We start from the raw sequence: 51,525 nt of genomic DNA, 5'->3' as shown, positions 1-51,525 counted from the left end.
GCTCGGTCTTTGGGTAAGTCGGGAAACAACCCCGACTAACGCAAACGACACCACTGAGCCACTTTAGGACCGCCCTCGCGGCTAAATGAGTGTCAACTAAACAGGGTCTCCCACTGATTGAAATTGCAAAGATCAATCAGTGGGAGACTGCTAAAATTAAATTATCAGGCATGGACCTGATTGGACTTCGAGTCCGTGGTATGAGTAATCATCCAATTGGTTGGTTTTTATCATGTTAAGAGGCATTTAACGGTCTTATTCATGCAGGCCACCACTAGGACCTTATCCTGTTTGGGATGGGGTCCTTTTTTAACTGGAAATAATAATCAACGATATGGTTGGGAGCCGCTTTTTGCTGGCAGATCATGTTACGAACGGCAAAGCATAAAATACTACGAGCGTAAGCATCACCGCGTTTGGCTTTTTGAGGTTCTGTATCAATTTGTGTTAATTTTGCCGCCAGCAGCGAGTGTAACCATGGTTCAACTGCAATATAGCCGAAACGTGTTCGGGCCAGCATGGTCCTGCGGTTAGCTACGCCAGCGATACCATGCATAAACCGCATCGCACCACTAGCTAGGCTAATCCTCAGACCAACCCGCTGGCCCGCACACTCTAAACGTGCTCAACCAAGCTGACCTCTGCGCTTGATTTCGCACTCTGCCGCTACACATCATAAATATTAGAAAAACGATATGCCGTCTGGTAAGTGACGGGCACGTTGGCCGGAATGATAATACTCCCAAACTCCTTATGGTGAATGGCATCGGGGAGCTTCTGCGGCATAATACTTAGGCCTAGTTGCGAGCGCATCGCCTGACCGCCGTTTAAATGGTAACGGTCATCACGATAATTAGTCGCACTGGAAACGATGACCGCCGGCGCGTTCGTCTGGATGCTAAGTTTCCGGCCACTGATACGATCGAGGAGTTCAACTTGCGGGTAGGGCGTTTGGTTTAAAACGAATCCGTGACGCAAGCCCCCCTTTAAGGCGGCAATCTGCGGCCCGATGGCTACCTGTTCACGAAAGTCGAACGGCGAATCGGTCACCCAGGGGAGCTTACCAGTTGGGAGGCCGTGCTTGTTAAGCGCTGCGTACTCGTCAGCGTTGATTTTAAGGAATTCATCGTTGATCGTTCGCTGGGCGTTACCGCTTAAATTGAAATAGTTGTGGCTAGTTGGATTGAAAAGCGTTTCCTGGTCACTTTTTCCCGTATAACTGATGGTCAGTTTCCCGTGATCGTCGAGAATGAATTCGGCGGTAATCGTCATCGTGCCGGGATAGCCATTTTCGCCGTCAAGCGTAATGTATTGCATAACGAGACCCACCTGAGTTTTGGTGTGTAACTGATGTTCTAAAAACCAGGGCTCAAACGCAATCTGCGGCTGATTACCGCCGTTTAAGTGGTGTTGACCAAAGTTTTGGGTTAAATCGTACTGGCGCCAGCGGGCATTTTTAATAATCCCGGCGACCCGGACGACCGACGCGCCAAAAAAGGCCCGGTTGCTGAGGTAGTCCTCACCGTGGTCAAAACCTAAGACAACGTTTTCATAATTGCCATCTTTATCATGGGTACGGATGGCGGTGATGGTGGCACCCCAGTCCATGATGGTGACGCTCATGTGGTGATTATTTACTAAGGTGTAATAATTGATCCCATTTGCTTGGTGCTCAATAATTTTCATTTAGCTCACTCCTATGTCGACTAAACAGTTCTCTCTAATTTTAGTATATTTCATTCGTTAAGAGATTGCGAACGATTGCGGACTGGCTGGCTACGGTAGCGCGCTTAATTTTCACTTAAGCCGACCGGGTAATGCTTGACGAACTGCCCGCTTGTCTTGTACCATATAGCAGTTAGTTATGCTACGTTATTAAGATATAAATCGCAAAGAATATAGGAAGTATTGAAATGACAGCTGATTATAAAATTAAAGTTCAAAATGTGACCAAAGAGTTTGACTTGTTCAAAACGCGGTCCGATCAATTAAAGGCTTTTTTCTCCATTTCGAACCAGCCAATTCCTGAATTTTGGGCATTGAAGGGAATCTCACTCGAAGTTCATCCGGGTGAAACCCTTGGCCTGATTGGGGTGAATGGCTCGGGTAAGTCGACGCTTTCTAACATCATTTCGGGTGTGATTCCACAGACGACCGGGGTGGTAGACGTTCGCGGGGACACGTCGATCGTTGCCATTAACTCTGGTTTACGGGGCCAACTGACCGGTTTGGAAAATATTCGGCTGAAGGCGCTGATGATGGGAATGACCAACAAGGAAATTGATGACATGTTGGACGACATTATTGCCTTTGCCGACATTGGTGATTTCGTTTATCAGCCGGTTAAGAGTTATTCGTCCGGGATGAAGTCGCGGTTGGGCTTCTCGATTGCGGTGCACATTAATCCGGATATCTTAATTATTGATGAAGCCTTATCAGTTGGTGATGACACGTTCTATCAGAAGTGTGTGGAAAAAATCCAGCAGTTCAAAGACGAGGGCAAGACGATTGTGTTTGTCAGTCATTCTTTGAAGCAAATTGAAAAGTTGTGCGACCGGGTCGCTTGGATCCAGTATGGTGATTTAAAGCAGATTGGTAAGACTAAGGAAGTTGTTGGCGACTACCGTAAGTTTATCAAGTGGTTTAAGGCGCTTAATAAGGACGATAAGAAAAAGTATCAAAACGATTCGAAGGAAGAGCAGAAGGCGTTTGACATTAAGGCCTACGAAAAGCAGGTCGTGGCGGAACGTAAGCAGGCTGAGCCGGATAATCCGAACGTGGCGCGCGACGTGCATAAAGAATTTTATGGCGGTGTGATTTCGGAAACGATGCCGTGGCGGACGCGGATTTTTAGTACGTTGGTTGCCGTGGCGGTAGTGTTCCTGATGCTGGTTAATATTTCGGGGCATTCGTTGACGAGCACGGTTCAAGATCCGAGTTTGATTTTCCACCCTACTAGAACGTTAACGGGAGTAGTTACGAAAACGGGCCGGTAATTATATTGAATAAAATGAATTAAAACGCAAGCAGCGCGGTGGCGCCCTGAAAATGGGGGTCGCGGCGTTGCTTTTTTGGTCGGTGTGGCTAGGGTGAAGTGGTAACAAGCGCGGGCAAGTGGTGGGTGGTGACTATTCGGAATAATTTATCCATTTATTTTGACTTACTATTGACAACGCTTACAATTTCGCTTATCCTTAATTTGTAAGGTATTTAGTTACCTTCTAATCAATTCTCTTTCTCTCTTATGCCGACCACTATCACTTTGATAGTGGTTTTTTTATTTTCTCAAGAGTGCGCTGGCAGGCGGTTAGCTGGTGAGCATTAACGGCGTAAGGCGAATAATCCTGGGCTTGGATTGGTTGCCTTACGGGGTTAAGCGGAGCCAGCTGCCTGCCAGTGCACGTTTCGACTATTTAAAGGAAAGGTGACTCTAGGCGTATTATCCGGTCTTTGGATAGTGCGCCTAGAGTGGTTAAGCGGAACCCACTGCCTTTTGAAACACGTTTCGGTTGTTTCGAGGACGAAGCGCCACCCACCACTTGAAGCAATCGTAAAAGTGGCAAAGCTTTTGACACGCTTTCGCTGCATCGCTATACTAACATTTGAAGTGAGGGATCAACGTTGAAAAATCACGAAGTGTTAGATTTGATTCAAGAAATTACCCGCAATGACGGGACGACGTACATGGAAATTGGCAACATGTTGATGAATGGCCGGGCGGAACTCGCGGCCGAACGGGGCTTTATTCGCCAGGTGCGGATTTTACAGCTAAACATTCCGCATTCGACCCACGTGATTAAGTATCAAGAATACGTGAATGAAAATTTTGAAATTCCAGATGAATCGATGGACCACTGGGAAGAATGGCAAAAGACACCCGAAATGCAAGAAGAGGTCAATTTGATTTTAAAGGAAAACCATATTGGTTAAGTGCATCAGCTCTGCTGATGTTTTTTTGACGCGGTGATGGCTGTGAGCTTTGTAAACCACGCTGCGTTGAATTAGGGCGATTAAGAAAGAAGTGGTTTGATTCGAATGCGCAACTTACAATTTATTCAGAACCATTTTGAAACCCATTTTCGGTTTCGAAACGCGTTTGAATCGCAACTGACCGTTACGATTTTGATGCGAATTATTACGGAGCACCCGGAAAGTTTATTGGTGACACGGGCGGATGTTGAGCGCGCCACCGGCTGTTCGTTGGACGACCCGCAGTTGCGGCGCGAGTATTTCCCGCAAAGTGCGCTTGTTTTGCTGACGACCGCGCTAGACGAACTGATGACGCTGAGCATTACCGTTCACAACTTACACGGGCGGGTGCGGTTCCCGTTGTTTCACAGCGTGCAGCTGGATGAATTGGGACAACAGCTTATTTTTCACTTAAACGTCGACGTGTTGCCCCAGTTAACGCGGTGGGCGGTCGAGTTGCAACAAGAACAGGAAGGATAATTAATTGATGAATGTCATTGAAACCTTAGCGGCGCACCGGACGAAGCGGCAGTTTTCGACCCAGGCGGTCACTGACGCGGCTTTGAACGCGCTGGTGGCAGCGGCGCAACAAATGCCGACTAGCCAGTATCTCCAGGCGTATAGCTTGATTGAAATCACTGATCCAGCCAAGCGGGCGGCGGTGGCGAAGATTACAACCATGCCGACGGTCGCGGCTAACGGTCGCTTGCTGATCGTTTTAGCGGACCAGCACCGCAACTTAGCGTTGGCGCCGGGAGCTGACCAGCGGCGAGCGTTGAGTGAAATGGATCGCTTTTTGGGAAGCGTTGAGGATGCCACGCTGGTAACGGCGGCCTTACTATTGGCGGCTGAAAGTCAGGGCCTCGGGAGTGTCGTTTTGGGGTCAATCAATAATGATACGCAGGCGGTCATTGACCTACTGGGCTTACCAGAGTTGACCTTACCAGTATTTGGGTTACAAATTGGTCATCCGCTTGATCAGCCGGAAAAAAAGCCCCGGTTAGGGCTACCAGCAGTTCTATTTAAAAATACGTATCAGGAACCGCAAACCTATCAATCGGAATTAACGGCCTTTGATCAGCGGCTCCACGCGTATTACCAAGCCCGCAGTAGTCACGCGCGGGATGAGCACTTGGCGCACATGACTAACGAGGCGTTAGGGTCGGCGGCGCGCCGACGGGACTTTTTCAAGGTGGCGCGGCGGCAGGGCTTCTTCCCGGAAGCGACGCCTACTCATAACTAGAATAGCGATTAATAATAGTACGGTCGGATAAAAAACTGGTATCACCAGAATCCATTTTAGGATTCGGTGGTACCAGTTTTTTTACGTTGTTAGCCCTGATAGGGAGTGTGCTTAAAGAGTTGGGCAGCTTTGACAGCCGTCTGCCATCCTTCATAGAGGTTGGCACGCTCAGCGGCGGGCATTTTTGGTTGGAAAACGTCGCCGGTTTGGTGAATACTTTTAAGTTCGTCGAGGTCTTGCCAGTAGCCAACGGCGAGTCCCGCTAAGAAAGCGGCACCTAGCGCGGTGGTTTCGAGGTCGGCCGCACGAATGATCTCAACGTCTGAAATATCGGCTTGAAACTGCATTAACCAGTCGTTGCGGGTCGCCCCGCCATCAACCATTAAGGTTGGCATGGCGATGTGGGCGTCGCGTTTCATCGTATCGATGACGTCCCGGGATTGGTAAGCCAGCGATTGGAGCGTTGCCTTAACGAAGTCCGCCCGCGTGGAACCGCGGGTCAGTCCGAAGACTGCGCCACGGGCGTCCGAATCCCAGTAGGGTGCGCCTAAACCGGTAAAGGCCGGAACGACGTAAATTTCATTGTGGTTGTGTGACTGCCGGGCTAGATTTTCTGACTCGGGAGCGGTTTCAACCAGTTGCATCCCATCGCGGAGCCACTGAATCGCTGAACCGGCCACGAAAATTGACCCTTCTAGGGCGTAACTGACGTGACCATTGAGACCGTATGCAATCGTCGTTAACAAGTTGTGGTCCGAAAGCTGAGGTTCTTCGCCGAGGTTCATAACGGTAAAGGCCCCGGTGCCGTACGTGTTTTTGACCATCCCAGGGTCAAAGGCCATTTGGCCAAAGAGGGCGGCCTGCTGATCACCCGCCATCCCACTGATTGGCACCTGACTCCCATAGAACAGGTAGTCCTTGGTGGTGCCGTAGACTTCGGAGTTGGAACGAACTTCTGGGAGCATCGCCATTGGAATGTGCAGTAAATCCAAAATGGCTTGGTCCCACTGAAGTTTATGAATGTTAAACAACATTGTCCGGCTGGCGTTCGTATAATCCGTGACGTGGGTCAATCCACCGGTCAGCTTCCAAACGAGCCACGTATCAATCGTTCCAAAGAGGAGCTCACCGCGTTCGGCGCGTTCCTGAGCCCCCGGAACGTGGTCTAAGATCCAGCGAATCTTCGTCGCTGAAAAGTAGGCGTCGGTCACTAGTCCGGTGTGCCGGTGAATTAAATCGCCGTAACCATCGGCAACAAGCTGTTCTGCGAGGGGGGCGGTTTGGCGTGATTGCCACACGATGGCGTTGTAGATGGGAAGCCCAGTTTCTTTATCCCAAACGACCGTGGTTTCCCGTTGGTTGGTGATCCCAATGGCTTTGATTTGGTTTGGAAAAACGCCCGATTCGATTAAAACGTTAGCGATGGTCGAGGACACGGCGTTCCAAATTTCATTGGCGTTGTGTTCGACCCAGCCCGGCTGTGGAAAGTATTGTGGAAATTCCCGTTGGGAGTCGGCGACCTTTTCGCCGGCGTGATTAAAAATAATGGCCCGGGTACTGGTGGTTCCTTCGTCGATGGCCATGATGTATTCGGCTGGCATAGCTATTTTTTATACAATCGGTGACAAAATGGGAACGCATTTAACGGGATTGTATAGTTCCTTTCGTAGTATTAATAAAGACGCGTTAACCGCAACCCCCAAGAAGCTGGTGCGGCAATGCTATCGTGGTTGGAATCGGTTCGGATTCGTTGCGGATGGCGCCGAGTGTCGGTTGACTTGTCACCTAGTTAGAAAACGCACCCACGCTGGTTAATTCCGCTGAGGGGCCCGTGTAGTCCACGGGCCGAATGATCATTGTGTTAGCGATAACATCATTTTGATACTATCATGATTAGCGTTATTTGTGAATAAATATTAAAAAGTTAATCAACGGTAACGATCGGTGCCGGCGAACTAGACCTAGACCAATTCGTAATGGTTATGAAAGGGATGCCAACGTATGCGGGAAGCGAGGTTAGAAATGGCAAGTTTGTTACGCGAACAAATTACAATTTGCGTTTAATTGCTAATTAGACCAATCCGCATATAATTAGGTTTCAAGTTGTAGCTAAACGAGGCATATCATATGGAGGGAATCGGATGCATAAAACGCACTTTTTCTTAAAGGGCTCCGACCGTGAGCAACGGTGGCTCAATCGGCAAGCCGACCGGGGCTACCAGTTAACGGCCGTGACGGGGTGGACGTATCACTTTCAACGAGCGACCACGCCACGGGCCGTCGTCAGCGAATACTTACCAACTACGACCCTGGAAGCGATGGCCGCGGATTTTAAACCGGTGGCAACCGTTCCAGTGAAAGGAACCGCCATCGCGGTGAGTTATGCGAATACGCCTAAGACGCACCGGGTTGTCAGCGATGACGCCGTCGCGCGGCTTGCGGTTTACCGGCAAGCCCGGAATCGGGCGTTAAATTGGATGAATGGTTGGGTTGCTGCTATTTGGCTACTCATGTGCCTAGCGCTCTTTACGAGTACGAAAGTGGCCGCTACGCCTGGTTGGGCCGCGTTGCTTTGGAGTGTTTTGATTGGTGGGGCGCTATTGATTATCGTTGGAATGGTGATTTGCGTGACGGCTGCCGTTCGGTGTCATCGCACCGTTCGGCGCCTGGTGCGGATAACGGGCGACGATGAGGATGCGTGGAAGCCAACGATGCACATTCTATTTAAACACCAACCGGAACGGCCCGATATTGACCAGTGGCAGGACATGGGGCGATGGCAATTAGCCATGCATAATCAACGGGGCGATTACTACTTCAACTTACAAACGTCGTTAAACGCCTATGAAATTAAATCGATTTTAACGAAAGTGATAAATCAAAGAGATTTCACTGTGATGTCGTGGGTTGGAAACTATCATTGAGCGAAATTTAAGCTTGTTAATTATGTGTAAATAGTGAGAAAAATTCTCAAAAAAGCTTGCGCTTTGAGCTAAATCCGAGTATAAATACAGACAGTTACCTTGCCCGGTAGTTCAGCGGTAGAATAATTGACTGTTAATCAAGAGGTCGCTGGTTCGATCCCAGCCCGGGCAGTATAGAACAGCGAATCCGTTGGGCCCGTAACGCGAGCGCGAAAATGGGAAAGTGCCTTTCAAGGATTGAAATGACTTGAAAAGCACTTTTCCCGTGTCTGTAACGGAGTAGCTACAACGGTTATTAAAGCTGGCACCAGTTGCGACGGCGAAATTATCGCATAATCTTCATGAAAACATCAAGAAAAAAGTTCTGACTTTCCTTGACTATTCTTGACTAATCACGTATACTTACTATATAAAAGTAAGTAGCATAATTACTTGCCGTAAACTTAGGAGGAATTCATCGTGACAGTAAATTTATATTATTCAACATCTAGCAAGTCTAGCCGTAGTGCACGTGCATGGTTGGTTGCTAACAACATTCCATTTAATGAACGCGATATTATTGCTAACCCTCTGGATCGCGATGAATTGAAACAAGTCCTCCGGCTAACTGAAAATGGCTTTGAGGACATCGTTTCAACGCGTTCTAAGGCTTTCAAAGCATTGCATATCGACTTAGCAGACCTTGGGTTTAACCAATTGCTAGACTTATTAGTCGAAAAACCACAATTACTTAAGCGGCCGATCTTATATGATGGGCGTCGGCTTCAAATCGGTTACAATGAAGAAGATATTCGCGCATTTTTACCGCGTTCGGTGCGTAAGTCCGAATTGCGGGCAATCCAACAAAAATTGTATGATGACGACCAGCAGGCGGTCGGTTAGAGTGTGAGGCTGAGCGGGTTGGTCTGAGGATTAGCCTAGCCACCGACATTGCGCGGGCTTGGCGTAAGGTCGGTGGCGTAGCTAACCGCAGGGCCAAGCTCGGCCGAGCACGTTTCGGCTATAAGGCATAGAAGCGTCGCGGTTTATGCGATGGCGCCTTAGCGTAGCAAGCACAAAGGTCAGCTGGGGCCGAGCACGTTTCGGCTAACAAACATCAAAATGTCGTTAAATGGGCTGTGACAGTTGTCACGGCCTATTTTTTTAACGCTATAATAGCTGGTGTTGATTTGCTAAAAAAGTTGCCAACAGGTGGTATTGATGAGGCGCTACTAAATCAGGCAAAGCAAATTAATTGGTTTTCAAAACTAAGTTGCGTACAATTAAAGAAAACGTGATAAGGTGGATTAATATGAGTGAAACTGATCAGACGGCTTGGGCCATCCAAGCCTTAAAGAAGTTACAAACGGCGGATAATCAAGTGGTCATTGATAGTGTGATTCAGATTTTAGATGACCAGCAGGCTGAAATTGAAAGTCTACGGGGATCGATGGAAGGGCAATTGTGGAGCCCGACGAGTTGGCATCAGGACCAACAGGCTCGCCACACGAACCAGCCACACAGATCTTAAAAGCGGGTCTCTGATATTTGGTGTTGATTTGCTATGAAGGCTGCCAATTGAATTTTCAATCAATTCGTTGTGACTAGCAAGATTACGTTAAATTTAGTAACCGTTCTGCGGAATCAACTTCATTAATTAAGACTCACTAGCGTAATCCGTGAGACTCAATATAAAAGCCAGTCTAGCTAGCAGCGGGTGTAACCATGGTTCAACTGCGAAATTATTCTTGGCCGGAAGTGGGCTGCTTCCGGCTTAGAATAAGGCTCGAATTTGAGATTGCTCAGTGGTTTTTCTGAGTGAGCTCAAATCGATGCCCGCAGTGTTCCAGCCACCCGGTTACACCCGCTGCTGGCGGCAACCTCAACACCAATTGGTATCGAGCCCTTAAAAGTTGATGTGACGCTGGCAGCATAAAAATAGTAAAAACTGGATTCCAGCGATTTTGGCTGGAACCCAGTTTTAATTTAGGATTCAATTATTCTTTAACCTGGCTGTTAGTGGCGGCTAAGTCCGTAAGATGTTCAAACAGAATTCCTTCTCGCAAGCCGTTTTGTGAGAATAGCATCCGGTCTGAATCGAGAAAACGCATCAGCGTGATGGCCGGAATCATACCGCCGACGATAATATCGGCCCGGTCGCGGGCAAGACCAGGAATTTCAGCACGACCCGCAGCGTCTAATCCAATTACCTGCTCAAACGTTTGGTAAATTGCGGTGTCGCGGAGACGGTAACCGTGAATGTCTTCGAAATTCAGAAGCTTACTTTGACGCCGGTTGATCTTCGCTAACGTGCGGTTACTTCCGCCCAGGCAAACTAACGGCAGGTTGAGCCCGTTACGAAGCCACCAGACACTGTTAAAGAGTTTGTCGACAAACGTCATGGCGTTAAACAGCCGGTTAGCGGGAATCGTATCCGCCAAGTCGAACTGTTCCGTCAGGCTAACCGCGCCGATTGGGAGGCTGATCAATTCCTTGGCCTGACCGTTGACGATTAAGACGAGCTCACAACTCCCGCCACCAGTATCCATCATGACGCAGTTGGTAGCTGGTAGGGTGTTAACCACCCCTAAGTAGTCGTAGTAGGCCTCGGTCGTTCCGGGAATGACCTTGATTGTCAGGTCTAGTTCGTTTTTGATGCGCTTAAGGAACTTCTTTTGGTTGCTGGCCTTACGCGTTGCGGCGGTCGCCACCGCCGTTAAAGTTAAATTTGGTAGTTGGTCATAAACGGCTTTAAACCCCTTTAAAGCCGCCACCGTTCGTTCAATCGCTTCGGGATGCAGGGTTGGGGTTGCGCCTTCGTCTTCTTTTTCCGACAAGCGAACCATTTCTTTTAAGCGGTGGGTGACCGTGTAGCTCCCATCGGCTTCAATTTGAGTGACCGTCATTCGGCATGAGTTGGAGCCGAGGTCAATAACCGCAAAATTTTCCATATTAATCATCCTTTTGATTGTCTAACGGGTTAGGTTCATTTTTCGGGCTCATCATCGGGATGAACTGGTGCGCGTTGCTCGTAGGCGTAGGTTCGCCGTGATCCGCTTGCGTTGCCTGTTCAGCCGCTGCAATGAAGGTTGCTTGCGAGTCTAAAACGTCGAGCCCACGGCGGTCGACCTTAACGTACTGGTCGTCGGCTTGCAAAATGCGAGTTTTAACGTTATCTTGCCACATCGTATCAAAAATCTGCATTGCCCGGTGACGAATGTTTGGTTGCAGGAGTGGGAAGAGCAGTTCGACCCGCCGATTTAAGTTCCGGGTCATCATGTCGGCACTTGACAAGTAAATCTGTGGTTCGCCATCGTTACTGAAGTAGTAGATTCGGCTATGTTCAAGGAGCCGGCCAATGATGGAGTGGACCTCAATGTTGTCCGAAACGCCTTCAATGCCAGTCTTTAAGCAACAGATACCCCGGATGATCAATTCAATTTTGACCCCCACGTGTGAAGCTTCATAGAGCTTACTGATAATTTGCGGGTCCGAAAGGGAGTTCATTTTCATGCGAACTAGCGACGGGCGGCCAGCCTTAGCAATGGCAATTTCTTCGTCAAGCTTTTCGTTGATGAAGTCCCGAATGCCGTCCGGTGAAATGTGTAGCTTATGGAAGTACGGTGGTTCCGAGTAGCCCGATAACATGTTGAAGATGTTGGAGGCGTCAATGCCCATGTCCGTATCCGCGGTAAACAGGCCCATGTCCGTATAGAAGTGGGCGGTCACGTCGTTATAGTTCCCAGTTCCCATGTGCATGTAACGTTTGATGCCTTCGTTTTCACGCCGAACAACGAGCGCCAACTTACAGTGGGTTTTCAATCCAATCAATCCATAGATGACGTGGCAACCCATTTCTTCAAGCTTTTTAGCCCAGTGAACGTTGTTTTCTTCGTCAAACCGAGCCTTGACTTCAACTAACACGGTGACTTGTTTACCGTTCTGCGCGGCCTGACCCAAATACTTAATGATTGGGGAGTCGGCGGAAACCCGGTAAAGGGTCATCTTGATGGCGAGGACGTCGTCGTCTTCGGCGGCTTCGTGAATAAAGTCGACCACCGGTTTAAAATCGTCGTACGGGTACTGCATCAGAACGTCGTGGTCCTTGATGATGTCAAAAATTGAGCGCTCCTGATAAACCGCTGGGTAGTACGCGTGGTACTTTTGGTAAGTTAGGTCAGAATGGCCTTTAACCGCCTTCACCAGTTTGGAGAGGAACGTCAAGTTGAGTGGGCCGTTGATTACGTAGAGGGCACTTTCGGTAATTCCGAGCGCTTTAGAGAGCCGGGTACGTTGGTGCCTGCTCATGCTCTTTTCAACTTCTAACCGCATCACCTTACCGCGTTCGCGCATTTTCAGCTGCTTTTGAACTTCCTTCAAAAGGTCGGAAGTATCCTCTTCGGCCACGTCTAAGTCGAGGTCGCGCATCACCCGGTAGGCGCTGGCTTCCTTGACCGTGTAGTTGATAAAGAGGGAGCCGACAAACGCTTTGATCACGTCTTCAATTAAAATAAATTCATTTTCAGCGCCAGGTAGGGGAATTACCCGTGGAAAGACGTCCGGGACTTGGACGGTTGCGAACTTACGGTCCTTCTTGTCGCCATTTTTGTAAATCCGAAGGGCAATGTTCAGCGTATTGTTACCAATGAACGGGAACGGCCGCGACGAGTCGTCGGCCATCGGCGTTAGGGCCGGGTACAGCTCGTCATCGAAGTAGTTCTTAACGAAGGTGTGCTGTTCAGCGCTAAGGTCGGCCATGCCGAGTAGCCGGATGCCGTGCTGTTCAAGTAATGGTAGGAGCGAACGGTTCAGTGTATTGTATTGACGCTTGACCATTTCGTGGGCCTTAGCGCTAATGGCCTCGACTTGCTGGGCTGGCGTTAATCCGGCCGGATCAGGCTTTTCATAGTTAACTGACATCAGTTTTCGCAGTGAAGCCACCCGGACAGTAAAGAATTCGTCCAGGTTACTCTGCGTGATACCCAGAAACTTGACGCGTTCGAGTAACGGGTTGTCCTTATCGCGGGCTTCTTCTAAGACCCGGTAGTTGAAATCCATCCAGCTCAGTTCACGGTTAGTATAGTAGCTTTCCTTTTTAAAATTCATTGTTAACGAACCCCCCGTAATTTAATCACTGGCATTAATCCAAAGACTTCTTTAAAGAACTTTGCTTTTTGGGCAAAAACCCAGTTTTCCAAGAATAGGTCGTCGTGCGCAAAGCAGGTGATAATCACCCGTGGATTGCGAATCGAAACCGAAATTTTATCAATTTTTTGTTTACGGCCGTCGTCGAGGGCGTCGGCAATTCGCAAAATTGCAGATAGTTTTGAGACCAGTAAGCGTTGCTCAAGTTGGAGGTGCTCGAAATGCTTCAGATCCTTCGACGGCGTTTGCGCACTGTGGTAACGCGATACGAGGGCGATAATTTCCTTCTCGTCGTCGGTTAGGCCGGTCAATTCCGTTGCCCGTAAAATGTAGTCGGAGTGCATGTAGTGTTGATGCGGATCGATGTAGCTGCCGACGTCGTGGACGATCGACGCCACTTGTAGCAATAACCGCTCGCGTTTACCGAGTTGGTGCAGGGGCTTAAGTTGGTCGAACAAGTGCAGGGCGAACTTGGTTACCAGTTCGCGGTGTTTAGGTTCGACGTGGTAGCGGTCGGCGATATTTTTGGCGGCGGTAACGATTTGGTTGTTAAAGTTATAGCGTTTATAACCGAGTTTAATGGCTTCTTGAATAATCAGGCCGTCCAAAACGGTGACGTTCGTGAGCCAAATTGACTGGGCGTGTGTCAATTGTAATAGTTCGTTGATGAGTAGTAGTTCGGGGACGATCAGGCGAACGTCGGCCTCGTCCACTTGGTATTTTTCCATCAAGTATTGATCGGAGGCGTCGATGACGTCGTCGTATAGCGCTTTGAAATCGGCCGAACTGAGTTCTTCGCCGCCGGCTTTGGTTTGCTGCTGGGTGAAAAGGGTCGCGAAAGGCGCAACCCCCAGCATGACCACGTTACTTGGTTGGTCACGCCGGCCCGGTAAGAACCGACCGAAATCAGTAATTTGGCTGGAAATGTAGTCGTCAAGGACTTCGACGTAGTTGGGTACGCTGGATTGGAGGTCTTCCAGTACCTCTGAAATTCGAACGGGTCCAAGCCGCAAACTGCGGGAAAAGACGAAGTTGCTTTGATCGTAGTGCGAAATACCGACGCTGCCGGAATTGATTCCCAGTAAGTAGGTCGGTTTAGTGATCATCTGTTTAAACTTCGGGAAATGCACCGCAACGGCAACGGACCGTAAGTAGGTTTCTTGGCTACTTGATAACCAGTCAATCGTTAGGCCGGTCCGAACCCGAAGCTGGTCTTGAATGTAGTCCGCGTTGTTGGCGGATGAAAGCGACCGGGAGCCCCATAAGTGGTAATCTTGGACGCCGTAATCATTCATGATTTGGATAAAACCGGTCAGGGCTTGTGCCGCCTCTTCAACGGAATCGTAATCAATGGTGTGCTGGTCGTAGATGTCTTCCCCCAAGGAGACGTCCGACCGGACCCGTTCCACCTGTTTTAACGTTCGTAAATTAACAATCGATAACTCGATACTTTGAACGTTGATCATCATAATACCAAATAATTTTGCTGCCATTTGAATCCTCCATTTAATAAAATCCCCATAAGAGCCGTTAGTGTCGTGGTTTAACACTAATATTTTGCTTAATTTTACCATAAGTTGAACGCCGGATAAATTCGGAAACCATGAGAATTTAAAGGTCAAAGATCCGCGTTAAAGTCCGGCAGATTCGACCAAACGTACCGTTGCCGGGCTTGCGCTTCGGCGTCCTTTTACCATGATAATTATAAGATTTCGTGATTATTAATAATTAGTTTGTTCAGATGCTTTTCTACCCGTTGATCGGCCGGGGGCCACTGCATATAATCCCCGTACATTCGCGTTAAAATCGCGTCATAGGCGGCAGGGACTTGGACGGTTAGGTTTTCGAACGGAACCGTTGTAAAGTGGGTTAATTCGTGGTCGGAACAAATTTCACGCTCGTAATCGTACTGGGAGGCTAAGTTTTTATAAGTGCGGGAGTCGGACTGTTCGTACAACCGCATGTACCCCTCCCTTTCCCGCTTGTGACGATTAACTTCAGCTAACTGTTCAGCCGTGCGGTTTGGCCGTAAATTACGGAGGGGCGTCTTAACAAAGCGGTAGTTGAGTTTGAGTAGAATGGCGGCGTCCTCCAGTTTGTAGTGCATCATTTGCGTACGGCGAAGGTGTTCGTCAGCCGGAATTTTATCAAACGGGAAGATGTCCACGAAGACCCCCTTGAAGGCGTTGTTCACGTTATTCTTCTCTTCGATGTAGGTATGCGCGTCCAGCAGCTTCATGTAGCTGAGCCCGTAGTCGGGGTCACTTGCGGCGGTTTGTAAGAAAAATTGGTCGGGATCAAGGTGGCGGTTGGCGACGGTGATAAAGCGTTCGTATTCGGAACGGCGCATTCCGATGTCGATGTCATCGTCCCAGGGGATGAATCCCCGGTGACGGATGGCCCCGAGTAACGAGCCGCCAATCAAAAAGTAGTCGATCTGTTCGGCCTGACAAATTGAAATAACGGTTTCAAGTAGGCGTAGTTCGACGCGGTGTAGTGCGGTCAATGGCATGTGGGTTCCTCCTTATATAACTACTATTAATGATACACGCTTCACGGGCGAAATGTTAGGCAGGATGCCTTACAAAGGAAAAATCTGGAATACGCTGGGTGAATTCATGCAAATTAGTTAAAGGCGTGTTATATTTTAACAAAAGGGAATGAAGTGATGGTGATCTCATGGATAATGTCGAATTGGGAAAATTATTAAATAATTATTTTGAGGCTTATCAAGATACGACGAAAATTATGATGGATCTCGTTGCTCGTCCGCTCAGTCAAACTAAACTTTCATTTGAGCAGTTTTTAATTTTACGCCGAATTGCCACGTCCGACCGGGTAACTTTGAACGATATTGCGGTTCAACGCCAAGTGACGCGGAGTGCGATTTCACGGCAGGTTAAAGCGTTGTTGGCGCAGCACTACGTTTTCCAAGTACCCGATCCACAAGATCGACGGCGCTTATACCTCCATTTAACGGAGCGCGGACAACAGGTGGAAGTGATGGTCAACCGGGCGATTACGAGCCATTTTGAACAGTGGGTCAGTCGATTGGGGGCCGACCAAATTGATCAAGTCTTAAAGATGATGGAACTTTTCAGTCAGCAAGTCATTCAGATTAGTGAACCCGATGCGCATACCGCGGAAGGGTAAAGGAAAAGCGCCTAAGTGAGCTCGGTTTTAGCGTAATGGCGCAGATAACAGGTTTTTATTGAATAGCATTTAGAGCCATAAAATAGGCTATGACGCGCGTCATAGCCTATTTTGTAGTGAGTTGAGTACAATCCGAACAATTACGGGTAATATTGCCCCAGTAGGACGTACTAATGGTGCTTAAAGAAATTACAATAAACGCCTTCACAAGCTTCCAAAAACATTCCGATTGCCATGATGTACATGGCGACCATGTTATTCATCGTAAAGACGAAGTATAGCAGGCTGGCATACAACAATAAGAAGAAAATTGCACTAACTTTTGAATTTGCCATTTTGAGCGCCTCCTTTAAAATGGTCCGTACATGCTTATTTTACCGCTGATTGCAATGCTTTTAAAATAGAAGAAAATTGATTCCTGAATTAAATAGTGTTCGGATATTGCTTTTGTTTAAGAACGATGATAAGCTTAATAGTGTTCTTGAGGAATCAAAACACGAACGTTTACAATTGTGCTATTTCAATTATTTCAAACATTTGGAGGGAATCATGAATAAAATAGCGAGCTATTTTAATTTCAATGAGTTACAAACGTCAATGCGGACCGAGGTGTTGGCTGGTTTAACGACCTTCGTGTCAATGGCGTACATTCTGTTTGTTAACCCAACCGTTCTGGGTGCTTCCGGAATGGATAAGGGGGCCGTCTTTACGGCAACCGCCTTAGCTTCTGCTTTAGGGTGTTTGTTGATGGGCTTGTTAGCGAAGTACCCAATTGCAATCGCCCCCGGGTTAGGGGTTAACGCCTTCTTTACTTACTCCGTGGTTATCGGAATGGGCGTTAAGTGGCAAACGGCTTTGGCCGGCGTGTTCGTTGCCGGGGTCATTTTCATGTTAATCACGATCTTTAAGTTACGTGAAATGATTATCGACGCGATTCCACGTGACATGAAACTGGCAATTTCCGCTGGGATTGGTTTTTTCATCGCCTTTATCGGTTTACACGGTGGGGGCTTGATCGTGGCTAACAAGTCAACGGTCGTAGGCCTTGGGTCCTTAACGGTTGGGACCACTTGGTTAACCATTTTTGGGTTGATTGTTACGTTGGTTCTCATGAGTCGCAAGGTTCCGGGGGGGATTTTCATCGGGATGGTGCTGACGTCCATCTTGGGGTTGGCTACCGGATTGATTAAGATGCCAGCGACGATTGTTTCCGCTGCACCTTCATTGAAGCCAACTTTTGGGGTTGCGTTATTCCATCTTAGTGACATTAATTCCTTACAATTGATTATCGTCGTGTTAACGTTCCTCTTAGTGACGTTCTTTGACACTGCCGGGACGTTAGTTGGGTTAGCTGAACAAGCCGGCTTTATGAAAAACAACCGGATGCCACGGGTTGGGCAAGCTTTGATGGCCGACTCGACTTCCATGTTAGTCGGGTCCGTTCTCGGGACGTCGCCAACTTCCGCTTACGTGGAATCATCCGCCGGGATCGCCGTCGGGGGCCGTTCCGGGATGAGTGCGGTTGTAACCGGGATTTTATTCCTGCTAGGGTTATTCTTCTCGCCACTGTTGAACGTGGTTACGAGCCAAGTGACGGCGCCCGCCCTGATTATCGTTGGGGTGTTGATGGCCGAATCACTGAAGCAAATTAACTGGGAACGCTTTGAAATTGCCGTTCCGGCTTTTTTAACCGTTATTGGGATGCCGTTAACTTACAGTATTTCTGACGGGATTGCACTTGGATTCATCGCTTACGTCATTACGATGGTTTCCACGAAGCACGCGAAGGAAGTTCACCCGTTAATGTACGTGCTCTTCTTTATCTTCTTGATTTATCTCTGGATATTAAACGTTTAAATGCGAAAAACCGGTGGCCCGCGGGGGCGACCGGTTTTTTTAACTTAAAATTTCAAGTTAGGTGATAATTAATTTTGACTAATGAGTCGGCCCAGTGCTTGGGGTGGTGCCGCATAGTTAATAGCCGAAACGTGAGCGGGTGCCCAAAGTCGGTTAGCTGACTTTGGGCACCCGCTCACTCTAAATCTATTTATTAAAACTGTCGTTTTCAACGTCCTTAATGAACTGCTTCAAGTGGTCGAAGTAGACCGGCGCGTTGTCAATCATGTGGTGGTGCCCACCGTTTGGCGTGGTGACCAGCCGTGAATTAGGAATGTCGCGGGCCATCCGCCGAGCAGAATCAAGCGGCATCGTTTCGTGTTCACCGAAAGTTAATAGGGTCGGAACCTTGATGTTATGGATCTGATCACGAACGTCCCATTCCTTCAGCTTCCCGGTGATAACGAATTCGTTGTCACCTTGGAAGGCGTTATAAACGGGTTTAGCGGTTGTATCGATCAGGTGCCGGATGGAGGTCGGTTGCTTGCGGTCCACGTAGCCAGCGTTTAAAACGTCAACGTACTTTTGGTACTGTGGATCGTCCCAATTGCCGTCCGCTTCCTTTTGCTTCATGTAGGCCACGGCGTCTGCGGGGAGGGCGTCTTCGCGAACTTTATTAACGTGGGCCACGTACTCTTCGATGTTGTCGACCATGCTAGAAATAATGGCACCCTTTAAGTGTTGGCCGTATTTCAAGGCGTACATCATGGTTAAGGCGCCGCCCCATGACTGGCCAATCAAGTAGAAGTTGTCCAGGCCGAGTTTTTGGCGCACTTCTTCAACTTCGTCCAGGAAGTAGTCGTAGGAGAGGTACTTCTTGGCGATTTCGGGATCGGAGTAGTCGGGTTGGTCGGAGTACCACGAACCGAGTTGGTCGTACATGGTGACCTGAACACCTAAGTCTGCGAGTTCTTCGCCGAAGTTTTCCCAGTATTCGTGGTTGCCGCCAGGGCCCCCGTGTAAACAAAGTAAATGGATGTCGCCTTCACCTTGTGTATTGGTCCAGAGATGGTAGCCGTTATCCAAGGTGATAATCGTCGTTCCTTGTTTCATGTGCTCACCTAATTTCTAAATAGTTTCTTCAATATTACCACTGTTAATATCTGCGGGCAAAAAAGCGCGTAACCGCCAGCTTGAAATTGATAGATAACAAGATGATTGCACGCAATTATTTTGACGGCTAGTCAATTATAGGGTGACAGTTTAAACTAAATTAGTTTCGTTTAATAGGTGAGTAAACTAACCGTCAACCCCGAGTTTACCGGAATTGGTATGGGTTGACAGTGGTGGGCGTTTTTGAAAAAATGAATAAATTGATTAATCACTTAAATTGTAATATTACAAATGTTGCAGAAATATTGCGATTAGTTAACCAATATGAAATAATGGGTTAACTAATGATAAATAGGTGAATTTTACATGGCAAATCAGTCCGAAGTTTTACGATTATTAATGCAAACCGCGCCTGAATATTGTTCGGGTGATTGGCTAGCGACCCAATTAGGGATTAGTCGCACGGCTATTTGGAAATTGATCCAAAATTTACAGCAACAGGGTTATTCAATCGAAAGCCGGCACGCTAAGGGCTATCGCTACGTTGCGAATAATCAACTAAGCGCACCGGTAATTGAGGCCGGTTTAAAGACCGCGCCGCCGTTTGAGTTGATCGTGTTACCAACGGTCGATTCAACGAACGCCTACCTTAGAAGACTGGTTACCCAGCGGACATTATCTAAGCCGGTGGTGGTCATTGCGGATACCCAAACGGCGGGTTACGGTCGTTCTGGTCGGCAATTTTATTCGCCTAGGCAGACCGGGCTGTATTTGAGCATTGCGCTCCCCGTTGATCCTAACCAGCCGTTAGACGCCGGTTTATTGACGACCGGTACGGCGGTGGCGGTCGCTAAGGCGCTGCGGCGTTTGTTTGCGGTTGATATTCAATTGAAATGGGTCAACGACGTTCTGGTTAATCAGCGCAAGGTCGTGGGAATTTTGTCGGAAGGGGTGACGAACCTCGAAACCCGCCACGTCTCAACGGTCATCGTTGGGATTGGAATTAATTTATCTACGACCGCTTTTCCGCCGGAATTGACACATAAGGCGGGCGCGCTTTTAACGAGTCCGAGCACGATTACGCGTAACCGGGTCGCCAGTGAGCTCTTGGAGACCTTTTTTGCGGGTTACCCGATGTACCAAACGGGCGCGTTTTTACCGGAATACCGCCGGTTATCAATGGTGATTGGTCAGCAGGTGGCCTTAAAGAGTGGTCAGCAGACCTTTACCGGTAAGGTGCTGGATATTGATGCCCATGGGGCGTTAGTCGTCGCGCTTGCTAACGGTGAGCAACGGCACTTTAGTTCTGGTGAAATTATCAAGGTGAATTTATTAACTGGTGACTATCACGGTTAATTGGGCATTAATGGGATAGAATTGGTTGGTTAGGTTTATCGGAGTTTACCGATAATCAATGGGGCTGTTTTTAAAATTGAATTGTAAGTGGTCTTGATAAGCTGAATCAACGAACTCGACCGACGTCCAATACGGAGGTCGGCGGGTGAATGACCAGGTTGGTCATTCTTGATATTAAAATAATTATCACTGATTGCCGGGCAAGCTACGGACTGAACGACTGATTAATGAAAAGTAGTCGGTTATTTTTCGAAGTCGTTTTCATGTTCAAATCGTTTGTCGGCGTGGATAATGGAAGCCTAACGATGGGTGGCAATCAGTGCGGCGGGAACGGCTTTGAGCGGCGGTCAGCATTGGCCGCATCGAAGTGTCAGTTCAAAAGACACCAAAGAGTAACAATTCAAGGGGTAATTACAAAATGAATGAAAATATGCGAAGCGTTAATATGAGCCGAACGATGAGCCGGATGAATCGCCATCCGATGCACCCACGTCGCTATATTACCGGTTTTGATGGCATCCGAACGTTAGCGGTTCTCGGGGTTATCATTTATCATTTAATGCCAGCGTCACTCCAAGGTGGTTACTTAGGAGTACCAATCTTTTTCGTTGTTTCGGGATACTTAATTACGGATATTTTATTGCAAGATTGGTTTGGACGTGGTCGAATCCGGATCTTACGGTTTTATGGACACCGGATGCGCCGGTTATACCCGGCGTTTGTGGCAATGTTACTAGGAACAACGGCGTATATCACGCTGTTTCAACGTTCGTTACTGACCAATATTCGAGCAACGGTCATGACGAATTTAGTCTATGTTTATAATTGGTTTGAAATTAACCATGGTCAAAGCTATTTTGACCGCTTTAACGGTGAATCACCGTTTACGCACTTGTGGTCACTGTCGATTGAAGGGCAGTATTACTTATTCTGGCCCCTAATTTTAGTGTTGCTGATGCTGATTTTCAAGCGGCGTTCGCGCGTCTTTTGGTTTATGATGGGCGCCGCGCTCGTCTCAGCCATCGGGATGGCCGTCCTGTATAATCCGGAAAATACAAACCGGGTCTATTATGGGACCGACACCCGGATGTTTGCGATTTTAATCGGCTCGGGCTTGGCCTTTATTTGGCCGTCCCGGGAACTATCACCGCACATTGACCGGGGTAATCAGATGACGCTCGACCTACTGGGGGGCGCGTCTTTAGTTGGTTTAATCTGGATGTTCTTTAAAATGTCCGGAACCGCAGCTTCGACTTATCGCGGTGGGATGCTGCTATTTACCATCTTATCGGCGATCCTCGTCGCAACCGTTGCGCACCCGGGGAGCCACTTGAACCGCTTGCTGACGAATCCGGTGTTTACGTACATCGGGCAGCGGAGTTACGGGATTTATTTATACCAATTCCCCGTGATGATTTTTTATGAAAACAAAGTTAATAATATTGGTAATCATCCGTTCGTGCACGCGCTGATTGAAGTGGCGTTAATTATGCTGGTTACTGAATTAAGTTATCGCTTCATCGAAGAACCAATGCGGCATTACGATTATAGCCGGCTGTGGAGCGACTTCCGGGAGTTTATCCGGGCACCGCGCTTTACGCGGCCAACGGCGATTATGAGCGGGGTGACGGCCCTCTTATTCCTGATTACGGCGGTCGGTTTTATGCAACAGCCAAGTCAATCGTCTGCCAGCGAAAAGAGTGATTTGCAAAAGAAAATCACGAAAAACTCGCAGGACGCTAAGAAGAAGAACGAAGCGGCCCTTAAGCGGCAAAAAGAAGCCGCGAAGGCGCGTTCGGCATCTAAGCAGGTTGCCACTGAGAAGTTGAAGACGAAGGCGGCGGAAGCTAAGCTGTCGGACAAGCAGAAGGCGGTCATGAAGAAGTACGACATGAAGCCGCAAGTGGTTCTTGCAATGGGGCAAACCGACTTAACCGCCATCGGTGATTCGGTGTTGCTAGATGTTTCCCCGGATTTACAGGAAGTTATTCCGGGAACGGTCGTGCAGGGAAAGGTCGGCCGGCAAATTGCCGAAGTTCCTGGCATTATCAGTAGTTTGAAGTCGCAGGGACAACTGGCCCATAACGTCCTGTTAAACATCGGGACGAACGGTGCGATTCCAAGTTCATTGGCGGATCAAGTGGTTGACTTGATTGGTAAGGACCACCAGATCTTTTGGGTAACGGCCCACGTGCCAACCCAGAGCTGGCAAAATCAAGTTAACACGCAGATTCAAAAGACGGCGGATAAGTACGATAACGTTCACGTTGTTGATTGGCACGGTTTATCTGAGAACCAAACGGATTGGTTTGCAGCGGATAACGTGCACCCGAACCCTAAAGGGAACCGCGAACTCACCCGTTTAGTGGCGGACCGGATCGCGGCGGTCAATAATCAATAGAATCAAAAAGGCACCGACGCGCACACAATTCGTGTGTGCGTCGGTGCCTTTTGGTTTTTAGGCGTTGTCTCAATTGGGGTTGAGCTTGCCGCCAGCAGCGGGGATAACCGGTTGGCTGGAACACTGCGGGCATCGATTTGAGCTCACTCAGCAAACCACTGAGCAATCTCAAATTTGAGCCTTATTCTAAGCCGGAAGCAGCCCACTTCCGGCTAAGAATAATTTCGCAGTTGAGCCATGGTTATCCCCGCTACTGGCTAGGCTAGCTTTAACATTGAATACCGTGGCTGACTATAATTAGTTAGATTTGATACAGACGGTTATACGGAGTGCTTACTAATTAAGAATAACTCGCACGATTATTTTTAGCAGATTGACACCGCATATTATTACAGATTATAAAAAAGCCTTATCCCCAACAGGATAAGGTCGTAGTAGTGGCTTGCATGCATAAGACGGTCAAATGGCTGTTAAGCATGGTAAATATCAACCAAGGGTCTGGTTACTCATACCACGGACTCGCGGTTCAATCAGGTCCATACCTTATAATTTAATCTTAGCAGTCTCCCACTGATTGATCTTCGCAATTTCAATCAGTGGGAGACTCTGTTTAGTTGATGCTCATTTAGCCGTGAGGGCGGTCCTAAAGTGGCTCAGTGGTGTCGTTTGCGTTAGTCGGGGTTGTTTCCCGACTTACCCAAAGACCGAGCTTTAAGACAAGTGGGTTGCTTGGCTTAAAGTCGTGTCCACCACATTCCAGCCGCTTTAGGACCAACCGGTAAGGCGGCAAGTTTAACACTATCCACGCTTGTCTAATCGTAGGAAGAGACTGTGATTAGTCTGCCTATGAAAGTAAATTGGTCATTAGATAGCCTTGACTGGTGGCAATCTCAACACCCATTAAATTTAAAGTGACTTGACCGGAATGTGCAGCTGAATGTCGTTTAAGTTCAATGAGTATTGTAAGTCTTGATTGCCGCGGACGGTCATCTTCATGTCGGTGGCGTAAATGACGAGCCCGAGTTGGTGCCCCTGCAAGAGGTGGTGGAAAACGGGCTGTAAGTCGAGTTCAAAGTCGTAGAACTGGTTAGGCTGAATGGCTTCGGCGTGCCACGGATGGTGGCGGTTTTGCAAGTTTAAGTGACCCTTCGTAATCATCTTAAACGGAGTGGGCTTCGCTAACTTGAAGTCTTTCAAATCGTCTTCACGCCAATGGTAACCTAAATCAAGGGCCTTAGACGCAATCATTTGTGGGCTCACGGTTAGGCGTTGGGCCATGCCAAAGTCAACTAACATGAAGCTTAACATGCCGAAGTTCTGGTTAACCGCTACCGAACCCTTAATATGAGGTTGGCCGACGAGTAACTGGGCTTCCGGTGCTTGCCACGACTTGAAGAGTAAGCGGTGGTCGTAAAGCGGGCTGTCTTTGTGCTCGTTGAGGAGCTCGGTTTGCCACGCGTCTAGGTGTTGTTGATAATACTTAAATAACTTGTCCGGTAACTGGTCGGAGAAGTGGGCCGCTCGGTGATCAACGGGGTGGTCAGCGGGTACGAGTTCCTTATATTGAACCTTAAAGTCTAGGGCTCGTTTGGCATCTTGCCACCAGTTATCGAAGCCGTGCCAAGTTTGGGCTGCGGTGTTGTCCTGCACGAGGACGTTTGGTAGCAACGTTTTGGCGTGGTTGGCAACACCGTACAATTCGTGACTTAACCAGAGGTTCATCATGTCCGTATAGTCTAAGGACTGTAAGTTATTAATGTAAATATGTTGGCCTTGGTGCAAAATTAATTTTTTGGTTACGGGGACGTCCTGCAATTTATCCCACAGGTTGGCCACGTTGCGGGGCTTAACGTTCCAGTCGTTTAAACCGTGAACCATCACGATGTCCGCCTTGATTTTGTCAACGTTTTTCAGGTAGTTACGGGCGTCCCAGAACTGGTTATAGTTCCCGGTCGTCCGGTCCTGATCGTGAGTCAGTTCGGCGAGCTTAGCGTCAAATTTGGCTTGGATTCGGTGAGCATCACCGGCGCGCAGACTCCGGGAGAAGACCTCGGCGGCTAGGACGTCGGTATCTTCGCCTTGGAAAGTGTCCGGGGCCACAACTAGGCCGTTGTCCCGGTAGTAGTCGTACCAACTGGAGATGGCAGCCTCAGAAATGATCGTTTTGAGGCCGCTGACCCCGGTCGTTGCGGCGGCGGTCGCTAACGTTCCTAAGTATGAACGGCCGGTCATGGCGATGGAGCCGTTGCACCACCACGCTTCGATTGCCGTGTCGGCGTCGCGGTTAGTGAAGGCCGGCCGGTTGCCGGCTAACCACTCGATTACCGCAATCGTAGAGGCGGTTTCGGCGGTGTCCCCAGTGGTGGCAAGCCCGTCGGAGTCGACCGAGCCGATTCCAGCGGCGTAAACCACCGCAAAACCGCGGGCTAAAAAGTAGTCGTTGAGCGTGTAAGATTGCTCGCGACTGAAGGTTTCTTCCGCTTCGCGGGTCGTCTGGTTGATTGGCCGGGCGGCTGGAATTGGCGTTTCATCCGGTTTAGCGGCCACGTCGGCGAGCGTATTGTTATCCGGCGCCTTAGGGGGCAGTGGCACGTCGACGTTGTGCATCTGGGCGTCGCCGGCGTGGTCGTTGATCCCCTGATTGTACGGACTCGCCGTGTACAGAACGGGAACCTTGAGACCGGTCGCCGTTTCGGCCGGTCGTAGGATTTCCACTTTTAGTAGGTCGCGCTTACCGTCCTGGTCAGTATCCAGCGGTGCTTCCACGTAGACGACGTCACGAATGAGCGCATTGGTATCAAAAACGGCTTGCGCCTTACCGTTAAAGAACAACGGTTTTTGTTCGTTCGGTAATTGGTAAAAAGGAACGAAATAACCACGGGCCGTTAAGTTTTCAATGAGCGTTTGGCCGCGGTGCCCGCGGGTGTTTAACAGTAAGTACCACGCGTAGTAGAGGGATTCGCGGTCAAAAGCGCTATCCCCAACGAGTGGGAGGTGAATGGTGCGCATCGCGAGCAGCGGGTCGTGCAGGTCAAAGTCTTGACCGGGTAAGAAGCCTAGTAATTGCAGCCCAATATTGTAAAAGACCTGGTTGCTAACGACCGTGGCTTGCGCCAACCATTCGTTTAAGTCGAGGGTGGCGGTGGCCATTAAATTGGCAAAGCGGTGTTGGCGGCTACTAGCCGTGTGTACTTCGGGAAAGCTCTTGGCTAGTAGGGCTTGATAAATTTCCGGAACGGTCTTAAGGGCAGCCATTTCCGGCGTAATAAAATGAATCGTGCGTAGTTCCGCAATCGCGGCCTCGGAATCGGTCGGGACGATTGCAAATTGATTATTCTTCATGGCAAATTTCCTTCGTCTTTATTATTTGCTTAATATTATAACGCTTCCGCGGTAGCCGTAACTGACAGTTCGGCAAAATTGTGCTAATTTAGAGTTAAATTTACTAACTAAAAGTTTGGAGCTGATCACTTTGTCTGAATTTCCAATTTTGTACACCACCCAAGCCGTTAATGAAGATGGTTTAACGGGCCACGCCTACGTTCCTAACGGTTTAGATGTCCCAATTTCGGGGCCGTTAAGTCCCGCGAAAGGCGCTAACCCGGAACAGTTCATTGGTTTGGCACTAAGCACCTGTTTAAACGCAACCCTGGAAGCAATCGAAAAGGAGCATGATCAGCCCCATCAAAGTAAAGTGGTGACGACCGTTAAGATGTCACGCGACCGCTTTGGCTACCAATTTTTCCTTGATGCGGCCGTTACGATCCCAGAAGTCGATGCGGAAACCGGTCGGCACTGGATTGAGCTGGCAGAAACGCGTTGCCCGGTTGCCAAACTGCTTGGGGGTTCGGCCAACGTTAAGATTCATTTAACCGCGTAAGAGCGCAATAATGCCTACTAACTGGTCAGTAATCGGACTAGTTAGTGGGCATTATTTTTATCCAAGGGTTAGTTGAACGTCGGTTAAAAGCCAGCTGCCTTTTGGCAGGCGCTTCGGCGATTAATATTCGGAGATACAGCCTTGCCCCGCCTTAAAACCGAAGCTTAGTGATCGTAGTTAGTGCCGATGTTGCTGTAAAAACTGTTTAACGAGAACTGGTAAGGGTTTCGGGCAACAGTGGGTGTGGTCGTCAGTGTTGATTGGTTGTACTTTTTTTAAGTGCTTTAGCGCTTGGCGTTTTGTTTTCTCACGTTCAATCTTGAGTTGCTTATTGAGGGCCCGCGTCTTGTAGCAGCCATAAATGGCAACGGTGACGGGAATCATGTGCAGGGCGGTTAAAGTGGGTGCTAACCACGGGTTGGCTTTTAAAATACCAATGATTTCTTGATGATGTTCGTGAACGTCAGCTTGGATTTTTTGCGGTGTTAACATGAAAACACATCCTTTTTATATTAGTTTTTGCATTAAATTAGCTTCATTCTAACCTAAACTGTAATCGCTGTCATCTTTTGGGGCGGCTTGCGAATGCGGCAGTATTTTGAGTTGGCTGACTGAATTAAGTACTTAATCGGATTAATGAAGCTTCTTCTCAGATTAGGGCAGGGGTAGCGCCATAGTTACTGCTAAAATCAAGAAAAGACCACGTTAGCTGTTGGCAGTTTGCCGACGCTGACGTGGTCTGGTATTTTATTGAAACGTGCTCAGCCCGACCGGTATCTGTGCTTGCTACGCTAAGTCGCCATCGCCAAAACCGCGACAACGCCTTAGCTAGGCAATGCTCAATACCAACCCGTCGGTCTTCACACTCTAACGAAACGTGCTCGACCAAGCTGGTCCTGCGGTTAGCTACGAAAGAACCGCCATGCACAGTTCGCACAGCGGCCCTTTCTAGGCTAATCCTCAGACCAACCCGCTTGATCTCACACTCTAATCTTGATTCATCCTACTATGATGCACCCCGTAACCGAAGTAGATCAATAAACCGAGCACGAACCAAATCAACGAGGCCACCCACGTCTCCAACGACAACTGGGTCATCATGAAGACGCACAGCACCCCTGACACGATTGGCAGCACCGGATAAAACGGTACCCGGAACCCCTGAATCTTGTTCAACTTTGGATTGCGCCGCAATAATAAAATCCCGAAGGACACGAACGCAAAGGCAATCAAAGTCCCAATGTTCACCAAGTTTGCCAGCTGGCCCAACGGTACGAAGCCACCCAAAATTGAAATAACAATCGTCACGGTGACCATCGCGTGCTTCGGCGCGTGGTGGCGATCAATCTTACCTAAGAAACTTGGTAACAGCCCGTCACGGCCAATCGAGTACAGTAACCGCGAGCTACTATAAATCGTCGTGACCATCATCGTAAACATCCCCGCTAGCGCCCCTAAGGACACGATGCCGGCAACGAAGTTTTGGTGCACGAGTTGTAACGCGAAGGTAACCGCGTCGTCAACGTTTAATAATTTATACGAAACCATCCCGGTTAAAACGACTGAAACGAGAATGTAGAAGATCGTACAAATAACTAAGGTACCGATAATCCCAATCGGCATATTTTTCTTGGCGTTTTTAACTTCGGCCGCCGACGAGGAAACCGCGTCAAAGCCGAGGTAAGCGAAGAAAACGACCGCCGCACCGTGGAAGATTCCGGAAACACCGAACGGCGCAAACGGTGTCCAGTTAGTTGGCTTAACGTAAAAAGCACCAACCAATAAGAAAATCACAATAATGGCTAATTTCAAAACCACGATGATGTTATTCAAGCGGACCGAAGTCTTTAAACCTTCGTCAATGATCCAGGCAATTAAACAAACGATGATAATGGCAACCAGGTTAACGTAGGTGCCGTGCGCAGGATCAAACGACCCGGTGATGGCCTTCGGGAGCTTTAAGCCGAAACCGGCAATGAACGAGTTAAAGTAGGCTGCCCAGCCGACCGCCACCGCGGCAACTGCCAGGACGTACTCGAGGACCAGCGCCCAACCGATAATCCAACCAATCATTTCGCCGTAGACGATGTTGCCGTAGGAATATGCGGAACCGGCGACCGGAATCACCGATGCAAATTCGGCGTAACACATAGCCGCGACCGCGCAAACGATGGCCGCAATAATAAATGAAACAATGATGCCGGGACCGGCCTTAGTTGCGGCGACCGTGCCGGGCAAAATGAAAATCCCGGTTCCGATGACCGCCCCGATCCCGAGGGCAATCAGGTCGAACGCCGATAACGTCCGTTCAAACTGACTGTCCTTTTGTAAGTAGCGTTCCAAATTCTCTTTTTGGAAGATTCGCTGACGAATGCCCATAGATGAACCACCTTTTTAGTTATTATTAACAGGATGTTGTGATAATTCGACAAATGTCATGCCAATATGATAACGTCAACAAATATTAAAAGTCAATTAGAATCGGCTTTAATTGTTAAGAAATTACTCGTTTTAGTTCGTTCGCTAACCCCAGCATTTGGGAGAAATGGGTTACAGGCGCAGGTCCATCTGCTAGAATGGGATTAACTTTAAGCCGTCGGCCCGGTACTTGACCGGGATAATTGATCATAACCGGTGCGCAGTTGAAACGCAAGTGCGTTTTGGCGGGGTGCGGTTATGCGCCGTTTACATATTTTAAAGGGGGAATTAAATTTGTCATCAATCTTAGTGGCGGAGGACTTATCCGCAGTGGGCGGCATTTCGCTCAGCGCCGCCGTCCCCGTTTTGACCGCCTTGCAATACGACGTGGCGGCCTTGCCAACTAGTTTATTATCGACCCATACGAGTGGGTACGGCCGGCCAGCCGTAGTTGACCTGGCCGACTGGTTACCACGGGTCTTTCAGCATTGGACGCAGGCGCAACTGAACTTTGACGCTGCGTTGATTGGGTACGTTGGCTCAGTCGAACTGTGTCAGCAATTGACGACTTACTTGACCGAGCAACCGTTAGCACTCCTGGTAGTGGATCCGGTGCTTGGCGATTTAGGTGAGTTATATAGTGGCTTTGACCAGCACTACGTTGAAGCAATGCGGCAATTGATTAGGCACGCCGACGTGATTTTGCCAAACGTGACCGAGGCTAGTCTATTGACGGGGCGCCCGTACACGTCGCAGCCGGATCTGGCGGCCACGCTGCGGGCGTTAGCGACCTTGATGGGTCCCAAGGGGCACGCCGTTATTACGGATGCCGTGCAGGACGATCAAATTGGATGTGCCTGGCTAGATGAGACTGGTCAGGTAGCGTTTGTGGGCCAGCCCCGGTTACCCGGGCACTATAATGGGACTGGTGACGTGCTTGCTGCGGTGATTGCTGGCCTTTTAGGGCGCGGTTTTTCACTAACGCGGAGTTTGGAGCTTGCGAGTCAGTGGTTAAACTTAGCCGTTGCGGAAACTTTGGCCCAGCACCGGAGTGATCCGCGCCAAGGAATTGCGCTGGGGGCGCTTTTACGCGCAATTCTTACGGTCGATTAATGGTATACTTATTAATATGATGATTTATTCGAGGAGGAACGGTTCATGAGTACAGAAGTAGCCAGTGGGGCGGTCGTTTATCAGGAACGCGATGGTCAGCCCGCGTACTTATTGTTACAAAGTGCTACCAGTGATTTTTGGGGCTTTCCCAAGGGACACGTCGAGGGGCAGGAAACGTTGGTTGAAACTGCCAAGCGTGAAATTAAGGAAGAAACGCAGTTAGACGTCACCATCGACACTGGTTTTAAAACGGCCACCGCGTACGCGCTACCGAATGGCAACCGCAAGGAAGTCACGTTGTTTGTCAGCAAGGTTCCCAGCGGCGTAGCGGTAACGCGCCAAAAGGTCGAAATTAGTGCCGTTGGCTGGTTTGACTACGCGACGGCCCGGGAACGGTTAACGTACGATAATTTAAAGCAGATGCTCGATGAAGCAAACGCCTATATTTTGAAAAAATAGGACAAAAAAATTACTGGTTCCGGCTTCTGCGCGGTACCAGTAATTTTTAAACTAAGCGATCAAAATAGTAACAAATAGACCTTTGATGAGTTTTTTGCATGGATTAAGCCTGCGTTTTCAAGTTGGCAACGGCGTCTTCAATCGTAATACCCTCGGCGGATACTTCTGGATGTTGCTTGTCAGTTGCGACAAATAATTGACGCTGCGTGTCTAAAACGATGCTAAACCAGCTATTAGTTTTTTGAAATTGCATGTGACAAAACTCCCTTCTGAAAATTGTAAGGTCAACAAATGAAACGTTTTCATAAATTAACTTTACAGTTGTATTACTATACGCGTCTCCCCGTCAGAACACAACCGAAAAGTTTCAAACGCAATCAAAAATTAGGAGGATTAATTAACCATGGCGACCAAACGTATTTTTGTGATCACCGGTCCGACCGGCAGTGGGAAAACCACGGTTAGTCACTACTTAACGACGCACTACCAGATGCCCCAGGTCATTACTCACACCACGCGGGCACCGCGTGCTGGTGAAGTCAGCGGCCGGGATTATTATTTTGAAACGCCCGCTAGTTTTGCGACTAAACACTACTTAGAGCACGTGACCTACAGCGGTAATCAGTACGGCTCATCCCGTGAAGGACTGGCTGCCGCTTGGGAACAAGCCCCGTTGATCAGTATCGTCCTTGATACGGCTGGGGCGGTCACTTACGCCCGGGAGCTGGGTGAACAGGCTGTCATCATTTACTTAGAAGTTCCAAACGAACAGGCGTTAGTTGCGCGGCTAACGAAGCGCGGCGATCAGCCGACCCGAATCGAAAAGCGGGTGGCAAGTCACGAATATCGGCGGGATCAACAGTTACCGGCCGGGCTATCCGGGCACGCCCACGTGATTGTTAACGACGAGTGGGCGATGACGCAACGGGCACTTGACGCACTAGTTGCACAGTATCAGTCGGGCCCCAGCTCGGTCAAATAATTTTCTTTCTGGTAGTGATATGCTAAACTAAATAGTAATTATTATGATTTAGAATACCGGCTAACCGGTTGAAAGAAGGTTGAAGTCGCATGGAAACATCAGTTGAACAGGCGCTGACGATTTTACGGCGTAACCAGCTGAAGGTGACCAAGCAACGGCGCGCGTTGTTGGATTACTTAGTCACTTATCAAGACCACTACGTTGCGATTTCGGCGGTAGATGAGCACATGCGTAAGCTGTTTGCGGGCATGAGCCATAACACGATTTATCGTAACATCAAGGAATTTGAAACCCTCGGCTTGTTAGAGGAGAAGGCCCAGGCTAACCAGACGTTAGTCAAGTACCAGTGTGATTTTAAACATCAGCACCACCACCACTTTGTCTGTTCTAATTGCGGTAAGGTGATGGAATTACAGGCCTGTCCGCTCGATGAATTTGAGGCCCAGTTACCCGGATGCACGATTACCGGGCACCGGATCGAGTTTTACGGCCTGTGCGCCGACTGTACCCGTAAACGAGCGGCGAAAGCTGACTGAGAAGTCGGCTTTTTTTGTGGCTCAATTTCTGGGGGAAAAGCGGGTCGCAAAACGCAAGCCGCTAATAACGGGGACCGGCGATTGAAGCGCGGCGCCGGGATAATTGGTGGCGGTTGCGTGGTCGAATTGACTGGAAGTGCGGTATACTATTAGTACCAGCGTTAAGCGAGTCAACCGCGTTTTAGCCGGGGGCGTTTTTAGTTATTTTGAAGGATTAAAGACTTTCTTAATTTGGGCCCGCGGTCGTGCATTTTGATAGTTAGCGTGGTTTAATAATTGTTTGAAGAACTTAACGGCATGATGAAGGGAATGACATTGATGGCTTATCGGACACCACCATTTATTTCACCGTTTGCGATTGTTTCAATCGTCCTCGCACTCGGCGCAACGAACGTTGTGGTCAATAAAACGACCCACACCGTTAACGGGGCGAAGGCAACTAGTAGCCGGGTCGTCAGCTCATCTAGCAGTAGTGACAAGGATAATCAGTCCAGCAAAGATGATGATAGTAGTCACAAGCCGGATGCGGATGAATCCAGTTCGGATACGAGCAGTGACGACCAAAGTACGGATAACGATAATAGCAGTAGCACTACCACTGATGACAGTAGTTCGGCTTCTTCAACGAATACGACCGACAATGAGACCAGCGATGATAGCGATAGCACGAGTTCAACCACGGACAGTTCCAGTTCGGATACGACCGCGGATGATAGTAGTAGTGACAGCGATGCGGACACGGCTTCATCCACGACCGAATCGAGTTCTGCCACAACGACAACGACCCAGTCGGCCACCACGAATGACACGACGGATGATGGGGGCGAATAAGTAGATGTTTAGTTTCTTAGATATGATTAACCACGCGTTGGGTTACGTTAACGTCAACGTGAAGATTAAAAATCAAATTTATACGGGCATCGGGATTGCCGGGAACTTGTATCTTGGTTACGTGGCGATTCGGCTGATGCAAAACGGCGCTTGGATGCGCGGGTTGCTATACATGCTCGTCTTTTTGGTGCTGATCTACTTTATTACCTTGAACGTGATTTATTATTTTACGAATAAAACGGCCAAGTATGATTTATCACCGAAAATTGAAAAATTATTAGGGGGTAAACCCAAAGAAGCCACGGAAGCGCAAGCGGCGAACCAACCATACATGCCTGCCAATGGCATCTTTGACGGGCGTGAGCTCTTACCGGCAACGGTCAAGACGTCGCACGCAGAACAGACGAATCTGCACCAGATTGTTGATCAGTTACAGGCGGCCGGGTTAGTTAAAATGAATTACGGTGGTTTGAGTGACAAGGCGGTCATGCAACAAGCGCAAGCTGGCGGTGAACCGGTGTATGCGATTGGGAAGGGCGTTCAATTTCCGTTTTCACAATTGAAGTTGGAAGATCACCGACTCGTGGTTTACGCGGGAATTAATCAAATGGACCAGTTACCGGTTGGGCACATCCAAAAGGTCGGCTTAACGGACGTTCACGCGGCTCACGCGGACTATAAGCTGTATTTAGCGACGGCCGTTGTAACCGGCGGGATCAATAAGATTGCTGGTCGTAATTCCACGATTGAGCAGCCGGGGGATTATCAGGTCATCGCGCAGGTGGCGTATCAGGACCGAACGGATGAAACGCCCCAAGCTTAAACGGCTTTGTACCAACTGGTGTCGATATGCCGCCAGCAGCGGGTGTAACCGGTTGGCTGGAACACTGCGGGCATCGATTTGAGCTCACTCAGAAAAACCACTGAGCAATCTCAAATTCGAGCCTTATTCTAAGCCGGAAGAAATCCACTTCCGGCCAAGAATAATTTCGCAGTTGAGCCATGGTTACACCCGCTACTGGCTAGGCTGGTTTTTATACTGAGCTTTACGGACTATTCTAATAAGCCTTAAATAATGAAGATGATTCTGCGCACGTATGCTCATTAATCTGACGCTTCAAAAAGGACGGCTCATTAAGCAATTTGTCAATCTTGCCAAAAAGCTACCTGAGTTTAAGATTTTAATTTATTTTCCAGGAATCGGCAATCAAACGGCCGCCGAGTTGATTATTATTACAGATTAAAAAAAGGACCTCATCCCAAACAGGATAAGGTCGCAGTGGTGGCCTGCATGAATAAGACCGTTAAATGCCTTTTAACCATGGTGAAGGCCAATCAAGGTATGATTACTCATACCACGGACTCGAAGTCCAATCAGGGTCACACCTTATAATTTAATTTTAACAGTCTCCCACTGATTGATCTTTGCAATTTCAATCAGTGGGAGACTTTGTTTAGTTGATACTCATTTAGCCGCTTTAGGACCAACCGGTAAGGCGACAAGGTTCCACTATCCGGGTTTGACTAATCGTAGGAAGAGGCTGTGACTTATGTCACAGCCTCTTAGTCATTGTTTATTTGAATAACGCAACGACGGCCGCCGGGTTTTCTAACCGGTGGGCTACTTGTTGGTGGTTAGCGTTTGGATTCATGCCCCAAACGGCTAAGCCAAAGTCAACTCCGGCCGCCGCGGCGGTCTGTTCATCACTTAAGGAGTCACCAACGAAGAGGGCGTCTTTCGGCGCGACGTTGATTTTGTCCAGGGCGGTTAGCAGTGGTAGAGGGTCGGGTTTACGCTTAGGCGTATCGTCGGCGCTAACCATTACCGCCATTAAATCGAGTAAGTGGTATTGCGCCATCCCACTTTCAAGTTCGTTACGGCGTTGGGAAGTAACGATTCCCAGTTGGACGTCGTCTGGAACCTGATCAAGCATTTCCATGATGCCCGGGAAGAGAAAGATATCCTGATAGTGCTCGGCCATGACGGCTTCGTAGCGGGCTTGAAATTGGTCAAACTGGTCAGCGGGAATGCCCAATTCCGCCATTGCTTGTTCGGCGGCCATCGGGAACGTGGTTTGCGCTTCCGCAATTGTCAGGGTGTGCCCGTATTCTGCTAGAACCTGTTTCATAACCCGAAAGTAAGCCGGCTGGCTATTTGTCAGGGTGCCATCGATATCGAACATTAGTGCTTGATAAGTCATATGAATCGTCCTTTCCAACGTATGATACCTCCAGTATATCAAATCGGGGGTTGACAGTGATTATTTGAATGGTTATAGTTAGATTAACAATTGATGAGGAGCTAATGATATGTCATTACCGTTAAATTCATTAAAATCTAGAGCTAGCTTTTACTTTTGGTATTTTCGCTAGTGTTTGTGCCAGCTTCATCGGTGCAAACACGAACTCGATGTTTGCATCGATGCGGTTGCCAAAAGCTTTTAGTGAGTTAACGGCGCCCATGGATGTGTGAAAATTCCAAGGGCGGCAGATAAAGTGTTTTTTTGCGACGCACCCTTTGAATTTTCAAGGGGTGCGTTTTTGCGACGTTTTCCCCGCCTGGGTGCCACCCACCAACCAACTTAACCTGGGAGGAACTTTTTTATGTCAATCAAACCTGAAACACTGGTTCAACACATGAGCCAATCAATTAGCGCCATTCAACCGTCCGATATTTTAGCGTTCAACGCAGAAATTGCTAACATTCCGGGCATCGTCCGGCTAACGCTCGGCGAACCCGACTTTAATACGCCGGAACACGTCAAGCAGGCGGCCATCGATAGCATCAACCGAAATGAGAGTCACTACGCACCTTCTAACGGGACGCTAGCGTTACGGAAGGCGGCTGCTAACTTCTTGGCTCAGAAGTACGACGTTCACTACGATCCAGAAAATGAAGTGATCATTACGGCCGGGGCGACCGGTGGGATTTACACCGCGCTCAGTTCGATTTTAAATCCGGGCGACGAAGTTTTGATTCCAACGCCGATCTTCCCGCTCTACATTGCGATTGCAAAGCTGAACGGGGCAACACCGGTCTTCATGGATACGTCGAAAAACGGCTTCGTGTTATCCCCCGACCAGTTAAAAACAACCCTTGAGGCGCACCCAAAAGCTAAGGCGGTCGTGCTAAACTTCCCATCTAATCCAACCGGGGTAACGTACCGTCAAGCGGACTTAAAGGCGCTAGCCGACGTGTTGGCGGACAAGCCGATCTTTGTTTTATCGGATGAAATTTACAGTGAACTGACTTACGGTGACCGGCACGTCTCAATTGCCAGCTACTTACCCGAACAAACGATTTTATTGAACGGGGTCTCTAAGTCACACGCCATGACGGGCTGGAGAATTGGGATCATGTGTGCTCCGAAGGTGATTACGGCCCAACTTGGCAAGATTCACCAGTTCACGGTGACCTCAACGACCACGAATGCGCAGGCTGCAGCTGCCGAAGCGTTAAGCAACGGGATGGACGACGCCCAAGCGATGAAGCGCGAGTACCAGGCCCGGCGCGATTACTTATACGAAGCATTGAATAAGTTAGGCTTCAAGTCAGCTAAACCAGAGGGTGCTTTTTACCTGTTCAGTAAAATCCCAGCTGGGTTACCACAAACTAGCATGGCTTTCTGCCAAGAATTGGCTCACGAAGCCCGGGTTGCGTTAATTCCAGGGAGCTCGTTCGGTCCCGGTGGGGAAGGTTACGTTCGAATCAGCTACGCGGCTTCGATGGCAGATTTAAAGACTGCGGTTGAACGGATTGGTCAATACGTGGCAGCTAAACAAACGACGGAGGCAAAATAATTATGAAAATTTTAATGTACAGTGTGCGTGATGATGAACAAGCAGCAATCAAAGACTGGGCCCAAGCCCACGACGTCCAGGTCGATACGAACGATCTGGAATTTCACCCGGAAACGGCGGCACTTGCTAAGGGCTACGACGGAATTGTCATTCAACAACGGAGTGCCATTGGCGACGATCCGAGTGTTTACCAACAATTAGCTGATATGGGGCTCAAGCAGTTGACGAGTCGGACAGCTGGTGTCGACACGATTGACATTCCCGCAGCTAAGGCGGCTGGTTTAACGGTTACCAACGTGCCAGCCTACTCACCTAATTCAGTTGCGGAAATGGCGGTCACCCAAACGATGCGTTTAATTCGTAACTTAGAGTTATTTGACGGTCGCTTGGCCCAACAAAACTTCCAGTGGAACGGACTACAAGCTCGCGAAATTCGGTCATTGACCGTCGGGATCATCGGGGCCGGCCGGATTGGCGGTACCGCAGCGCGCTTATTCCACGGGTTGGGCGCTAAGGTCATTGCCTACGACGTGGTTCGGCATCCCGAATTGACCGACGTTTTGACTTACGTTGATACGAAGGAAGAACTGCTCAAGCAAGCGGACGTGGTTGACTTACACGTTGACTTAAACCCAACTTCGGAAGGGTTAATTGACGCCGCGGCTTTAAAACTAATGAAGCGTGACGCCTTCATCGTGAATGCCTCACGGGGGCCGGTAATCGTAACTGACGCCCTGGTTGCCGCGCTTAAGGCCGGCGAAATTGCCGGAGCGGCCCTCGATACCGTGGAAGGGGAAGCCGCGTTGTTCAACCAGAATCATCAGGGTGAAGTCTTGGCGGACACGAACGTTGCGCAGTTGATGCAAATGCCAAACGTCATGATTACCCCCCACGTTGGTTTTTACACCAACTTAGCCGTTAAGAACATGGTGGATATTAGTTTGGATGACGTGCTCACAATTATTCAGGGCGGCCAAACGGAGCACGCGTTCTAAGTGGTTACTAGCATGCAATAATTGGTGCTGAGCTTGCCGCCAGTAACCTTAATGCAGAGTGTCGTCGCTTATTTTAGCAGGCGCTTAAAATTTAACTTGCTATTTTCTAGCAAGTCAACGCTAGATATGACTGATGTATTTACACATACTAAGATTAGCATCGTAAAACTCGTAACGGTTTTACGGTGCTTTTTTGAATTACAGTAAAATATGTGGAGACTGTGAATGGCAGTGGCTAAAACGTGCGTCAAAAGTCAATTGGTTTTGTTTAACGGCTAACCGACTTTTGGCACACGCTTTTTTTACGGCCAGCTTTCAGGCTGGTTTAGTGAACAAACCGAATTGGCTAAAAATAGCTCGTAATATTATTAAAAAATAATGAGACTAGTCCAATGATAACGATTTTTTAACGATTGATTACGAACATAAATCGCCTTAAAACTTTAAAATGTTCATTAAAGTACCCGGATTTCAGTTATTTTAACTGAAAAAAAACCTTACATTCCTTACTTTTTTAGTTATATTGAACGATTACATAGTCGTTTTTGACAAATTCGCTAATTGTGTATTAAACTATTTAAATAGCATTAACGAAGAATTAGAAAATTTTAACCTTTATTATTAATGCCATAATTTAAGCTGTCAATATAAGAAAATTGACTCAGAAAGCGAAGGTGACTGCAATGTCAATGATCGAATTTCACAATGTTGAGAAGTATTATGGTGATTTCCACGCCCTGACCGATGTCAACCTAACGATCAACGCCGGTGAAAAAGTCGTTTTGATCGGGCCATCCGGTTCAGGAAAGAGTACCCTGATTCGAACCGTTAACGGGTTGGAACGCGTCCAGTCCGGACGATTGCTAGTCGATGGCTTTGATTTAGCCGACCGTAAAACGGATATGAATAAGATTCGTAAAAACGTTGGGATGGTTTTTCAACACTTTAACCTGTATGCGAATAAAACCGTTTTAGAAAACATTATGCTCGCACCGCGGTTAGTCCTGAAGCGGCCCGAAGCTGAAAATAAAAAATTAGCGATGGATCTACTGGACCGGGTCGGGTTAGCTGAAAAAGCTGCTAGCTATCCGCGCCAGCTCTCCGGTGGACAAGCACAACGGATTGCGATTGCCCGTTCACTGGCAATGAAACCTAAGTGTCTCCTGTTTGACGAACCCACCTCGGCGTTAGACCCTGAAATGATCGATGACGTCCTGAACGTGATGAAGACGGTCGCCGAAGACTCCAGTATGACGATGCTCGTGGTGACCCACGAAATGGGCTTTGCCCGGGAAGTGGCCGATCGCGTTGTCTTTATGGCGGACGGGCAGATTTTGGAAGATGACAGTAAGGAGACCTTCTTTGATGGCCAACCCAATAATGAACGGGCGCGGCAATTCTTAGGAAAAATCATCACGCATTAGGTTTACGGGGAGGGTCATGAATGAAAAAGTTAACACGCATGCTGGCCGCATTGGTCGGCTTCGGCTGCCTTGCACTCAGTTTAACGGCTTGCGGTTCCCGCGAATCTTTGTCAAAACAGGATGTTTTGACCAATGACCGGGCGAGCAACACGATTACCTGGGGTGTTAAAGCCGAAACAAAATTATTTGGGCTAATGGACGTTAAGGATAACCAAGTGAAAGGGTTTGACGTCGACATTGCCAAGGCAATTACGAAAAAAATTCTCGGTAAAAATGGGCAGGCGAAGTTCGTCCAAGTGACGAGCCAAACCCGGATTCCCTTGTTAAAAAATGGGAACATTGACGCAATCATTGCGACGATGACGATCACGCCGGAACGGGCCAAGCAGGTCGATTTCTCAGACTCCTACTTTGATGCCGGCCAGTCGTTGCTGGTTAAAAAGGGCAGTCCGGTTAAATCGGTGAAGGATCTTAATAAGCCCGGCGTCAAAGTCTTAGGTGTCACCGGGGCGAACTCGGTTGCCAATATTAAGAAGTTCGCGCCGAAAGCCAAAGTGCTAGAATTGTCCGACTACGCGCAAGCGATGACCGCGTTGAAGTCCGGTCAAGGCGCGGCGCTAACGACCGATAACGGGATTCTTTACGGGATGGCTGTTCAAAATCCGGGTTACACCGTGGTCGGAGGTGCATTTACGAAGGAACCTTACGGGATTGCGATTAATAAGGGGCAACAGCCGCTTAAAGACGAGGTCAATAAGGCGCTTGAAGAAATTCAGGCGGATGGCACCTATAACCGCATCCTTAAAAAGTGGTTCGGCAACGTTGCTGGATTTGATTATAAGGAGGCCGCACGCTAATGGGATACATTATTTCGCACTACTGGAATGAACTCGTTCAGGGGCTCGGCTACACCTTATTAGCCAGCGTGATTGCCCTATTCTTTAGTACCATTATTGGTACGATGTTCGCCATTTTTGAAGTTCTCCCGAATCGGTTGATGCGCGTGATTGGGCGGGTGTACATCGAAATTTTTCGGAACATTCCGCTACTAGTCATTGCGATGTTCTTCTACGTGATCGTGCCACTCTACATCGCCAAGATTGACGGCTTTACCGCTGGTACGATCGGGTTAACGCTGTATACGTCTTCGTTTATTGCCGAAACCGTTCGGGCTGGTATTCAGTCGGTCGACCTCGGTCAGATGGAGGGGGCCCGCGCTAACGGGATGACGTACTGGCAAGCCATGAGTAAAATTGTTTTACCGCAAGCCTTTAAAATCATCATTCCCCCGATGGGTAACCAGTTTATCAACTTAGTCAAAAATTCGTCGGTCTTAGCCTTCGTGGCGGGCTTTGACTTAATGTACCAGGCTAATTCGATTGCGTCACTATCGCTCGATACGATTAATAGTTACATGGTCGTCGGGTTATTCTACCTGGTCATTACCTTGCCGCTAAGCTACTATATGCGCCACTTAGAAAAACGGTTGGCAAATTAAAGGGGGTCGCGTTTGATGCAAAATTTTATTGAAGCTTATTCATGGGTCAACATTCGCTTCCTGCTCGAAGGGCTGTGGATCACGGTGGAAGTTTCGGTGGTTTCAATCATCGCCAGTTTTATCATCGGGTCGTTGCTAGGCGTTTTACGGTACGTCAAAATTAAGTACCTCTCCGCAGTGGTGGGCTTTATCGTTGACATTATTCGGAATTTACCGTTGATTTTAATTATCTTCTTCACCTACTTTGGCCTGCCGCACCTTGGCTTTAAGCCCGGTATCCTGTTCGCAACGATTCTCGCCATGACGATTTTTGAATCGGCAATGTTGGCCGAAATCGTTCGCTCGGGGATCATGGCCGTGGACGAAGGCCAAATGGAAGGGGCCCGTGCCAACGGGTTGAGCTACGTGCAAGCGTTGTGGCACGTTGTCTTTCCCCAGGCAATCAAGAAGACGATTCCAACGATCGTTAGCCAGTTCATTTCGTTGATCAAGGATACGTCGCTAGCAACGATCATCGTGTTGCCGGAATTGTTGAACCACGCCCAGATTATTTACGGGCAAAATTCAGCCTACATTATTCCGATGTTCGTCATCATTGCGGTGATGTACTTTATCATTTGTTACGCTTTATCCGTGTTATCACGGGTGTTGGACCGCAAGTTAGCTTAATTACGGGAGCCGGATAATCCCTTTGTAATCGTCAGCTGAGATCAGCTGGGGGCGACGGAGGGATTTTTGGCTGTCAAGCTAGCAGTCCCGTTGATCGAGCAAGCGCACTTTTTTCGTAATGAAATCGGTGTTATAATGTTGTTAGGGCTTAAACGGATGTTTGAATTGGTCTTAGACGCCCCCCAACAACGATCGACGCGCAGTTACCATGGCTTGACGGAAACTGCCCGTTCCCACCACGATACTTGGTCAACGCGCTATCGCTTGGAGAGAATCCGTATACGGGTAAAACTCCGATTAGACGGGAACGATAGCGGCTTGAAAATTTGCCATCCCCAAGTCCTGGCTAAGCCTGTTCAATGGATAGCCAATAATTGAAAGAAGTGACATCGAATGATGTATCCATATTTGAATTTAGGTCCCAGAGACGGTATTTTGTTGATTGCAGCCACAATTATGTTAGTTTTGACGCTAGTCTTTAACTGGTCAGTCTGGGAACTATTGTTTTCGGTCGTTGCAGTTATAATTGCGTTCTTAGCGGGAAGAATGAAACCGTATAAGAAGAACGTGCTTGCTTTCTTGAAAAAATAGTTGAAATTGGGACGGGCAATCTTGGATGCTTGTAGACGCCAAACACGTACTTAAGCACAATAAGTAAAAACGGCGAAGTGGTGACTTCACCGTAAGCTGTTAGGAGCACACCGCACCGGTGTTGGTTAAAAGAATAATAAGGTGAGGTTGGATTATAGTGACAAGGTTCGATAGCAGAAACTGAGCTGTGCAAGTCTGTGGATTTGCATCGCTCAGTTTTTTTGGCTTCTATGCCAATTGGGATTGAGATTGCCGCCAGTAGCGGGTGTCACCGGGTGGCTAGAACGCTATGGTTTATAGAACCACTTTGATCAGCACGAAAAATAGTGACGGCGTTCTTGACAGCGCGTTATCGCCAATTTGTTAAGCAATTAACGAATTTAGTGGGGTTAGTGGAGGCTCGGTTGGAGATGCTGGAGGGACAGGTAGCGGCTAAAAATCGCGTAATTAGCGAAACTCAATGGGGACGTGCTACTAACAAAGCTTGCACAAAATAATTAATTGTGAAAAAATTATCAAATTTATACCCCAATGCAAGCGATTTCTTTGTATAATGGTAGTATTCAGATACGAGGAGATGACGGGATGTTTAGTCCACAAGAAGTTCTACCACAAAGCATTGCAAAGGGTGCCGCCAAAGTAAAATTGCCATTATTAACCAAGTTGATTCTTGGATTTTTTGGCGGCGCGCTAATTGCGCTCGGGTTCCTAGCCGATGTCCGCGTCGCGGGGGCGCTTGCTGATTACGGCGGCCTGGGGACGGTCCTCGGGGCCGGCGTCTTCCCGCTTGGCTTGATTGTTATCCTGCTGATGGGTGGCGAACTGGTGACCGGGAACATGATGTTGGTTAGCCTCGCGACCTACGACCATAAAATCAAGGTCGGCGATTTCTTAATGAACCTGCTAGTCATTAGTTTAATGAATTTCGTGGGTGCGGTTTGTGTGGCCTTTTTCCTGGGGCATTTCACGGGCTTGACCCACACCGGTGCGTTCCGGACGACGCTAATTACCATGGCGCAGGGGAAAGTTGCCATGCCGTTTTGGCAAAGCCTCGTTTCGGGGATTGGCTGTAACTGGCTCGTGGGGATCGCCGTTTGGTTGGCGACCGCGGCGAAAGATGGCACCGGTAAAATACTCGGCATCTGGTTCCCAATCATGGCCTTCGTCGCGATTGGTTTTCAACATAGTGTTGCCAACTGTTTCTTAATTCCGGCCGCTATTTTTGAAGGTGCGGTGACTTGGAGCCAATTTTTCATGAACATCATTCCAGTTTACCTCGGCAACGTGCTTGGGGGCGCCGGATTGGTGGGTGCGCTCTACTACTTAGCTTATAAGAAGAAGTAAAAATAGAAAGATCCGGTCAACTGTCCTTCGTTGACCGGATCTTTTAAATTTAATTGGTTTTATGATACAGGGTGTTAATCTGCTGGCGGCAGGCTTAACACCAATTGATATCGAACCATTAATTTAAGTGATTACGCCGCCTGACGTTGCTTCCAATAATAAACGGGAATCCCCACCGCCACGATCACGAGGGAGAGGAGCACACCTGGCAAATCCATACCGATTTCGCTAATGATCACGAAGAGCGCGCCAATAATTGCGACCAACGGCGTTACCGGGAAGCCCGGCGTCGAGAACGGCCGTACCCGGCCCTGATGCCGTTTACGTAGGAGGAAAACGCCTACGAAAGTTGCAACGTAGAAGCAGTAGACCGTGAAAATACATAGGTCGGATAGCCGGTCCGGGTTGAAGAAAATAATCATCAAACTGGCGTAGGCTAAAATTGAGAGCGTCGCCACGACTGGTTCGTGCGACTTTTTGTTTAAGTAGCTCAGTTGCTTTGAAAAGGGCAACTGGTTATGGTCGGCCATTGCGTAAACGATGCGCGGGAAGGTCATGATTTTCCCGTTTAAACACCCCACCATCGAAACAATGATTCCGATGTTTAATAATCGGCCACCAATCGTCCCGAAGGCCGCGTTGGCAAAGTAGACCGGCGTTTGTTGGCCGAGTTTGTGAATCGTTTCGGCGGGAATGAAGTGCAGAAAACCGTAACTGACCAGCGTGTACGCGACCAGTACGAGGGAAATTCCCAGAATAATGGCTTGTGGTAGGAGCTTTTGCGGGTTCTTGATTTCGCCACCCAGGTTCGCAACTAAAATCCAACCATCGTAGGCGAATAAAGTGGCTAGAACCGCGACCCCAAAATTACCGGTCGATTGGCTGACGGTTTGCAACGTCTGCCCGAACGCGTTTTGATTCCCAAAAAACAGGCCAAAGATGATGATGGCGGCAATTGGGAGCAACTTACCGAGGGTCGTCGCAATCTGGAAGGCCGCGCCCCAGCGATTTTCAAACATGTTGAGAATCCCAATTAGAACGATGACGCCGATTGCCAACGGTGCCTGCCAGCCGCTACTTAAATTGAAAAAGCCGACGAGTAGGATGCCAAGGTAGGCCGCGATTGACGCGATGATTGCCGGGCCGTAAACCGCGATTTGCATCCAGCCGGATAAGAAGCCCCACAGTTTACCGTAAATTTCTTCCATATAAACGTAGAGGCCGCCGGTATGCGGCATTTGCGCACCGACTTCAGCGATGGTTAACCCGGCCGTCAGGGTGATTAGACCCCCGAGTAACCAGGCTAACAGTGCCATTCCGGGGGACCCGGCGCTATCGAGAACGGAGGATTGTTTAAAGAAAATCCCCGAACCAATGACCGTGCCAACGACGAGTGATAACGCCGACCAAAACCCGAGCGAGCGGTTTAAGGCCGGTTCCTGCTTTGCATTTTGCATGAAAAATAGTTCCTCACTTTCAAGTGGCCGACTGCCCGACCGAAATAGACATTCACGACCCGCTTTGGCTCGTGTTCCACGGCGGTAAATGCAAATGCTAAATGATTGCACTTAGCATACCAGAGATTAGGGGTGCTGACAATCAAAAAAACGGCTGAAAAGCGACTTTTTGCATTAAAATCCGAACTAATCATAATATAATCTTTTGAAAGTTCGATAAAACGGGTGCTGACCGTTAGAATGTTCACCAATGTTCGCTTTTTATAAAAATATTTATATTAAGGCAGCCAATCAGATTATTTTGGCGTGACCAGTAAAGGCGCGTATAATGCAAAAGGAATGTGAAGAGAGTGAGGAATTTGAATGGTAACAGGAATTGTACTCCTACTGATTATCATCAGTGGGGGCCTTTTGGGTCGCTTGCTAATTGGTGCTCGGCAACACCAAGTCGCAATCGTGGACCACAGTTTTGGCGCGGGCCTGGGCATTGGCGCTTTAACTGACTTTTTAGATACGTTGGGTGTCGGCAGCTTCGTCACGTCGACCGCCATTTTTCAGGCGAGTCATTACTTGAAGGATGAGCGGCAGCTCCCCGGCACCCTGAATACGATGCACGCCATCCCGACCGCGGTTGAAGCCCTTTTTTTCGTGACCGCCGTACGGGTGGAAGCTGCAACCCTGATTAGTCTCGTTTTGGCCGCCACCCTCGGCGCGTTAGTTGGCAGTGAGGTCATGACTAAATTAAATCAACGACGCGTACAGTTAATTATGGCGACCGCGTTAGTCTTGACGGCGTTGCTGATGGCGGCCAAACTAATGGGATGGATTAGTTTATTAGGCGCAAGCAACCAGGCAACCGGCTTACACGGTTGGACGCTCGTATTGGGGACGGTCGGTAATTTCATCTTAGGCTTGCTGATGGCCGCGGGGGTCGGCTTATACGCGCCCTGCATGGTGATGGTCTACTTCTTGGGCTTAACACCGTTAGCGGCCTTTCCCATTATGATGTTATCCTGCGCGTTATTGATGCCGGTTTCGGCCTTTAATTTTATTCGCCACGACCGGGTGGATTATCGCGGTCTGTTCGGCATTATTTTAGGCGGGATGGTCGGCGTCGTGCTAGCGGCAACCGTCGTGAAGTCGTTATCACTGACGGCGTTGAGCTGGCTAATCGTCATTGTTAGTCTTTGGACGGCCGGGTCGTTATGGCGGGCGGCTACGCGGAAGAAACATCAATTTGATTAAGCTAATTGAAAAAGCACGCCCGTTTTCCTAATTCAATTATGAACTGGGAAAGCGGGCGTTTTGTAGTTGGGAGAAGCAATGTTGATTTAGTTATACATATGAGGGGGCAACGTTACTTTGCTGGTGAGGTGCCAGTTCGTTTACTGCCTAACCCCAATAAAAGCTGTCGTAATAGGGCGTGATAAGTTTTGACATTAGTAGCGCGGCTAGCTAAAAGTGCGTAGCGGACGCCGCCCTCTTTAAATGAGTGGCCAGTTTCAAAAATGCCATTTTGTTGGTAAAAGTGGAATCGCTTTTCCCGTTGTAGTGCGTTGGGAGCACTGGCGTCACGGGCTTCAGCGCTAAGCACGATGGTTTTGCCCATTGTCTGGTGCTTGACGGCGTCTAAAATCTGACTCCCGTAACCGTGCCCCCTGGCTTGTGAGTTAACGGCGAGAAAAGCAATCAAAACGTGGTTTTGACTTTCAAAGTAATAACATAAGCCACAGAATTGATCGTGGTCAAAAAAGGCACTAAAATGAACCGCTTTTCGGTGGGCAAATAAGTTGAGCAGCCACATGGGGGCTAGCTCAGCTGGTGGAAAGGCTTCACGCATCGTTTGGCAAACTTGTGAATAGTAGGGTTGGTGAGTGGTAATTGGGCGGTGGGTAAGCAATATTAGGAGACCTCGCAATCTTTTAAAGTTAATGGATAATGGGCTGACTACTATTAGGATACAATGGCTGGCGGTAACTTGTTAGGGTGGCGAGATAAGCGTAACTAATTTTTAAAGTCATCGTCAAAAAATGAGCCCGTGCTAAGGGTCGGCTAACTTGTAGTGCACGTTTTGACCATTGTCAGTTGAGGACAAAAAGCGACCTTATCCTAAATGGGATAAAGTCGCAGTAGTACCCGTATGAATGAGGCAGTTAGTTTTTAAGATAACCTACGCGGGCGTCACCACGTAATTCGCAAACCGTTGCGCATCGACGGCGTTGAGTTCCACCGTTAGCTGGGTTCCCGTTGCGAGGTAGTCCGTTTTTAAAATGTTGGCGTGGTCGTTTAAGTAAGCCACCACGTCGCCATCGCTGAACGGAATTAACAAGGTGTTGGTGACGTAGCCTTGGAAGACCTGCTCCTTGATCATCTTCGTTAACGCTTGCAATGACGCTTCGTCCCTAGCAGCGTAAATCAACTGATCATCTTGCTGGTTCGGGTAGTTGGCTTCGGTTAAGTCGGCCTTGTTGAAGGCGTAGATCATCGGTACGTCGTGGACGCCGATTTCCTTCAAGGTCTTTTCCGTCGTGGCCATCATTTCTTTGTAATGCGGATCCGCGTAGTCGATTACTTGAATCAGGAGGTCGGCGTTCGCGGCTTCGGATAACGTTGAGCGGAACGCGTTGATCAGGTTATGTGGCAAGTCACTAACGAAGCCGACGGTGTCACTTAATAGTAACTGTTTGTTGTCGGGGAACGTTAACTGCCGGATGCTCGTGTCGAGAGTGGCAAACAGCATGTTCTTTTCGAAAACCTGTTTGTCGTCACCCTTACCAAACAACCGAACCAAGCCGTTCATCGTCGTGGATTTACCGGAGTTGGTATAGCCGACCAGGGCGACGTTCGGTAAGCCGGCCTTATCACGCTGCGCCCGCCGAACCTGTTCGTCCTTGTTAAGTTCTTTCAATTCGTGCTTGGCGTGACTAATGCGGTCCTGGATCGTCCGCCGGTTCAGTTCGAGTTGGGTTTCGCCAGAACCCCGGTTGGTATAGCCACCGCCACCCCCAGCGGCCGCACCGGCTTGTTGGTCGAGGCGGTTGGAGATGCTAGTTCGTAGCCGCGGTAGTTGATACTGCAATTGAGCAATTTTGACTTGTAGTTTAGCTTCTTTACTCCGGGCGCGGTTCCCGAAAATTTCTAAAATTAAACCGGTCCGGTCAATGATGTCCAGACCCGTTTGTTCCTCTAAGTTCCGCACCTGACTAGGGGTCAGGTCGGCGTTGATTACCATAATGTGCAGGTCGTTGGCTTCGGCGTCGGCCTTGATTTCGGTCACCTTGCCCTTACCAAAGAACGTGGCGGGGTTTGGTTTTTCAAGTCCCTGATCGATCCGGAGCGCCGCGTGCATGTGGTTCGCTTCGACGAGCGCTTCTAATTCGGCCATTGCGTAGTCGTAATTGGCGACAGTTTTGGACATGCCGGCAATGATGACGTCTTGAATGGGTTGTGCATTAATTTTGGCCATGGAAGTCCTCCTATGTGGTATAGTTAGCCTAAGTATACCATGTTTATTAGAATTATTAATTTTGAGTGCATTGGAGGAATTCGATGGGGTACGTCTTAAAACTACGCCAATTGGTCGGCCACCAGCCGTTAGTGGTGGCGGGGGCGGCCGTGATGGCGCAAAACTCGGTCGGTCAAATCGTGTTGGTTTATCGGACCGATAATCATTGCTGGGGCTTGCCAGCAGGTTCCACCGAACCGGGGGAAACGGTCCAGCAAACCGCCCGCCGGGAATTACGCGAGGAAACGGGATTGACCGTCGGTGATTTAACACTGATCGACGTCTTCAGTGGCCCGCAAATGCACTACCAGTATCCGAACGGGGACGTGATTGATAGCGTGACAACGCTCTATCGCGGCAATACAACCGGTGGTCAGTTGGTGCAGGCGACGGATGAGACTAGTACCGCGGCCTTCTTCGACTTGGACGAGTTGCCGCAACCGTTGACGCCCCTGACGAAGTGGATGTTGCTCGGGCAATCAGATTGACGTTGAGGCGGGCATTTGTTAGGGTAGAAGTTAAATAAAAATATCGCAATTGTCGCCGGACAACGGGCGGCTTCCTTAGGTCATCGTGGAAGCCGTGAACGTTGGCCGGCTTTTTTGGTTGCGGTTGAAAGGATGTTTTTTCATGACGTGGGTTTATTTAGTCGTTGCTGGAATCTTTGAGGTTGTTTGGGCGACAATGATGAAGTTGAGTGCGGGGTTTAGTCACTTGGGTTATTCGCTGGCGACCATCGTTGGCATGCTTTTTAGTTTTGGTTTTTTGGCCTTAGCGACCAAGCACTTGCCGCTGAGCATCGCGTACCCAATTTGGACTGGGATTGGGGCGGTTGGGGCGATTTTAGTGGGGTTAATCTTTTTTAAGGATTCGATTGCGCCGCTAACCTGGGTCTTCATCGTAATGCTAGTCGTTGGGATTATCGGGATCAAGCTGACGAGTGCGTCTTAGGGTCGTTATGCATAAAAAACGGGTCTATGATATTTGGTGTTGATTTGCTAAGAAGGCTACCAATTGAATTTTCAGTCAATTCGTCGTAACTAGTAAAATAGCAAGCAAGATTATGTTAAATTTAGTAACCGTTCTGCGGAATTAGCTTCATTAATTAAGACTTACTAGAGTAACCCGTGAGACTCAATATAAAAGCCAGTCTAGCCAGCAGCGGGTGTAACCATGGCTCAACTGCGAAATTATTCTTAGCTGGAAGTGGGGTGCTTCCGGCTTAGAATAAGGCTCGGATTTGAGATTGCTCAGTGGGTTTCTGAGTGAGCTCAAATCGATGCCCGCAGTGTTCCAGCCACCCGGTTACACCCGTTGCTGGCGGCAACCTCAACATCAATTAGTATAGAGCCTAAAAAACGCTCCGCTACAAGGACTTAGCTTGTGGCGGAGCGTTTGATGTTACGGATTAGCTTAAAGGTGTTGGTTAGCCGTCGTCGTCACGAGTTCGTGGGCGTAATCAACGACTTTGATTTGGTCACCATCAACTTCGACGCGGGTGACGCTCCCGTTTTTGGGCCCGACCGTGATGTCGATTTCGGGGGCAAAGTGGTTGACGATGCTCCGAATGGTCGTGCCGTGACTCACAACCATGATTTTTTCGTGATGGTCGTGGTGGGCTTTTAGGTAGTTAAAGCCCTGGTTAAGCCGTTCCCAGTAAAGCTGGTCGTCTTCGGCTTCGTGCCACGGGTCGATGGCCCGCATGATGTCGCGGGTTTCGGGTAAACTAACGTGGTCGAGCAGCTCGTGGAGACTGGCAACGCCAAATTCGTGGCCCACCAGTGACCAGGCTCGGCTGGAGTCTTCGCCTTCAAAGTAGCCGTAGAAGACTTCCCGGAAGTTCATTAGACTAGTTAGCGGTTGATCGACGCCCTGGGCCGCCTGAATCAAGTGGGCGGTGTCGATGGCTCGCTTGGAATCGCTAGCGTAGTAGGCGTCGAAGTGGTCGCCCTTGAGCGCTTGGCCGACACCAGTTGCGATTTCGCGGCCGTACGCGGTTAGGGGCGAGTCCGACCAGCCCTGCATGCGGTTATATAAGTTGAAAAAGGTTTGCCCGTGCCGGACAAAGTAGATTGAAAATTGTGCCATTGATCGGTTCTCCTAACTTAGTCGAGGTGGTCTTTACGCCCAAAGTAGTCCAATGTAACGGTATCATCACTAATGGTGAACTTAGTGACGCTGCCGTTTTGGGGCCGGTCGGGCGAGCTTAAGTCTGCAAACTTAGCGGCGATGCTGTAAATCGTGTTGCCGTGGCTAACGAGCAGCACCTTGTCGCCGGCGTGTTGTTTGGCGCGCAAGGTTGCTAACCCCCCGTTAACGCGTTCCCAGAACTCGGCGTTGTTTTCGGCGGAGTGAAACGGGTCGGCTTCCTTACAGAAGTCCTTGGCCTTTTCAATCCCGTACTTGGCAATAATCTCAGAAAGGCTGGGCGCTTGGTGCGGGGCCCCGACTTCGAACCAGGTCTGCGACGTATCGTCCCCTTCGAAGTAACCGTAGAAGGCCTCCCGGAAAGCTGCGAGCGGTTGAACGCTTAAGTCGCCGTTACCGCTGGCGGGTAATAATAATTTGGCGGTCCGCATCGCCCGGGTCATGTCGCTTGCGTAGGCGGCGTCAAATTTGATATCGCTGAGCATTTTGCCCGCGTTTCGGGCGTCGTTTTCCCCGACGGTAGTGAGGGGTGAATCACTCCAGCCCTGCATCCGGCGGTATTTATTGAAGTAAGTTTGTCCGTGACGAATCATGTAAACGGAAAAGGTTGCCATTAATTTTCTCCTCATAACTTTGTTAAATAGTGCAATATGTTCCTATTCTAGCGTGAACTCTCCTGTCACTAAAGTAACGGGCTTCGGCGTAAAAACCTGCAACTAAACAGGTTCTATCCGAAAACGTTTAGGCAATGCACC

At 48.8% G+C, this 51,525-nt stretch carries 47 protein-coding genes, 1 tRNA gene and 1 pseudogene; 30 read left to right on the top strand and 19 right to left on the bottom strand.

The window, feature by feature from the left end:
* Positions 1-230 precede the first annotated feature (230 nt).
* A pseudogene (locus FFM79_RS12865) lies at positions 231-418 on the bottom strand (IS110 family RNA-guided transposase); the annotation flags it as partial.
* Positions 419-666: 248 nt separating this feature from the next.
* A complete protein-coding gene (locus tag FFM79_RS11250; RefSeq protein ID WP_137643578.1) occupies positions 667-1,686 on the bottom strand; it encodes an aldose epimerase family protein in 1,020 nt (339 codons plus the stop codon).
* A gap of 227 nt (positions 1,687-1,913) precedes the next feature.
* On the opposite strand from FFM79_RS11250, the gene FFM79_RS11245 reads away from it, so the two are divergent.
* The 4 genes from FFM79_RS11245 to FFM79_RS11230 all read left to right on the top strand — a co-directional run bounded on the left by FFM79_RS11245 (position 1,914) and on the right by FFM79_RS11230 (position 5,212).
* A complete protein-coding gene (locus FFM79_RS11245) occupies positions 1,914-2,996 on the top strand; it encodes an ABC transporter ATP-binding protein (protein ID WP_137643577.1) in 1,083 nt (360 codons plus the stop codon).
* A gap of 625 nt (positions 2,997-3,621) precedes the next feature.
* Positions 3,622-3,930 (top strand): hypothetical protein, encoded by a 309-nt coding sequence (locus FFM79_RS11240; protein WP_137643576.1) that lies wholly within the window; start codon positions 3,622-3,624, stop codon positions 3,928-3,930.
* A gap of 105 nt (positions 3,931-4,035) precedes the next feature.
* Positions 4,036-4,449, top strand: a complete 414-nt coding sequence (locus FFM79_RS11235) for a hypothetical protein (RefSeq protein ID WP_137643575.1) — start codon at positions 4,036-4,038, stop codon at positions 4,447-4,449.
* Between the two features lie 7 nt (positions 4,450-4,456).
* Positions 4,457-5,212, top strand: coding sequence for a nitroreductase family protein (locus FFM79_RS11230; RefSeq protein WP_137643574.1), 756 nt, complete (start codon positions 4,457-4,459; stop codon positions 5,210-5,212).
* 89 nt (positions 5,213-5,301) lie between these two features.
* Here FFM79_RS11230 and glpK read toward each other — a convergent pair whose 3' ends face one another.
* Complete coding sequence (glpK, locus tag FFM79_RS11225) at positions 5,302-6,813, bottom strand: glycerol kinase GlpK (RefSeq protein WP_137643573.1); 1,512 nt, start codon at positions 6,811-6,813, stop codon at positions 5,302-5,304.
* 540 nt (positions 6,814-7,353) lie between these two features.
* Between glpK and FFM79_RS11220 the strand changes: the two genes are divergently transcribed.
* From FFM79_RS11220 to FFM79_RS11205, 4 genes are all read left to right on the top strand, one after another.
* Positions 7,354-8,136 (top strand): DUF2812 domain-containing protein, encoded by a 783-nt coding sequence (locus FFM79_RS11220; RefSeq protein WP_137643572.1) that lies wholly within the window; start codon positions 7,354-7,356, stop codon positions 8,134-8,136.
* Positions 8,137-8,236: 100 nt separating this feature from the next.
* Positions 8,237-8,308 (top strand) — tRNA-Asn (locus FFM79_RS11215).
* Between the two features lie 287 nt (positions 8,309-8,595).
* Positions 8,596-9,018: a Spx/MgsR family RNA polymerase-binding regulatory protein gene (locus FFM79_RS11210; protein WP_137643571.1), complete on the top strand. Its 423-nt coding sequence runs from the start codon at positions 8,596-8,598 to the stop codon at positions 9,016-9,018.
* A 409-nt stretch (positions 9,019-9,427) separates the two neighbouring features.
* Positions 9,428-9,646 carry a hypothetical protein gene (locus FFM79_RS11205; RefSeq protein ID WP_137643570.1) on the top strand — a complete coding sequence of 73 codons (219 nt, stop codon included), beginning with the start codon at positions 9,428-9,430 and terminating at the stop codon, positions 9,644-9,646.
* 466 nt (positions 9,647-10,112) lie between these two features.
* Here the strand turns inward: FFM79_RS11205 and ppx are convergent, their stop codons facing one another.
* From ppx to FFM79_RS11185, 4 genes are all read right to left on the bottom strand, one after another.
* Positions 10,113-11,066, bottom strand: coding sequence for an exopolyphosphatase (gene ppx, locus FFM79_RS11200; protein WP_137643569.1), 954 nt, complete (start codon positions 11,064-11,066; stop codon positions 10,113-10,115).
* 1 nt (position 11,067) lies between these two features.
* Positions 11,068-13,221, bottom strand: coding sequence for an RNA degradosome polyphosphate kinase (locus FFM79_RS11195; protein ID WP_137643568.1), 2,154 nt, complete (start codon positions 13,219-13,221; stop codon positions 11,068-11,070).
* Positions 13,222-13,223: 2 nt separating this feature from the next.
* Complete coding sequence (locus tag FFM79_RS11190; RefSeq protein WP_137643567.1) at positions 13,224-14,753, bottom strand: Ppx/GppA phosphatase family protein; 1,530 nt, start codon at positions 14,751-14,753, stop codon at positions 13,224-13,226.
* A gap of 209 nt (positions 14,754-14,962) precedes the next feature.
* A complete protein-coding gene (locus FFM79_RS11185) occupies positions 14,963-15,772 on the bottom strand; it encodes a LicD family protein (RefSeq protein WP_137643566.1) in 810 nt (269 codons plus the stop codon).
* 167 nt (positions 15,773-15,939) lie between these two features.
* On the opposite strand from FFM79_RS11185, the gene FFM79_RS11180 reads away from it, so the two are divergent.
* The gene (locus tag FFM79_RS11180; RefSeq protein ID WP_137643565.1) at positions 15,940-16,413 is read left to right on the top strand and encodes a MarR family winged helix-turn-helix transcriptional regulator; all 474 of its coding nucleotides are present in this window, start codon (positions 15,940-15,942) and stop codon (positions 16,411-16,413) included.
* A gap of 170 nt (positions 16,414-16,583) precedes the next feature.
* On the opposite strand, the gene FFM79_RS11175 is transcribed toward FFM79_RS11180, so the two are convergent.
* A complete protein-coding gene (locus tag FFM79_RS11175; protein ID WP_137643564.1) occupies positions 16,584-16,748 on the bottom strand; it encodes a hypothetical protein in 165 nt (54 codons plus the stop codon).
* Positions 16,749-16,962: 214 nt separating this feature from the next.
* Between FFM79_RS11175 and FFM79_RS11170 the strand changes: the two genes are divergently transcribed.
* Entirely contained in the window at positions 16,963-18,270 is a 1,308-nt protein-coding gene (locus FFM79_RS11170) for an NCS2 family permease (protein ID WP_137643563.1), read from the top strand.
* 186 nt (positions 18,271-18,456) lie between these two features.
* On the opposite strand, the gene FFM79_RS11165 is transcribed toward FFM79_RS11170, so the two are convergent.
* Positions 18,457-19,362 carry a proline-specific peptidase family protein gene (locus tag FFM79_RS11165; RefSeq protein ID WP_137643562.1) on the bottom strand — a complete coding sequence of 302 codons (906 nt, stop codon included), beginning with the start codon at positions 19,360-19,362 and terminating at the stop codon, positions 18,457-18,459.
* 366 nt (positions 19,363-19,728) lie between these two features.
* On the opposite strand from FFM79_RS11165, the gene FFM79_RS11160 reads away from it, so the two are divergent.
* Entirely contained in the window at positions 19,729-20,718 is a 990-nt protein-coding gene (locus tag FFM79_RS11160; RefSeq protein ID WP_137643561.1) for a biotin--[acetyl-CoA-carboxylase] ligase, read from the top strand.
* A gap of 418 nt (positions 20,719-21,136) precedes the next feature.
* On the top strand, positions 21,137-23,119 hold the full coding sequence (locus FFM79_RS11155; RefSeq protein ID WP_137643560.1) for an acyltransferase family protein: 1,983 nt from the start codon (positions 21,137-21,139) through the stop codon (positions 23,117-23,119).
* A 906-nt stretch (positions 23,120-24,025) separates the two neighbouring features.
* Here FFM79_RS11155 and FFM79_RS11150 read toward each other — a convergent pair.
* A complete protein-coding gene (locus FFM79_RS11150; RefSeq protein ID WP_137643559.1) occupies positions 24,026-26,461 on the bottom strand; it encodes a Xaa-Pro dipeptidyl-peptidase in 2,436 nt (811 codons plus the stop codon).
* Between the two features lie 130 nt (positions 26,462-26,591).
* Between FFM79_RS11150 and FFM79_RS11145 the strand changes: the two genes are divergently transcribed.
* Positions 26,592-26,999: an OsmC family protein gene (locus tag FFM79_RS11145; RefSeq protein ID WP_225424446.1), complete on the top strand. Its 408-nt coding sequence runs from the start codon at positions 26,592-26,594 to the stop codon at positions 26,997-26,999.
* A gap of 177 nt (positions 27,000-27,176) precedes the next feature.
* On the opposite strand, the gene FFM79_RS11140 is transcribed toward FFM79_RS11145, so the two are convergent.
* Positions 27,177-27,491, bottom strand: a complete 315-nt coding sequence (locus FFM79_RS11140) for a transposase (RefSeq protein ID WP_137643557.1) — start codon at positions 27,489-27,491, stop codon at positions 27,177-27,179.
* A 495-nt stretch (positions 27,492-27,986) separates the two neighbouring features.
* Positions 27,987-29,378 (bottom strand): amino acid permease, encoded by a 1,392-nt coding sequence (locus FFM79_RS11135; RefSeq protein WP_137643556.1) that lies wholly within the window; start codon positions 29,376-29,378, stop codon positions 27,987-27,989.
* 297 nt (positions 29,379-29,675) lie between these two features.
* Between FFM79_RS11135 and FFM79_RS11130 the strand changes: the two genes are divergently transcribed.
* Together FFM79_RS11130 and FFM79_RS11125 are read left to right on the top strand one after the other, a co-directional pair.
* On the top strand, positions 29,676-30,530 hold the full coding sequence (locus FFM79_RS11130) for a pyridoxamine kinase (protein ID WP_225424445.1): 855 nt from the start codon (positions 29,676-29,678) through the stop codon (positions 30,528-30,530).
* Positions 30,531-30,575: 45 nt separating this feature from the next.
* Complete coding sequence (locus FFM79_RS11125) at positions 30,576-30,989, top strand: bis(5'-nucleosyl)-tetraphosphatase (RefSeq protein WP_137643555.1); 414 nt, start codon at positions 30,576-30,578, stop codon at positions 30,987-30,989.
* Between the two features lie 103 nt (positions 30,990-31,092).
* Here the strand turns inward: FFM79_RS11125 and FFM79_RS11120 are convergent, their stop codons facing one another.
* Positions 31,093-31,242: a hypothetical protein gene (locus FFM79_RS11120; protein ID WP_137643554.1), complete on the bottom strand. Its 150-nt coding sequence runs from the start codon at positions 31,240-31,242 to the stop codon at positions 31,093-31,095.
* 150 nt (positions 31,243-31,392) lie between these two features.
* Between FFM79_RS11120 and FFM79_RS11115 the strand changes: the two genes are divergently transcribed.
* The 4 genes from FFM79_RS11115 (at position 31,393) to FFM79_RS11100 (ending at position 34,161) form a co-directional block, all read left to right on the top strand.
* The gene (locus FFM79_RS11115) at positions 31,393-31,971 is read left to right on the top strand and encodes a guanylate kinase (RefSeq protein ID WP_137643553.1); all 579 of its coding nucleotides are present in this window, start codon (positions 31,393-31,395) and stop codon (positions 31,969-31,971) included.
* 89 nt (positions 31,972-32,060) lie between these two features.
* The gene (locus tag FFM79_RS11110; protein ID WP_137643552.1) at positions 32,061-32,507 is read left to right on the top strand and encodes a Fur family transcriptional regulator; all 447 of its coding nucleotides are present in this window, start codon (positions 32,061-32,063) and stop codon (positions 32,505-32,507) included.
* Positions 32,508-32,825: 318 nt separating this feature from the next.
* The gene (locus FFM79_RS11105; RefSeq protein ID WP_137643551.1) at positions 32,826-33,338 is read left to right on the top strand and encodes a hypothetical protein; all 513 of its coding nucleotides are present in this window, start codon (positions 32,826-32,828) and stop codon (positions 33,336-33,338) included.
* 4 nt (positions 33,339-33,342) lie between these two features.
* Positions 33,343-34,161: a DUF6681 family protein gene (locus FFM79_RS11100; protein WP_137643550.1), complete on the top strand. Its 819-nt coding sequence runs from the start codon at positions 33,343-33,345 to the stop codon at positions 34,159-34,161.
* A 751-nt stretch (positions 34,162-34,912) separates the two neighbouring features.
* On the opposite strand, the gene FFM79_RS11095 is transcribed toward FFM79_RS11100, so the two are convergent.
* Entirely contained in the window at positions 34,913-35,539 is a 627-nt protein-coding gene (locus FFM79_RS11095) for an HAD family hydrolase (RefSeq protein WP_137643549.1), read from the bottom strand.
* Between the two features lie 403 nt (positions 35,540-35,942).
* Between FFM79_RS11095 and FFM79_RS11090 the strand changes: the two genes are divergently transcribed.
* From FFM79_RS11090 to FFM79_RS11055, 8 genes are all read left to right on the top strand, one after another.
* Complete coding sequence (locus FFM79_RS11090) at positions 35,943-37,139, top strand: aminotransferase class I/II-fold pyridoxal phosphate-dependent enzyme (protein WP_137643548.1); 1,197 nt, start codon at positions 35,943-35,945, stop codon at positions 37,137-37,139.
* Positions 37,140-37,141: 2 nt separating this feature from the next.
* On the top strand, positions 37,142-38,134 hold the full coding sequence (locus tag FFM79_RS11085) for a D-2-hydroxyacid dehydrogenase (protein WP_137643547.1): 993 nt from the start codon (positions 37,142-37,144) through the stop codon (positions 38,132-38,134).
* Between the two features lie 683 nt (positions 38,135-38,817).
* A complete protein-coding gene (locus FFM79_RS11080) occupies positions 38,818-39,558 on the top strand; it encodes an amino acid ABC transporter ATP-binding protein (protein WP_137643546.1) in 741 nt (246 codons plus the stop codon).
* A 20-nt stretch (positions 39,559-39,578) separates the two neighbouring features.
* Positions 39,579-40,415 (top strand): transporter substrate-binding domain-containing protein, encoded by an 837-nt coding sequence (locus tag FFM79_RS11075; RefSeq protein WP_137643545.1) that lies wholly within the window; start codon positions 39,579-39,581, stop codon positions 40,413-40,415.
* Entirely contained in the window at positions 40,415-41,056 is a 642-nt protein-coding gene (locus tag FFM79_RS11070; RefSeq protein ID WP_137643544.1) for an amino acid ABC transporter permease, read from the top strand. Before FFM79_RS11075 ends, FFM79_RS11070 begins: the two co-directional genes overlap by 1 nt.
* Positions 41,057-41,071: 15 nt before the next feature.
* On the top strand, positions 41,072-41,725 hold the full coding sequence (locus FFM79_RS11065; protein WP_137643543.1) for an amino acid ABC transporter permease: 654 nt from the start codon (positions 41,072-41,074) through the stop codon (positions 41,723-41,725).
* Between the two features lie 393 nt (positions 41,726-42,118).
* Positions 42,119-42,316, top strand: coding sequence for a hypothetical protein (locus FFM79_RS12770; protein WP_137643542.1), 198 nt, complete (start codon positions 42,119-42,121; stop codon positions 42,314-42,316).
* A gap of 585 nt (positions 42,317-42,901) precedes the next feature.
* Complete coding sequence (locus FFM79_RS11055) at positions 42,902-43,660, top strand: formate/nitrite transporter family protein (protein WP_137643541.1); 759 nt, start codon at positions 42,902-42,904, stop codon at positions 43,658-43,660.
* 131 nt (positions 43,661-43,791) lie between these two features.
* Here FFM79_RS11055 and FFM79_RS11050 read toward each other — a convergent pair whose 3' ends face one another.
* Entirely contained in the window at positions 43,792-45,117 is a 1,326-nt protein-coding gene (locus FFM79_RS11050; RefSeq protein WP_137643540.1) for an APC family permease, read from the bottom strand.
* Between the two features lie 363 nt (positions 45,118-45,480).
* Here FFM79_RS11050 and FFM79_RS11045 point away from each other — a divergent pair, with 363 nt between their 5' ends.
* The gene (locus FFM79_RS11045) at positions 45,481-46,362 is read left to right on the top strand and encodes a sulfite exporter TauE/SafE family protein (protein WP_137643539.1); all 882 of its coding nucleotides are present in this window, start codon (positions 45,481-45,483) and stop codon (positions 46,360-46,362) included.
* Positions 46,363-46,474: 112 nt separating this feature from the next.
* On the opposite strand, the gene FFM79_RS11040 is transcribed toward FFM79_RS11045, so the two are convergent.
* Together FFM79_RS11040 and hflX are read right to left on the bottom strand one after the other, a co-directional pair.
* Complete coding sequence (locus FFM79_RS11040; RefSeq protein WP_137643538.1) at positions 46,475-47,017, bottom strand: GNAT family N-acetyltransferase; 543 nt, start codon at positions 47,015-47,017, stop codon at positions 46,475-46,477.
* Between the two features lie 270 nt (positions 47,018-47,287).
* Positions 47,288-48,583 (bottom strand): GTPase HflX, encoded by a 1,296-nt coding sequence (hflX, locus tag FFM79_RS11035; RefSeq protein ID WP_137643537.1) that lies wholly within the window; start codon positions 48,581-48,583, stop codon positions 47,288-47,290.
* An 83-nt stretch (positions 48,584-48,666) separates the two neighbouring features.
* On the opposite strand from hflX, the gene FFM79_RS11030 reads away from it, so the two are divergent.
* Both FFM79_RS11030 and FFM79_RS11025 read left to right on the top strand, forming a co-directional pair.
* On the top strand, positions 48,667-49,110 hold the full coding sequence (locus tag FFM79_RS11030) for an NUDIX hydrolase (protein ID WP_137643536.1): 444 nt from the start codon (positions 48,667-48,669) through the stop codon (positions 49,108-49,110).
* Positions 49,111-49,252: 142 nt separating this feature from the next.
* Positions 49,253-49,573: a DMT family transporter gene (locus FFM79_RS11025; RefSeq protein ID WP_137643535.1), complete on the top strand. Its 321-nt coding sequence runs from the start codon at positions 49,253-49,255 to the stop codon at positions 49,571-49,573.
* A 462-nt stretch (positions 49,574-50,035) separates the two neighbouring features.
* Here FFM79_RS11025 and FFM79_RS11015 read toward each other — a convergent pair whose 3' ends face one another.
* Together FFM79_RS11015 and FFM79_RS11010 are read right to left on the bottom strand one after the other, a co-directional pair.
* Positions 50,036-50,710 carry a histidine phosphatase family protein gene (locus FFM79_RS11015; protein ID WP_137643534.1) on the bottom strand — a complete coding sequence of 225 codons (675 nt, stop codon included), beginning with the start codon at positions 50,708-50,710 and terminating at the stop codon, positions 50,036-50,038.
* A gap of 17 nt (positions 50,711-50,727) precedes the next feature.
* Entirely contained in the window at positions 50,728-51,384 is a 657-nt protein-coding gene (locus FFM79_RS11010; RefSeq protein WP_137643533.1) for a histidine phosphatase family protein, read from the bottom strand.
* Positions 51,385-51,525: the final 141 nt, after the last annotated feature.

The sequence above is a fragment of the Lactiplantibacillus modestisalitolerans genome, from assembly GCF_005405425.1.
In the GTDB taxonomy this organism is placed as follows: domain Bacteria; phylum Bacillota; class Bacilli; order Lactobacillales; family Lactobacillaceae; genus Lactiplantibacillus; species Lactiplantibacillus modestisalitolerans.
This window is presented reverse-complemented; position numbering and strand designations above follow the sequence as displayed.

Excerpts from the sequence above, each read along its gene's own strand:
- FFM79_RS11250 (WP_137643578.1), bottom strand. The coding sequence starts at position 1,686 with ATGAAAATTATTGAGCACCAAGCAAATGGGATCAATTATTACACCTTA.
- FFM79_RS11245 (WP_137643577.1), top strand. The coding sequence starts at position 1,914 with ATGACAGCTGATTATAAAATTAAAGTTCAAAATGTGACCAAAGAGTTT.
- FFM79_RS11235 (WP_137643575.1), top strand. The coding sequence starts at position 4,036 with ATGCGCAACTTACAATTTATTCAGAACCATTTTGAAACCCATTTTCGG.
- FFM79_RS11230 (WP_137643574.1), top strand. The coding sequence starts at position 4,457 with ATGAATGTCATTGAAACCTTAGCGGCGCACCGGACGAAGCGGCAGTTT.
- glpK (WP_137643573.1), bottom strand. The coding sequence starts at position 6,813 with ATGCCAGCCGAATACATCATGGCCATCGACGAAGGAACCACCAGTACC.
- FFM79_RS11220 (WP_137643572.1), top strand. The coding sequence starts at position 7,354 with ATGCATAAAACGCACTTTTTCTTAAAGGGCTCCGACCGTGAGCAACGG.
- FFM79_RS11205 (WP_137643570.1), top strand. The coding sequence starts at position 9,428 with ATGAGTGAAACTGATCAGACGGCTTGGGCCATCCAAGCCTTAAAGAAG.
- ppx (WP_137643569.1), bottom strand. The coding sequence starts at position 11,066 with ATGGAAAATTTTGCGGTTATTGACCTCGGCTCCAACTCATGCCGAATG.
- FFM79_RS11195 (WP_137643568.1), bottom strand. The coding sequence starts at position 13,221 with ATGAATTTTAAAAAGGAAAGCTACTATACTAACCGTGAACTGAGCTGG.
- FFM79_RS11190 (WP_137643567.1), bottom strand. The coding sequence starts at position 14,753 with ATGGCAGCAAAATTATTTGGTATTATGATGATCAACGTTCAAAGTATC.
- FFM79_RS11185 (WP_137643566.1), bottom strand. The coding sequence starts at position 15,772 with ATGCCATTGACCGCACTACACCGCGTCGAACTACGCCTACTTGAAACC.
- FFM79_RS11180 (WP_137643565.1), top strand. The coding sequence starts at position 15,940 with ATGGATAATGTCGAATTGGGAAAATTATTAAATAATTATTTTGAGGCT.
- FFM79_RS11175 (WP_137643564.1), bottom strand. The coding sequence starts at position 16,748 with ATGGCAAATTCAAAAGTTAGTGCAATTTTCTTCTTATTGTTGTATGCC.
- FFM79_RS11170 (WP_137643563.1), top strand. The coding sequence starts at position 16,963 with ATGAATAAAATAGCGAGCTATTTTAATTTCAATGAGTTACAAACGTCA.
- FFM79_RS11165 (WP_137643562.1), bottom strand. The coding sequence starts at position 19,362 with ATGAAACAAGGAACGACGATTATCACCTTGGATAACGGCTACCATCTC.
- FFM79_RS11160 (WP_137643561.1), top strand. The coding sequence starts at position 19,729 with ATGGCAAATCAGTCCGAAGTTTTACGATTATTAATGCAAACCGCGCCT.
- FFM79_RS11155 (WP_137643560.1), top strand. The coding sequence starts at position 21,137 with ATGAATGAAAATATGCGAAGCGTTAATATGAGCCGAACGATGAGCCGG.
- FFM79_RS11150 (WP_137643559.1), bottom strand. The coding sequence starts at position 26,461 with ATGAAGAATAATCAATTTGCAATCGTCCCGACCGATTCCGAGGCCGCG.
- FFM79_RS11140 (WP_137643557.1), bottom strand. The coding sequence starts at position 27,491 with ATGTTAACACCGCAAAAAATCCAAGCTGACGTTCACGAACATCATCAA.
- FFM79_RS11135 (WP_137643556.1), bottom strand. The coding sequence starts at position 29,378 with ATGGGCATTCGTCAGCGAATCTTCCAAAAAGAGAATTTGGAACGCTAC.
- FFM79_RS11130 (WP_225424445.1), top strand. The coding sequence starts at position 29,676 with ATGCGCCGTTTACATATTTTAAAGGGGGAATTAAATTTGTCATCAATC.
- FFM79_RS11125 (WP_137643555.1), top strand. The coding sequence starts at position 30,576 with ATGAGTACAGAAGTAGCCAGTGGGGCGGTCGTTTATCAGGAACGCGAT.
- FFM79_RS11120 (WP_137643554.1), bottom strand. The coding sequence starts at position 31,242 with ATGCAATTTCAAAAAACTAATAGCTGGTTTAGCATCGTTTTAGACACG.
- FFM79_RS11115 (WP_137643553.1), top strand. The coding sequence starts at position 31,393 with ATGGCGACCAAACGTATTTTTGTGATCACCGGTCCGACCGGCAGTGGG.
- FFM79_RS11110 (WP_137643552.1), top strand. The coding sequence starts at position 32,061 with ATGGAAACATCAGTTGAACAGGCGCTGACGATTTTACGGCGTAACCAG.
- FFM79_RS11105 (WP_137643551.1), top strand. The coding sequence starts at position 32,826 with ATGGCTTATCGGACACCACCATTTATTTCACCGTTTGCGATTGTTTCA.
- FFM79_RS11100 (WP_137643550.1), top strand. The coding sequence starts at position 33,343 with ATGTTTAGTTTCTTAGATATGATTAACCACGCGTTGGGTTACGTTAAC.
- FFM79_RS11095 (WP_137643549.1), bottom strand. The coding sequence starts at position 35,539 with ATGACTTATCAAGCACTAATGTTCGATATCGATGGCACCCTGACAAAT.
- FFM79_RS11090 (WP_137643548.1), top strand. The coding sequence starts at position 35,943 with ATGTCAATCAAACCTGAAACACTGGTTCAACACATGAGCCAATCAATT.
- FFM79_RS11085 (WP_137643547.1), top strand. The coding sequence starts at position 37,142 with ATGAAAATTTTAATGTACAGTGTGCGTGATGATGAACAAGCAGCAATC.
- FFM79_RS11080 (WP_137643546.1), top strand. The coding sequence starts at position 38,818 with ATGTCAATGATCGAATTTCACAATGTTGAGAAGTATTATGGTGATTTC.
- FFM79_RS11075 (WP_137643545.1), top strand. The coding sequence starts at position 39,579 with ATGAAAAAGTTAACACGCATGCTGGCCGCATTGGTCGGCTTCGGCTGC.
- FFM79_RS11070 (WP_137643544.1), top strand. The coding sequence starts at position 40,415 with ATGGGATACATTATTTCGCACTACTGGAATGAACTCGTTCAGGGGCTC.
- FFM79_RS11065 (WP_137643543.1), top strand. The coding sequence starts at position 41,072 with ATGCAAAATTTTATTGAAGCTTATTCATGGGTCAACATTCGCTTCCTG.
- FFM79_RS12770 (WP_137643542.1), top strand. The coding sequence starts at position 42,119 with ATGATGTATCCATATTTGAATTTAGGTCCCAGAGACGGTATTTTGTTG.
- FFM79_RS11055 (WP_137643541.1), top strand. The coding sequence starts at position 42,902 with ATGTTTAGTCCACAAGAAGTTCTACCACAAAGCATTGCAAAGGGTGCC.
- FFM79_RS11050 (WP_137643540.1), bottom strand. The coding sequence starts at position 45,117 with ATGCAAAATGCAAAGCAGGAACCGGCCTTAAACCGCTCGCTCGGGTTT.
- FFM79_RS11045 (WP_137643539.1), top strand. The coding sequence starts at position 45,481 with ATGGTAACAGGAATTGTACTCCTACTGATTATCATCAGTGGGGGCCTT.
- hflX (WP_137643537.1), bottom strand. The coding sequence starts at position 48,583 with ATGGCCAAAATTAATGCACAACCCATTCAAGACGTCATCATTGCCGGC.
- FFM79_RS11030 (WP_137643536.1), top strand. The coding sequence starts at position 48,667 with ATGGGGTACGTCTTAAAACTACGCCAATTGGTCGGCCACCAGCCGTTA.
- FFM79_RS11025 (WP_137643535.1), top strand. The coding sequence starts at position 49,253 with ATGACGTGGGTTTATTTAGTCGTTGCTGGAATCTTTGAGGTTGTTTGG.
- FFM79_RS11015 (WP_137643534.1), bottom strand. The coding sequence starts at position 50,710 with ATGGCACAATTTTCAATCTACTTTGTCCGGCACGGGCAAACCTTTTTC.
- FFM79_RS11010 (WP_137643533.1), bottom strand. The coding sequence starts at position 51,384 with ATGGCAACCTTTTCCGTTTACATGATTCGTCACGGACAAACTTACTTC.